This is a genomic window from Paraburkholderia podalyriae (genome assembly GCF_014397785.1).
Lineage (GTDB): Bacteria > Pseudomonadota > Gammaproteobacteria > Burkholderiales > Burkholderiaceae > Paraburkholderia > Paraburkholderia podalyriae.
The window spans coordinates 1-55,348 of record NZ_VZQQ01000026.1; the positions used below are offsets into that span (position 1 = coordinate 1).

Annotated in this window: 59 protein-coding genes and 1 pseudogene (1 of these 60 cut by a window edge); 13 read left to right on the plus strand and 47 right to left on the minus strand. The window is 65.1% G+C overall.

All coding sequences use genetic code 11. From position 1 onward, the window contains the following. The 6 genes and pseudogenes from F6X42_RS44210 to F6X42_RS25840 form a co-directional block, all read right to left on the minus strand. A pseudogene (locus tag F6X42_RS44210) lies at window positions 1–159 on the minus strand (IS110 family transposase); the annotation flags it as partial. A gap of 181 nt (window positions 160–340) precedes the next feature. Then, the gene (locus F6X42_RS25820) at window positions 341–970 is read right to left on the minus strand and encodes an SCO family protein (RefSeq protein ID WP_187636907.1); all 630 of its coding nucleotides are present in this window, start codon (window positions 968–970) and stop codon (window positions 341–343) included. A gap of 4 nt (window positions 971–974) precedes the next feature. Continuing rightward, on the minus strand, window positions 975–1,880 hold the full coding sequence (cyoE, locus tag F6X42_RS25825) for a heme o synthase (RefSeq protein WP_187636908.1): 906 nt from the start codon (window positions 1,878–1,880) through the stop codon (window positions 975–977). Window positions 1,881–1,885: 5 nt separating this feature from the next. Next, window positions 1,886–2,995, minus strand: coding sequence for a COX15/CtaA family protein (locus F6X42_RS25830; RefSeq protein WP_187636909.1), 1,110 nt, complete (start codon window positions 2,993–2,995; stop codon window positions 1,886–1,888). A 21-nt stretch (window positions 2,996–3,016) separates the two neighbouring features. After that, on the minus strand, window positions 3,017–3,691 hold the full coding sequence (locus F6X42_RS25835) for an SCO family protein (protein ID WP_187636910.1): 675 nt from the start codon (window positions 3,689–3,691) through the stop codon (window positions 3,017–3,019). A gap of 51 nt (window positions 3,692–3,742) precedes the next feature. Further along, window positions 3,743–4,459, minus strand: coding sequence for an SURF1 family protein (locus F6X42_RS25840; protein ID WP_187636911.1), 717 nt, complete (start codon window positions 4,457–4,459; stop codon window positions 3,743–3,745). A 111-nt stretch (window positions 4,460–4,570) separates the two neighbouring features. On the opposite strand from F6X42_RS25840, the gene F6X42_RS25845 reads away from it, so the two are divergent. Beyond that, complete coding sequence (locus tag F6X42_RS25845; protein WP_008921867.1) at window positions 4,571–4,780, plus strand: twin transmembrane helix small protein; 210 nt, start codon at window positions 4,571–4,573, stop codon at window positions 4,778–4,780. A gap of 155 nt (window positions 4,781–4,935) precedes the next feature. On the opposite strand, the gene F6X42_RS25850 is transcribed toward F6X42_RS25845, so the two are convergent. The 8 genes from F6X42_RS25850 to F6X42_RS25880 all read right to left on the minus strand — a co-directional run bounded on the left by F6X42_RS25850 (window position 4,936) and on the right by F6X42_RS25880 (window position 12,298). Beyond that, entirely contained in the window at window positions 4,936–5,793 is an 858-nt protein-coding gene (locus F6X42_RS25850; RefSeq protein ID WP_187636912.1) for a cytochrome c oxidase subunit 3, read from the minus strand. A gap of 125 nt (window positions 5,794–5,918) precedes the next feature. Beyond that, on the minus strand, window positions 5,919–6,128 hold the full coding sequence (locus F6X42_RS25855) for a DUF2970 domain-containing protein (RefSeq protein WP_187636913.1): 210 nt from the start codon (window positions 6,126–6,128) through the stop codon (window positions 5,919–5,921). A 50-nt stretch (window positions 6,129–6,178) separates the two neighbouring features. Further along, complete coding sequence (locus F6X42_RS25860; protein WP_187636914.1) at window positions 6,179–6,817, minus strand: cytochrome c oxidase assembly protein; 639 nt, start codon at window positions 6,815–6,817, stop codon at window positions 6,179–6,181. A 42-nt stretch (window positions 6,818–6,859) separates the two neighbouring features. Next, a complete protein-coding gene (locus F6X42_RS43470; RefSeq protein ID WP_222945723.1) occupies window positions 6,860–6,994 on the minus strand; it encodes a cytochrome oxidase small assembly protein in 135 nt (44 codons plus the stop codon). Window positions 6,995–7,103: 109 nt separating this feature from the next. After that, a complete protein-coding gene (ctaD, locus tag F6X42_RS25865) occupies window positions 7,104–8,717 on the minus strand; it encodes a cytochrome c oxidase subunit I (protein ID WP_187636915.1) in 1,614 nt (537 codons plus the stop codon). A 43-nt stretch (window positions 8,718–8,760) separates the two neighbouring features. Next, complete coding sequence (coxB, locus tag F6X42_RS25870; RefSeq protein WP_187636916.1) at window positions 8,761–10,395, minus strand: cytochrome c oxidase subunit II; 1,635 nt, start codon at window positions 10,393–10,395, stop codon at window positions 8,761–8,763. A 64-nt stretch (window positions 10,396–10,459) separates the two neighbouring features. Beyond that, window positions 10,460–10,936, minus strand: a complete 477-nt coding sequence (locus F6X42_RS25875; protein WP_187636917.1) for a DUF2244 domain-containing protein — start codon at window positions 10,934–10,936, stop codon at window positions 10,460–10,462. 396 nt (window positions 10,937–11,332) lie between these two features. Next, window positions 11,333–12,298 (minus strand): methyltransferase domain-containing protein, encoded by a 966-nt coding sequence (locus F6X42_RS25880; RefSeq protein ID WP_187636918.1) that lies wholly within the window; start codon window positions 12,296–12,298, stop codon window positions 11,333–11,335. 166 nt (window positions 12,299–12,464) lie between these two features. Between F6X42_RS25880 and F6X42_RS25885 the strand changes: the two genes are divergently transcribed. Both F6X42_RS25885 and trmL read left to right on the plus strand, forming a co-directional pair. Continuing rightward, window positions 12,465–13,166 (plus strand): ComF family protein, encoded by a 702-nt coding sequence (locus F6X42_RS25885; protein WP_222945724.1) that lies wholly within the window; start codon window positions 12,465–12,467, stop codon window positions 13,164–13,166. A gap of 18 nt (window positions 13,167–13,184) precedes the next feature. After that, window positions 13,185–13,655, plus strand: a complete 471-nt coding sequence (trmL, locus tag F6X42_RS25890; RefSeq protein ID WP_187636920.1) for a tRNA (uridine(34)/cytosine(34)/5-carboxymethylaminomethyluridine(34)-2'-O)-methyltransferase TrmL — start codon at window positions 13,185–13,187, stop codon at window positions 13,653–13,655. Here trmL and F6X42_RS25895 read toward each other — a convergent pair. The 5 genes from F6X42_RS25895 to F6X42_RS25915 all read right to left on the minus strand — a co-directional run bounded on the left by F6X42_RS25895 (window position 13,628) and on the right by F6X42_RS25915 (window position 16,616). Continuing rightward, window positions 13,628–14,188 carry an O-acetyl-ADP-ribose deacetylase gene (locus tag F6X42_RS25895; RefSeq protein ID WP_187636921.1) on the minus strand — a complete coding sequence of 187 codons (561 nt, stop codon included), beginning with the start codon at window positions 14,186–14,188 and terminating at the stop codon, window positions 13,628–13,630. The genes trmL and F6X42_RS25895 overlap by 28 nt on opposite strands. Window positions 14,189–14,285: 97 nt before the next feature. Beyond that, window positions 14,286–15,284 carry an NAD(P)H-dependent glycerol-3-phosphate dehydrogenase gene (locus F6X42_RS25900; RefSeq protein WP_187636922.1) on the minus strand — a complete coding sequence of 333 codons (999 nt, stop codon included), beginning with the start codon at window positions 15,282–15,284 and terminating at the stop codon, window positions 14,286–14,288. A gap of 22 nt (window positions 15,285–15,306) precedes the next feature. Then, window positions 15,307–15,783 carry a protein-export chaperone SecB gene (secB, locus tag F6X42_RS25905; RefSeq protein ID WP_187636923.1) on the minus strand — a complete coding sequence of 159 codons (477 nt, stop codon included), beginning with the start codon at window positions 15,781–15,783 and terminating at the stop codon, window positions 15,307–15,309. A gap of 150 nt (window positions 15,784–15,933) precedes the next feature. Then, window positions 15,934–16,194, minus strand: a complete 261-nt coding sequence (gene grxC / locus F6X42_RS25910; RefSeq protein ID WP_187636924.1) for a glutaredoxin 3 — start codon at window positions 16,192–16,194, stop codon at window positions 15,934–15,936. Further along, entirely contained in the window at window positions 16,191–16,616 is a 426-nt protein-coding gene (locus tag F6X42_RS25915; RefSeq protein WP_187636925.1) for a rhodanese-like domain-containing protein, read from the minus strand. Before F6X42_RS25915 ends, grxC begins: the two co-directional genes overlap by 4 nt. A gap of 137 nt (window positions 16,617–16,753) precedes the next feature. On the opposite strand from F6X42_RS25915, the gene gpmA reads away from it, so the two are divergent. The 3 genes from gpmA to F6X42_RS25930 all read left to right on the plus strand — a co-directional run bounded on the left by gpmA (window position 16,754) and on the right by F6X42_RS25930 (window position 20,424). Next, window positions 16,754–17,500 (plus strand): 2,3-diphosphoglycerate-dependent phosphoglycerate mutase, encoded by a 747-nt coding sequence (gpmA, locus tag F6X42_RS25920; RefSeq protein WP_187636926.1) that lies wholly within the window; start codon window positions 16,754–16,756, stop codon window positions 17,498–17,500. Window positions 17,501–17,852: 352 nt separating this feature from the next. Then, the gene (locus tag F6X42_RS25925; RefSeq protein WP_187636927.1) at window positions 17,853–19,430 is read left to right on the plus strand and encodes a S41 family peptidase; all 1,578 of its coding nucleotides are present in this window, start codon (window positions 17,853–17,855) and stop codon (window positions 19,428–19,430) included. A 235-nt stretch (window positions 19,431–19,665) separates the two neighbouring features. Beyond that, the gene (locus F6X42_RS25930; RefSeq protein ID WP_187636928.1) at window positions 19,666–20,424 is read left to right on the plus strand and encodes a HesA/MoeB/ThiF family protein; all 759 of its coding nucleotides are present in this window, start codon (window positions 19,666–19,668) and stop codon (window positions 20,422–20,424) included. A gap of 37 nt (window positions 20,425–20,461) precedes the next feature. Here the strand turns inward: F6X42_RS25930 and ptsP are convergent, their stop codons facing one another. From ptsP to F6X42_RS25965, 7 genes are all read right to left on the minus strand, one after another. Continuing rightward, the gene (ptsP, locus tag F6X42_RS25935; protein ID WP_187636929.1) at window positions 20,462–22,207 is read right to left on the minus strand and encodes a phosphoenolpyruvate--protein phosphotransferase; all 1,746 of its coding nucleotides are present in this window, start codon (window positions 22,205–22,207) and stop codon (window positions 20,462–20,464) included. Between the two features lie 362 nt (window positions 22,208–22,569). Continuing rightward, on the minus strand, window positions 22,570–22,839 hold the full coding sequence (locus F6X42_RS25940; protein ID WP_187636930.1) for an HPr family phosphocarrier protein: 270 nt from the start codon (window positions 22,837–22,839) through the stop codon (window positions 22,570–22,572). Between the two features lie 124 nt (window positions 22,840–22,963). After that, on the minus strand, window positions 22,964–23,491 hold the full coding sequence (locus F6X42_RS25945) for a PTS sugar transporter subunit IIA (RefSeq protein WP_187636931.1): 528 nt from the start codon (window positions 23,489–23,491) through the stop codon (window positions 22,964–22,966). Window positions 23,492–23,734: 243 nt separating this feature from the next. After that, on the minus strand, window positions 23,735–24,691 hold the full coding sequence (gene gshB, locus F6X42_RS25950) for a glutathione synthase (protein WP_187636932.1): 957 nt from the start codon (window positions 24,689–24,691) through the stop codon (window positions 23,735–23,737). A gap of 103 nt (window positions 24,692–24,794) precedes the next feature. Next, window positions 24,795–26,084, minus strand: coding sequence for a glutamate--cysteine ligase (gshA, locus tag F6X42_RS25955; protein ID WP_018434736.1), 1,290 nt, complete (start codon window positions 26,082–26,084; stop codon window positions 24,795–24,797). A gap of 253 nt (window positions 26,085–26,337) precedes the next feature. Then, window positions 26,338–27,846 (minus strand): ammonium transporter, encoded by a 1,509-nt coding sequence (locus F6X42_RS25960; protein ID WP_187636933.1) that lies wholly within the window; start codon window positions 27,844–27,846, stop codon window positions 26,338–26,340. Between the two features lie 46 nt (window positions 27,847–27,892). Then, entirely contained in the window at window positions 27,893–28,231 is a 339-nt protein-coding gene (locus F6X42_RS25965) for a P-II family nitrogen regulator (protein ID WP_006048089.1), read from the minus strand. A gap of 385 nt (window positions 28,232–28,616) precedes the next feature. Here F6X42_RS25965 and F6X42_RS25970 point away from each other — a divergent pair, with 385 nt between their 5' ends. Continuing rightward, the gene (locus F6X42_RS25970) at window positions 28,617–28,871 is read left to right on the plus strand and encodes an accessory factor UbiK family protein (protein WP_187636934.1); all 255 of its coding nucleotides are present in this window, start codon (window positions 28,617–28,619) and stop codon (window positions 28,869–28,871) included. A 116-nt stretch (window positions 28,872–28,987) separates the two neighbouring features. Further along, window positions 28,988–30,604: a YifB family Mg chelatase-like AAA ATPase gene (locus F6X42_RS25975; RefSeq protein WP_187636935.1), complete on the plus strand. Its 1,617-nt coding sequence runs from the start codon at window positions 28,988–28,990 to the stop codon at window positions 30,602–30,604. Between the two features lie 330 nt (window positions 30,605–30,934). Here the strand turns inward: F6X42_RS25975 and F6X42_RS25980 are convergent, their stop codons facing one another. Further along, complete coding sequence (locus tag F6X42_RS25980) at window positions 30,935–31,618, minus strand: hypothetical protein (protein WP_187636936.1); 684 nt, start codon at window positions 31,616–31,618, stop codon at window positions 30,935–30,937. Between the two features lie 186 nt (window positions 31,619–31,804). On the opposite strand from F6X42_RS25980, the gene F6X42_RS25985 reads away from it, so the two are divergent. Beyond that, window positions 31,805–32,341: a TlpA disulfide reductase family protein gene (locus F6X42_RS25985; protein ID WP_187636937.1), complete on the plus strand. Its 537-nt coding sequence runs from the start codon at window positions 31,805–31,807 to the stop codon at window positions 32,339–32,341. A gap of 60 nt (window positions 32,342–32,401) precedes the next feature. Here F6X42_RS25985 and F6X42_RS25990 read toward each other — a convergent pair whose 3' ends face one another. The 7 genes from F6X42_RS25990 to F6X42_RS26020 form a co-directional block, all read right to left on the minus strand. Further along, a complete protein-coding gene (locus F6X42_RS25990; RefSeq protein ID WP_187636938.1) occupies window positions 32,402–33,751 on the minus strand; it encodes a sigma-54-dependent transcriptional regulator in 1,350 nt (449 codons plus the stop codon). 31 nt (window positions 33,752–33,782) lie between these two features. Continuing rightward, on the minus strand, window positions 33,783–35,888 hold the full coding sequence (locus tag F6X42_RS25995) for a sensor histidine kinase (protein ID WP_187636939.1): 2,106 nt from the start codon (window positions 35,886–35,888) through the stop codon (window positions 33,783–33,785). A gap of 45 nt (window positions 35,889–35,933) precedes the next feature. Further along, window positions 35,934–37,214 carry a dicarboxylate/amino acid:cation symporter gene (locus tag F6X42_RS26000; RefSeq protein ID WP_187636940.1) on the minus strand — a complete coding sequence of 427 codons (1,281 nt, stop codon included), beginning with the start codon at window positions 37,212–37,214 and terminating at the stop codon, window positions 35,934–35,936. A 373-nt stretch (window positions 37,215–37,587) separates the two neighbouring features. Next, window positions 37,588–38,340, minus strand: a complete 753-nt coding sequence (gene ugpQ / locus F6X42_RS26005) for a glycerophosphodiester phosphodiesterase (protein ID WP_187636941.1) — start codon at window positions 38,338–38,340, stop codon at window positions 37,588–37,590. 97 nt (window positions 38,341–38,437) lie between these two features. Continuing rightward, on the minus strand, window positions 38,438–39,445 hold the full coding sequence (gene lipA / locus F6X42_RS26010) for a lipoyl synthase (protein ID WP_187636942.1): 1,008 nt from the start codon (window positions 39,443–39,445) through the stop codon (window positions 38,438–38,440). A gap of 13 nt (window positions 39,446–39,458) precedes the next feature. Further along, window positions 39,459–40,184 (minus strand): lipoyl(octanoyl) transferase LipB, encoded by a 726-nt coding sequence (gene lipB, locus F6X42_RS26015; RefSeq protein ID WP_187636943.1) that lies wholly within the window; start codon window positions 40,182–40,184, stop codon window positions 39,459–39,461. A gap of 131 nt (window positions 40,185–40,315) precedes the next feature. After that, window positions 40,316–40,642 (minus strand): DUF2917 domain-containing protein, encoded by a 327-nt coding sequence (locus F6X42_RS26020; protein ID WP_187636944.1) that lies wholly within the window; start codon window positions 40,640–40,642, stop codon window positions 40,316–40,318. A gap of 98 nt (window positions 40,643–40,740) precedes the next feature. Between F6X42_RS26020 and F6X42_RS26025 the strand changes: the two genes are divergently transcribed. Further along, on the plus strand, window positions 40,741–41,724 hold the full coding sequence (locus tag F6X42_RS26025; RefSeq protein WP_187636945.1) for a transcriptional regulator GcvA: 984 nt from the start codon (window positions 40,741–40,743) through the stop codon (window positions 41,722–41,724). Window positions 41,725–41,743: 19 nt separating this feature from the next. On the opposite strand, the gene F6X42_RS26030 is transcribed toward F6X42_RS26025, so the two are convergent. The 10 genes from F6X42_RS26030 to F6X42_RS26075 all read right to left on the minus strand — a co-directional run bounded on the left by F6X42_RS26030 (window position 41,744) and on the right by F6X42_RS26075 (window position 50,505). Continuing rightward, a complete protein-coding gene (locus F6X42_RS26030) occupies window positions 41,744–42,013 on the minus strand; it encodes a DUF493 family protein (RefSeq protein WP_187636946.1) in 270 nt (89 codons plus the stop codon). Beyond that, window positions 41,985–42,944 carry a D-amino acid aminotransferase gene (locus tag F6X42_RS26035; RefSeq protein ID WP_187636947.1) on the minus strand — a complete coding sequence of 320 codons (960 nt, stop codon included), beginning with the start codon at window positions 42,942–42,944 and terminating at the stop codon, window positions 41,985–41,987. Before F6X42_RS26035 ends, F6X42_RS26030 begins: the two co-directional genes overlap by 29 nt. Window positions 42,945–42,957: 13 nt before the next feature. Then, complete coding sequence (locus F6X42_RS26040) at window positions 42,958–44,187, minus strand: D-alanyl-D-alanine carboxypeptidase family protein (protein ID WP_187636948.1); 1,230 nt, start codon at window positions 44,185–44,187, stop codon at window positions 42,958–42,960. A gap of 323 nt (window positions 44,188–44,510) precedes the next feature. Then, the gene (locus F6X42_RS26045; protein WP_187636949.1) at window positions 44,511–45,155 is read right to left on the minus strand and encodes an alpha/beta hydrolase; all 645 of its coding nucleotides are present in this window, start codon (window positions 45,153–45,155) and stop codon (window positions 44,511–44,513) included. 32 nt (window positions 45,156–45,187) lie between these two features. Beyond that, window positions 45,188–45,511, minus strand: coding sequence for a (2Fe-2S) ferredoxin domain-containing protein (locus F6X42_RS26050; protein ID WP_187636950.1), 324 nt, complete (start codon window positions 45,509–45,511; stop codon window positions 45,188–45,190). Window positions 45,512–45,648: 137 nt separating this feature from the next. Then, window positions 45,649–46,806, minus strand: a complete 1,158-nt coding sequence (locus tag F6X42_RS26055; protein WP_187636951.1) for a VanZ family protein — start codon at window positions 46,804–46,806, stop codon at window positions 45,649–45,651. A gap of 31 nt (window positions 46,807–46,837) precedes the next feature. Beyond that, window positions 46,838–47,464, minus strand: a complete 627-nt coding sequence (locus F6X42_RS26060; protein WP_187636952.1) for an ABC-type transport auxiliary lipoprotein family protein — start codon at window positions 47,462–47,464, stop codon at window positions 46,838–46,840. A gap of 29 nt (window positions 47,465–47,493) precedes the next feature. Beyond that, window positions 47,494–48,465, minus strand: coding sequence for an MlaD family protein (locus tag F6X42_RS26065; protein ID WP_187636953.1), 972 nt, complete (start codon window positions 48,463–48,465; stop codon window positions 47,494–47,496). 31 nt (window positions 48,466–48,496) lie between these two features. Next, a complete protein-coding gene (locus F6X42_RS26070) occupies window positions 48,497–49,375 on the minus strand; it encodes an ABC transporter ATP-binding protein (protein WP_187636954.1) in 879 nt (292 codons plus the stop codon). Beyond that, on the minus strand, window positions 49,372–50,505 hold the full coding sequence (locus F6X42_RS26075; RefSeq protein WP_187636955.1) for an MlaE family ABC transporter permease: 1,134 nt from the start codon (window positions 50,503–50,505) through the stop codon (window positions 49,372–49,374). Before F6X42_RS26075 ends, F6X42_RS26070 begins: the two co-directional genes overlap by 4 nt. 146 nt (window positions 50,506–50,651) lie before the next feature. On the opposite strand from F6X42_RS26075, the gene F6X42_RS26080 reads away from it, so the two are divergent. The 3 genes from F6X42_RS26080 (at window position 50,652) to F6X42_RS26090 (ending at window position 52,750) form a co-directional block, all read left to right on the plus strand. After that, window positions 50,652–51,590 carry a biotin--[acetyl-CoA-carboxylase] ligase gene (locus F6X42_RS26080; protein ID WP_187636956.1) on the plus strand — a complete coding sequence of 313 codons (939 nt, stop codon included), beginning with the start codon at window positions 50,652–50,654 and terminating at the stop codon, window positions 51,588–51,590. Next, complete coding sequence (locus F6X42_RS26085; RefSeq protein WP_187636957.1) at window positions 51,587–52,417, plus strand: type III pantothenate kinase; 831 nt, start codon at window positions 51,587–51,589, stop codon at window positions 52,415–52,417. The genes F6X42_RS26080 and F6X42_RS26085 overlap by 4 nt, the downstream gene beginning before the upstream one ends. A 93-nt stretch (window positions 52,418–52,510) precedes the next feature. Then, window positions 52,511–52,750, plus strand: coding sequence for a hypothetical protein (locus F6X42_RS26090; RefSeq protein WP_187636958.1), 240 nt, complete (start codon window positions 52,511–52,513; stop codon window positions 52,748–52,750). 50 nt (window positions 52,751–52,800) lie between these two features. Here F6X42_RS26090 and rfaE2 read toward each other — a convergent pair whose 3' ends face one another. The 3 genes from rfaE2 to F6X42_RS26105 form a co-directional block, all read right to left on the minus strand. Then, on the minus strand, window positions 52,801–53,283 hold the full coding sequence (rfaE2, locus tag F6X42_RS26095; protein ID WP_187636959.1) for a D-glycero-beta-D-manno-heptose 1-phosphate adenylyltransferase: 483 nt from the start codon (window positions 53,281–53,283) through the stop codon (window positions 52,801–52,803). A 145-nt stretch (window positions 53,284–53,428) separates the two neighbouring features. Beyond that, the gene (locus F6X42_RS26100) at window positions 53,429–54,307 is read right to left on the minus strand and encodes a ferritin family protein (protein ID WP_187636960.1); all 879 of its coding nucleotides are present in this window, start codon (window positions 54,305–54,307) and stop codon (window positions 53,429–53,431) included. A gap of 540 nt (window positions 54,308–54,847) precedes the next feature. Continuing rightward, window positions 54,848–55,348: the 3' portion of a PhaM family polyhydroxyalkanoate granule multifunctional regulatory protein gene (locus F6X42_RS26105; RefSeq protein ID WP_187636961.1), read on the minus strand. Its footprint extends 267 nt past the window's final position; only the last 501 of its 768 coding nucleotides appear in the window; its start codon lies beyond the right edge, outside the window — the gene reads right to left on this strand; its stop codon occupies window positions 54,848–54,850.

Sequence of the window (55,348 nt, forward strand, 5' to 3'; positions counted from 1 at the left end):
CCCCTTTGACTGCAGGCGCCTGCACAGGCGGTCGATATCGGCCTTCGTCGTACCGATCTTGCCGAGCAGTTCCACGTCGCCCATGCCGATCGCGTAGGCGACCGTGATCGAATCCTTGTGAACATCCAGACCGACGTACACCGTGCTATCGTTTTCCATGCTGGCCTCCGTGCCGGAAATCGCCGGGTGTGGCGCTGTCCACACCGTGCGGCTCTGGCAGCAATGCTAACCCGCGTCTGATTCGTCACGGCTGGCCAGCCCCTGCCTCACGGAAAGTCATACTGCCTTGGGGAGCGGATGCGGGAGCGGCTTTGCTATAAAAAGCGGCCCGCGATGCGCATCAATCAAGCAATAGCTTGATGTCATGCACCCACGGCGTCGCGCCCTGGCCATCGCGCGCGAACAGACGCAGCTTGCCGTCCGCGTCGAACACGTAGCTCGCGGCCGTGTGGTCCATCGTGTAGCTGTCGGGCGTCTTGCCCGGCACCTTCGCGTAGTAGACGCGGAAGTCTTTCGCAACCTTCGCGAGCTGTTCTTCGTTGGCCGGACGCAGGCCGACGAAGCTCGGATTGAACGCCGGCACGTATTGCGCGAGCAACTGCGGCGTATCACGCGCGGGGTCGACGGTGACGAACAGCACCTGCACGCGCTTCGCGTCTTCCTGGCCGAGTTGCTGCAAAGCCTGCGACAGTTCTGCCATCGTCGTCGGGCAGACGTCCGGGCAATGCGTATAGCCGAAGAACAGCACGACGACCTTGCCCTTGTAGTCGGCAAGCGTGCGGATCTTGCCGGAGGTGTCGGGCAACGAGAAATCGCTGGCGAATTGCGTATTGCCGGTGATGTCGAGATTCGAGAAGGCCGGGGGCTGCTTGCCGCACCCCGCCATCAGCAGCGTGCCGCCGAGTGCGGCGCCGAGGGCGCAAGCCATCACAGCAGCGCGCGCGACGCGCGCAAAGCGGTTGTTGAGCATGGTGTTACGCGCCGATCACGACGCGGGCGTAGTGGTCGATCAGCAGCGCGGCGAACAGCAGCGACAGATAGACGATCGAATAACGGAAGGTTTTGCGCGCGAGATCGTCCGAATACTCGCGGTAGATCTTCCACGCATACGCGAGAAACACCGCGCCGAGCAGCACCGCCGCCGCGAGATACACGACGCCGCTCATACCGGAGATAAACGGCATAAGCGTGACCGCGAACAGGATCACCGTGTAGAGCAGGATATGCAGGCGGGTGTACTTTTCACCGTGCGTGTTTGGCAGCATCGGCAGGCCGGCGTTTTCGTAGTCCTTGCGGCGATACAGCGCAAGCGCCCAGAAATGCGGTGGCGTCCACACGAAGATGATCAGCACGAGGATCCACGCGTCACCGGGCACGTGGCCCGTGACCGCGGCCCAGCCGAGCGCCGGCGGCATCGCGCCCGACGCGCCGCCGATCACGATGTTCTGCGGCGTGGCCGGCTTAAGCAGCAGCGTGTAGATGACCGCATAGCCGACGAACGTGGCGAGCGTAAGCCACATGGTCAGCGAATTGGCGAACGTGTACAGCGTCCACATGCCGAGGCCGCCGAGCACGGCCGAGAACAGCAATATCTGCGGGGAGGTGATTTCGCCGCGCGCCGACGGACGCCACGACGTGCGGCGCATTTTTGCGTCGATCTGCTGTTCGACGAGGCAGTTGATCGCGAACGCGGCGCCGGCCAGCAGCCAAATGCCGACGGTGCCGCCGATCAGTACGGTCCATGGCACCATGCCCGGTGTCGACAGGAACATGCCGATGACCGCGCAGAACACCGCGAGTTGCGTAACGCGCGGCTTGGTCAGGGCGAGGTATTGGGAGACCCGGCTGCCGGGTGTTTGGGAGAGTGTTGTGCTGTCCATGTGAGTCACGCTGGCGCGGCATCGCGCGCAGGGATCGTGGCGCGGCCGGGACGGCTATAAGCGATTCGAAAGTCTAACATAACGAGCAGCAGCAGCAGGATCGCGGCCCCGCCGTTATGGGCGACCGCGATCGGCAGCGGCCATTGCAGCACGATATTCGACAACCCGGTAATGAACTGGATTAGCATCACCAGCAGCACACCGTTCGCGGGTCGCCGCAGCGACTCGAAGCGGCGCATCTTCAACGCGAACCACGCCAGATAGCCGATCACGGCGAACGCGAACGTGCGATGTGTCCAGTGAATCGCGACCAGCGCATCCTGCGTGATCACGTCGCCGTCGCCGGTCATGCCGAGCGCGCGCCACAGGTGGAAGCCGTGCGCGAAGTCCATCGGCGGGATCCATTGGCCGTTGCAGGTCGGGAAGTCGGTGCACGCGAGCACCGCGTAGTTCGTGCTGACCCAGCCACCGAGCGCGATCTGCAGCACCAGCAGCGCCAGGCCCGCGAGCGCCGCAGCGCGCCAGCGCGCAGTCTCCGGCTCGTAGGCCGGCAGCGGCGTCAAGCGCGCAGCGAGCCAGCCGAGCGTGCCGAGCAGCGCGAGGCCGAGCAGCAGATGCGTGGTCACGATGATCGGCTGCAGCTTCATCGTCACGGTCCACGCGCCGAACGCGCCCTGCACGACGATCAGCAGCAGCAGCGAAGTCGGCCACCACGGCGACACATGCAGCGGACGACGCTTGATGCGCGCCGTCCACGCGATCAGCGTCTGCGCGATGATCAGCACGCCGATCGCCATCGCGAAATAACGGTGGATCATTTCGATCCACGCCTTCGTCATGCTGACAGGACCGCTCGGCATCGCATGATAGGCCGCGGAGATCGCCGCGTGCGCGATGAACGGCGACGACGTGCCGTAGCAGCCGGGCCAGTCCGGGCAGCCGAGGCCCGAATCGGTGAGGCGCGTGAAGCCGCCGAACATCACGAGATCGAGCGTCAGGAAGGTGGTGAGCCAGACCAGTTTGCGGAATTTGTTGTCGTCGGCCTTGACCCACACGTAGGACAGCGGCAACAACGCGATACACAAGCCGATCAGGCCCAGTTGCAATACGAACATCACATTTACCCAGTTGCGGCGTCAGCCGATGGTCGACCATTTGAGCAGCTTGGTCACGTCGCCTTTGATCTTGCTCGGGTTCGCGTCTTTCGGAAAACGCATCATCAGATTGCCATTCGGATCGACCAGATAGATGTGGTCGGTGATCCGCATGCCGGTGTCGGCGGGCAGCCACCCGACGAGCTGCGCCGGATCGGCGATCAGCATGTTGGTGTTGGGGTAGGCGGTTTGTATCACGTCCGCGACCTTGCCTGCATCGGTGCGAAGCCACACTTCCACCACGCGCTCGCGTTCCGGGCCTTGGGCTGTGCGGATTTGTCGCATGAAGTAGAGCTTCGTCACGCAGGCCTTGTCGCACGCGCTGTCGTCGACCGAGATCATCAGCCAGCGGCCGTGCAGCGACGCGAGCTTCAGCGGCTTGCCGTCGGCGCCGGTGACCACGAGCGAGTCGGGGATCGGCCGTTGCGGCTCGATCAGCGCGCCGTAGTTCGTGCTGCCGCCGGTCGGTTTGACGACGTAGTACATGAAGTACGAGATCGCGATCGGCGCGGCGCAGATCACCGCGAGCAGCAACAGCACCCAGCGGCCGCGCCGCCATGAGCCCGGGCCGCTGGGTTGGCCGGGCATCGCCTTGGCTGCGGCAGATTTGCCGGTGGCTTTGCCAACCTCCGGCGAACGGGGAGTTTGAGTCGACACGACGGAACCTCTTTCAATGTTTGGACGACGGCGGGCCGCGCCTTCACTTCGTCATGCGCCAGGCGCATGTTCTTTCTTGCCCGCGCGGCGCGCCGCATACAGACCGAAGGCGAGCGCGGCGGCGGCCATGCCCCACCACTGCAGCATGTAGCCGTAGTTGCGCTCGACGCCGGTGGTCGGCGCGGGCCAGTCACGCACCAGACCATCGCGGTCGTCGCCGGTTTGCTGGATCACGAACGATTGCAGCGGCAGCCCGGTTTCCGCGGCGTACGCCGCCACATCGAGATTCTGCCGGATCAGACGATGCGCGGCCGATCCGCCCTCGCCGAGCTCGAACGCGCGCGACGCGTCGGCGCGCGCAATCCCTTCGATCTCGAGCTCGCCCGACGGCGTCGTGTACGGCGCGATGGTCTCGCGACTGCTGAGGTTGCGCGGCAGCCAACCACGATTGACGAGCACGTAGCCGCCGTCGGCAAGTTTAAAGGGCATCACGACGTAAAAGCCCGGCTGATCGTTATACGGACGATTGTCGAGGTACACGACCTGGTCCGCGACGAAACGGCCGCGCGCCTTCACGCGATGAAACTCGACCTCCTTCAGCGCGAGCGGCGCCGCGCTGACCGGCAGCGCGGGCGCGTTTTCGAACTGCGTGATACGTGCCTCGAGCGCTTCCTTCTGATGCGCGCGATCGCGCTGCCAGAAGCCGAGCCGCATCGTCACGACGACGACCAACAGGATCAGCAGCACGGGAATCAGGCGAAACTTCATTGCAGGCGCTCCGGCATCGCGTTCAGGGCCGCCGGGAACCTGCGGCAGATGCCCGCGCGCGGTGCGATAATAAATGTTTTGCCACTGCGCTTTCCGGTTTCAGTTGGTTCCATGCACATTATCGTTCCCATCGCCTTTGCTCTGATCATCGCCAGCATGGTGTCGGCGCTGTATTTCATGATGCACGACAAAGGCAAGACCAAGCGGATGGTCTGGTCGCTGGCCACGCGGGTGGGCCTGTCGATCTCGTTGTTCCTGTTCATCCTGTTCGCGCACTGGATGGGCTGGATTCAATCGACCGGGATTCCGTACGGGCGCTGACGCTCGCGGAAAGGTCGTCGCGCATCCGTCCGCGGCAAATTTTCTCGCCGCCAATCAAAACGCCGCCCTGATAGGTCGAGGGCGGCGCTGCGTTGATCCTTGCATTGCTCCGTGCACGCCTGCGCCGACGAGCGGCGCGCGCGGCTCTGAGCGCGTTACAGCCAGTACACGACGACGTACAGACCGAGCCACACGACGTCGACGAAGTGCCAGTACCAGGCCGCGCCTTCGAACGCGAAGTGATGTTCCGACGTGAAGTGGCCGCGGATCAGGCGCGCCAACACGACGGCGAGCATCGTGCCGCCGAGGAAGACGTGAAAGCCGTGGAAGCCGGTTAGCAGGAAGAACGTCGAACCGTAGATGCCCGAAGACAGCGTCAGGTTCAGCTCGTTATACGCGTGGAAATACTCGAAGCCCTGCAGGAACAGGAAGCTCACGCCCAGCACGAGGGTCGCCGCGAGCCACGCGATCGCCTTCCTGCGATGGTCGTCGCGCAGCGCATGGTGCGACACCGTCAGCGTCGCACCCGACGACAGCAGCAGCGCCGTGTTGATGGTCGGCACCGGCCACGGCTGCATCGACTTGTAGGTGCCCACGAGATCGGCAGGACCGTTGTTCGGCCACACCGCCGAGAAGTCCGGCCAGATCAGCTTGTAGTCGAGACTGCCGAGCTGATGCAGCGCGATTTCGCGGGCATAGAACAGCGCGCCGAAGAATGCGCCGAAGAACATCACTTCAGAGAAGATGAACCAGCTCATGCTCCAGCGGTACGAACGGTCGACGTTCTTGCCGTACATGCCGCCTTCCGACTCGGCAATCGCGTCACCGAACCAGTGCCACAGCGTAAAGAGCAGCCACAGCAGACCGATGAGCACGCCGAGCGGCGCCCAGGTGTGGTCGTTGATCCAGGCCGCAAGCGATCCGAGCATGACCAGCAACCCGGTAGCGGCGCTGATCGGATGCCGCGACGGATGCGGTACGAAATAGTACGGGCTCTCGTTTTGACCGCTCATTCTTGATTCTCCACTTCAGTCCAGTTGTTCCGGAATCTCCGGCTGTATCTTCGGCGGCGCGTCGATACCGCACCGCGTCTCTCTAATTCGTGGGCTCCGCTCCGCTGCCGTGCCCCGGCACTGCGTCAACCGACCACGAGGCGCACGATCAGAATCAGCACCCCGATCAGAACCGCCGCGCCGATCAGCGCCGCCACGATCACATGCAGCGGGTTGAGCTGCGTGGCGTCCGCTTCGAGATCGCGGCGCTTGCGCACGCCGAAAAACGACCATAACACCGCGCGCATCGACTGACCGAAACTGCTCTTGCGCGGTTTGCCGCCGTTATCGTTCATCTCGCTTCGTCTTCCTCGTTTAGTCCGCGGCTCGCACCATCAAATCTGCTTCAGGCCGGCCTCGCGGGCGTAGCTGCCGCGTTGGTCGCTGCATTTGCTGCGGGGTTCGCCTTCGGCACCGCATCATCCGCGCTCGCCGCCGCCGGCGTGTTCAACTCGAAAAACGTGTACGACAGCGTGATCGTCTTCACGTCCTTCGGCAACTTCGGGTCGACCACGAACACCACCGGCACCCGCTTCGTCTCGTTCGCGTTCAACGTCTGCTGCGTGAAGCAGAAACACTCGATCTTCCTGAAGTACCCGGTCGCCTGCTTCGGCGCGTAGCTCGGAATGGCCTGCGCACGGATCGTGCGCGACTGCTCGTTGCTGACGTCGTACATGACCGTCGTCACTTCACCCGGATGCACGTCGAGACTGCGCTGCTCCGGCTTGAAACCCAACAGGCCCCGCGCGTTCGCATCGAATTCGATCGAAATCGTGCGGCTCATGTCGACCTGCGTATTCTTCGCCTCGCGCGCCGACACGTCGCGCTGCACGAGGTTGTTCACGCCAGTGATCTGGCAGATCGCGCGATACATCGGCACCAGCGCGAAACCGAAACCGAACATCATCAACGCGACGACGAACAGCTTGATCAGCATCGAACGGTTGAAAGAGCGGTCGGTCCCGGCCGGCGGTTGCGTCGACATCTGAATCCTCACCAAACCTGCAAACAGACTGCCAACGCGGCGTCAGCTGAACCAGTACTGCTTCAGAATCGCGCTCGCGAAAAACACCGCGGCGATCGCGAACATCACGAGCCCTATCCGCCTGTTGCCTGCGCGAATCTGCTCCGGCGTACGTCTTTCCTGTGGATTGCGCGTCATGCTCGACTTTCTGAATACTGTTCTTGACTGGCGAGGCCGCCTCGCGAAGCGCCGGATTCCCGTGGCCGCATGCCGCGCCGCCAGAGCCCGGCACCTCGCCGGGACAGGCTTACTCGACGGTCGGCGGATGCTCGAACGTGTGGAACGGAGCCGGGCTCGGCACGGTCCACTCGAGGCCCGTTGCGCCTTCCCATGGCTTGTCGCCCGCCTCTGCGTGCTCGCCGCCCCCACGGTAGGCGGGCAGCGCCACCGCGAACAGGAAGTACACCTGCGAAAGGCCAAAGCCGAACGCGCCGATCGAGATCACCTGGTTCCAGTCGGTGAACTGCGCCGGGTAGTCGGCATAACGACGCGGCATGCCGGCGAGACCGACGAAGTGCATCGGCAGGAACGCGAGGTTGAAGAAGAACATCGACGCCCAGAAGTGGATCTTGCCGCGCGTTTCGTTGTACATCCAGCCGGTCCACTTCGGTGACCAGTAGTACCAGCCGGAGAACAGCGCGAACAGCGACCCCGCGACCAGAACGTAGTGGAAGTGCGCGACGACGAAATAAGTACCGTGATACTGGATGTCGAGCGGCGCCATGGCGAGCATCAGACCCGACAGGCCACCGAACGTGAACACGATCAGGAAGCCCACCGCGAACAGCATCGGCGTTTCGAACGACAGCGAACCGCGCCACATCGTCGCGACCCAGTTGAACACCTTCACGCCGGTCGGCACCGCGATCAGCATCGTCGCGTACATGAAGAACAGCTGGCCTGTCACCGGCATGCCGGTCACGAACATGTGGTGCGCCCAGACCATGAACGACAGGATCGCGATCGATGCCGTTGCGTACACCATCGAGCTATAGCCGAACAGCGGCTTGCGCGAGAACGCCGGTATCACCTGCGAGACGATCCCGAACGCCGGCAAGATCATGATGTACACCTCGGGGTGCCCGAAGAACCAGAAGATGTGCTGGTACATGACCGGATCGCCGCCGCCTGCCGCGTTGAAGAATGACGTGCCGAAGTGACGATCGAACAGCACCATCGTGATCGCGCCCGCGAGAACCGGCATCACGGCGATCAGCAGGTACGCGGTGATCAGCCAGGTCCATACGAACATCGGCATCTTCATCAGCGTGAGGCCGGGGGCGCGCATGTTCAGGATCGTCACGACGATGTTGATGCCGCCCATGATCGACGACGCACCCATCAGGTGGATCGCGAAAATCGCGAAGTCCATGCCCGGGCCCATCTGCGTGGACAGCGGTGCGTACAGCGTCCAGCCCGCAGCGGTCGCGCCGCCCGGTGCGAAGAACGAGCCGACCAGCAGGACAGCGGCGACCGGCAGCAGCCAGAAACTGAAGTTGTTCATCCGCGCGAAAGCCATGTCCGATGCGCCGATCTGCAGCGGCACCATCCAGTTCGCGAAGCCGACGAACGCCGGCATGATCGCGCCGAACACCATGATCAGCCCGTGCATGGTGGTCAACTGGTTGAAGAACTCGGGACGCATGATTTGCAGACCGGGCTCGAACAGTTCGGCACGGATCATCAGCGCCATCACGCCCCCGGACAGGAACATGGTGAACGAGAAGATCAGGTACAGCGTACCGATGTCCTTGTGGTTGGTCGCGAACAGCCAACGACGCCAGCCATGCGGCGTTTCGTGGGCATGGTCGCCGTGCACGTGCTCGTGGCCCGCGACTACATCGTGTCCGATGCTAGACATGACAATCTCCTAAAGCGAATTCTGCGGTGCTGACCATGACACGTCAGGCTGCGGGGCTGATCTGAACACGCCGGGCTTGCTTCGCGTCGGTGCCGCCCGTGATCGTTTCCGGCTTCTTCAAAACAATATGGTCTTCGGCAATGCCGGCTGCTTTGAGCGCGTCACGGACGGCTTCGGCACGACCCTTCGCGAGCTTCGCGTTGACGTCGGCGGAGCCGGTTGCGTCGGTGAAGCCCGACAGCGTGAATTTTGCATCCGGGTGCGCCTTCGCGTAGGCCGCGGCCGCGTCGACCGCCGCTTTCGCGTCGGCCGGCAGCGTGCTCTTGCCAGTCTCGAAGTAGATGCTCGCCGGTAGCGTGGCCCCTGCGTTATTCGAAGCAGCCGCGCCGGCGTCGTTGCCAGATGCAGCCGGTGCGGAAGCCGCTTCCGCACCCGATGCCGCAGCGGCGCCGCTTGCCGCGGCTCCCGCGTTGGCCAGATGGTCGCCGCCTTCCGGCAGCTTGCCGTTGCGCGCGTCAGTGATCTGCTTCGGCTGCAGGATGTCGCCCGTGTGGTTGCCCCACGAGTTACGTTCGTACGTGATCACCGAGGCGATTTCGACGTCGTTCAGCGTCGGCGCCCACGAAGGCATCGCATTCTTGCCCTTCAGCACGAGGCTCACGTGCTGGCCCATCGGACCGTTGGCGATCTTGCTGCCGTCGAGCGCCGGAAATGCGCCCACGCCTTTGCCGGTCGGCTGGTGGCAGACCGCGCAGTTCGCCGAGTAGACCTTGCCGCCGCGTTCCATCAGCTCGGCCATCGTGTAGGTCTTGTTCGGATCGTCCTGGCCGGCGGCCATTTTCTTCTTCTGCTCGTCGACCCACTTCGCGTAGTCGTCGGCCGACAGCACTTCGACGACGACCGGCATGAACGCGTGTTCCTTGCCGCACAGTTCGGTACAGAAGCCGCGGAACGTGCCGGTGCGGGTAGCTTTGAACCACGTGTCGCGCACGAAGCCGGGGATCGCGTCCTGCTTCACGCCGAAGGCCGGCACGTACCAGGAGTGGACCACGTCGTTGGCGGTGGTGATAATGCGGATTTTCTTGTCGACCGGGACCACGAGCGGGTTGTCGACTTCCTGCAGATACAGCGTGGAGATCGGCTCGCGGCCTTCGGTTTGCGCACGCGGCGTGGCGAGTGTGGACAGGAAGCTGATGCCCTCGCCCGGACCCTTCACGTAGTCGTACCCCCACTTCCACTGGTAGCCGGTGACCTTGACCGTGAGGTCGGCGTTCGAGGTGTCCTTCATCGCGACGACGGTCCTGGTGGCGGGCAGCGCCATCAGCACGACGATGATGAACGGCACAATCGTCCAGATGATTTCGACGGTGGTGCTTTCGTGGAAATTGGCTGCCTTGTGGCCTTTTGATTTGCGGTGCGCGAAGACCGAATAGAACATCACGCCGAACACACCGATGAAAATCACAGTGCAAAGGCCCAGCATGAACATGTGGAGGCTGAACATCTCCTCAGCGATTCTGCTTGCAGGCGGCTGGAGGTTGATCGCGTTGACGGCGGGGCCGCCCGGAGCATCGCCCACTGCCAGGGCGGCACCGGCGAAAAGCAGTCCGCTCGTCGCCAGCACGCTCATGAGCGCTCGCTTGATTGTTTTCATAGCTTCCTTACCCAAATTTTCCATTCAAACCCCTCGACCCCGCTGGCAGCGTGTCGCGCCCCCTTGAACGCCGCGTGTCCGGCACCACCTAGCAACGTGCCAGCCACATACGCAGTTCGCCTGCGAACTGCGCGCGCCGATTCTGCGCGAGATGTTGCCCGATCATGACCGTCTGCCCGCGCGAGACCAGCTTGATTTGATCGGGCGGCGTTGCGCCCGGCTCTATCCGCACCCAGCGCGGATTGAATTCGAACTGCGTAATCTGCTCGGCGCTGACCTGCTCGATCACGAGCCGGTTCGGAAACAACCGGATGCGCTCGTAATCGACAGCATGACGCGCATATATTGCAAACGCGATACCTACCGCCAGCAAGTCGATTCCGGTGAACGGCAACACCAGCCAGGCTCCGACCAGAACCAGCATGAAAGCAATTGCCAACGAGAACAACGCAAGCGACACGTACAGACAAACGAACTGCCGCGGCGATATCGAGCAGTTGCGCTTCATGGTCCAGTCCCTGAGGACCGGTTCAGAATCCGCCAGCAGATGATCTGATGCGCCCATCGCTGCCTCCTGCGAATCGTCGCGTCCGGCCTGCCTTCTTTTACTTCCGGATGCATCTTGCGGCCGCCGCTCGTGTCGCTGCTGTCAGCACCACTCACGACCGCGCCAACTCCTACCGCATCACTTCATTTTGCAGCCCTGCGTCTCGGGCTTGTCACCCCTAAATGTGGGAACCTCGGGTGACAAACTGACGCATTATAGGCGCGATCCATAGCATCGACAAGCAAGCCCAGATCGGCTCACAAGCCAGGCGCGACAAGCCTTCGCGCCATTTTGCCCGGCATTTTGCAGCTCTCTGGAAGGGCAAATCCCAGGCATAACGGATGTCCTCCTTACCGCTTTTGCAACACGTCGACCGGACCCCCGGCAAGCAGTTGATGACAGCGCCGCAATCTGCTACCCACGCTTCGCCGGACCTCGCCCGATGTCCTCGAGCCGCACGATGCCATGTCCTTCGGCCGTGGTGCGCGGCACGGCTTTCCATGCGTGCCCGTAGATCACCTCGAAGGTCAGCGCGATCGTGCCGTCGGTGCGCCGGCGCGCTTCGAGCGCGGCGAGCAGAGCTTTGCGCAAGCGGCGCGCGTGCGCGACGTCATGAGTGTCGCGCTCGAACGGATACGCGCCCCAGCGGCGCACGTCCGCGAGCAGCGACTCGGGCGACTTGTAGGTGATCGTCAGTGTCTCCTGGTCCATCACCGGAATTTCGAAGCCGGCCTCGACGAGCATATCGCCGAGATCATGCATGTCGACGAAGTCGATCACATGCCTGCGCGACGCAACGCCGTGCGCGGCCTCGATCTCGGCGTACGCACCGCGCAATTCCTTCAGTGTATCGGGGCCGAGCGTGCTGAACATCAGCAGGCCGCTGACCTTCAGCACGCGCTGCCATTCGGGAAAGACGAGATCGGGCCGCGAGTGCCAGTGCAGCGCGAGGTTGGACCAGATGAATTCGAATGCGCCGGCCGTGAATGGCAGCGCGGAGAAATCGGCTTGCGCGAAACGCGGGCCGCGCGCGCCGAGTGCTTTGCCCAGCGAGGCTGGAAGAAAGCGCCGCCAACTGGTGTCGCCGGCATCGTGGCGCAGCGCGCGCATCAGCATGCCGTGTGACAGATCAGCGCCGAAAACCGGCGCCTCGGGAAAGCGTTCGCGCAATGCGGGGATGTCCTCGCCCGCGCCGCAGCCGGCGTCGAGCACGCTCGCGGGCGAAACCTTGATGTAATCGAGACGCTCGCGCATGCGCTGCGCAATCTCGCGCGGCAGGAACGCAACTTCGTCGAAGGTGGCGGCGCGACGGTCGAAAATACGCCTGAGGCGCCGTGAATCGTAGGCCGGACGGCCAGATTGAGCGGATGTTGGGGACATGTGTGTCGTGCTGGCGTGAGCTCGAAGTATACTCGTTCGCTCCCATCCATTCAGCGTGAACGGCTTTCACCGGCACCAACTCGTGCGAGTCCAGTCATTTTCTTCGTCGTGTCGAAATCAGGTGGCGCGTTTTGCGCGCGGTCTGCATTCGGCATGGCCGCGCGCCATGCACGCCGTGCTGCCGAACCTGTGCGCGTTATGCGGCAATTTGTCGCATAACACGTTGTGCGACGGTTGCGACGCGGCCTACTGGAACGAGAGCCGCCTGCGCTGCACCGTTTGCGCGGTGCCGTTGCCGGCGTCACGCTGGGTCGCTCAGGCGCGGTATCGCTGCGCGGATTGCGTGACCGAGCCGCCGCCGTTCGACGCGAGCTTCGCGCTCGCCGACTATCACGCGCCGCTCGATACGCTCGCGGTCGGCCTGAAGTTCCGCGCCCGGCTGATGCTCGGGCGCGACTTCGCACAACGCCTCGCGCGGCTCGCTCAGGACAACTGGCACGATGCGGCCGAACGGCCCGACGTGATCGCGCCAGTGCCGCTCGCGAGTCGCCGTCTCGTCGAACGCGGCTACAACCAGGCGTGGCAGATCGCGCGGCCGCTCGCCCGTGCGCTCCGCGTGCCCAGCGACGCGACGCTGCTCGAACGACCGCTCGACACCGCGCCGCAATCGCGCCTCGATCTCGATGCGCGCCGGCAGAACGTCGGCCGCGCGTTTCGGGTCGCGCGCACGGTACGCGGCCTGCATGTCGGCATCGTCGACGATGTCATGACGAGCGGCGCGACGCTCGAAGCGCTCGCGCATACGCTGAAGGCCGCCGGCGCGCGGCGGGTCACCAACTTCGTCGCGCTGCGCACTCCGAAAAACTAGCTTTTACGCGGTCTCCTTATGTTCAACGTCGTTCTCGTAGAACCCGAAATTCCGCCGAACACCGGCAACGTGATTCGCCTGTGCGCAAACACCGGCGCGCGGCTGCACCTGATCGAGCCGCTCGGCTTTCCACTCGACGATACGAAGATGCGGCGCGCCGGCCTCGACTATCACGAGTATGCGGAAATGAACGTGCATGCCGATTGGCACGCGTTCGTCGCAAAAGAAACACCGGACCCGTCGCGGATGTTCGCATTCACGACCCGCGGCGCGGGGCGCTTTCACGACCACGCGTTTCAACGGGGCGACTGGTTCGTGTTCGGCGCCGAAACGCGCGGCCTGCCCTACACGGTGCTCGAGCGCTTTCCAAACCAACAGCGCGTGCGTCTGCCGATGCGTCCCGGCAATCGCAGTCTGAATCTGTCGAACACGGTGGCGATCGTGGTGTTCGAAGCATGGCGTCAGGCCGGCTTCGAGGGCGGCGCCTGACGGCGTTCGAACTCGGCCTCGTAGCGCGCGAGCATCGCGTCGTCGAAGCACGCGAACGTCACGTGCCTCATGCGCGGTGTGCGCGGCAACGTGTCGAGCACGGTCGCGACCGCGATGCTCACCGCATCGTCAGCGGGAAAACGGTAGATACCGCAACTGATCGCCGGAAACGCGATGCTCGTGCAATGCGTGTCGCGCGCGACTTCGAGCGAGCGCTGATAGCACGAAGCGAGCAGGTCGGCCTCGCCATGCGTGCCGCCGCGCCACACTGGACCGACCGCGTGAATCACATGCCTGGCGGGCAGTCGATAGCCAGCGGTCATTTTGGCGTCGCCGGTCGCGCAGCCGCCGAGCGTTTCGCATTCGCGCAGCAGCTCGTTGCCGGCCGCGCGATGAATCGCGCCATCGACCCCGCCGCCGCCGAGCAGCGAAGTATTCGCGGCATTGACGATCGCATCGACGGCCAGCGTCGTGATATCGACCACGCGCGCTTCAAGCATGCACGTGCCGTGACTGAGATTGAAAGTGGGCATGGATACCTCGCTGATCCGAGCGTCGTTTACGAAGTGGACCGCCAGGTGAGGCAGCCGTTCACCGCGAGTTTGCGCTAAACGGCTGAGGGAAAAGGCTTTATTCGGCCTTCGAATCGCGCCGCAGCAGCGCGCTGACCGCATCGCGCGGCGCCACGCCGTCGAACAGCACCGCGCAGACCGCTTGCGTGATCGGCATTTCGATCGCATGAGCACGTGCGATCGCGAGTACCGCCTTCGCGCAGCGCACTCCTTCGGCCACGTGACCGAGGCCGCCGAGGATGTCGTCCAGCGTGCGGCCCGTGGCGAGTTGCAGGCCCACGGTGCGGTTGCGCGACAGATCGCCGGTAGCGGTCAGAATCAGATCGCCGAGGCCGGTGAGCCCGGTAAAGGTTTCCGCGCGGCCACCGAGCGTCACGCCAAGACGCGACATTTCGGCGAGGCCGCGCGTGATCAGCGCCGCGCGTGCATTGAGGCCGAGGCCGAGGCCATCGGCGATGCCCGTCGCGATGGCGAGCACGTTTTTCACCGCGCCGCCCACTTCGACGCCGACGACGTCGTCGCCGGTATAGATGCGCATCGCGCCGTGATGGAACGCCGCGACCGTGCGTTCGCGGCACGCCGCCGACGAACTCGCGATCGTCAACGCAACCGGCAGCCCCTGTCCGACTTCGCGCGCGAAGCTCGGTCCGGACAACACGCCGTTGCTCGCATGCTCGGGCAATTCCGCCACGACCGCCTGATGCGGCAGCAGTTGCGAATCGGCTTCGAACCCCTTGCATAGCCACACGAAATGCGCGGGCACCTTGCCCGCGTCGCGCATCGCGCGCAACAGACCGCGCAGGCCAGCGACCGGCGTCGCGATCACGCATAGCGCAGCGTCGGCGAGCGCGTGATCGAGCGCCGCGCCGAGATCCGCTTCATAGCGAAGCGCGGGCGGCAACGCGACGCCCGCCAGATAGCGGGCGTTTTGATGCGAAGTGGAAAGCTCGGCGATGAGCGCGGACTCGCGCGCCCACAACACCGTGTCGTGCCTTAAGGCCAGATGGCCGGCGAGGGCGGTGCCCCAAGCGCCAGCGCCGAGAACGGCGACTTTCATAGCCGGCACTGCGCGCGGCGCCTTAATGCGTGACGCCTTTTTGCGCCGCGCCGTCCTGCTGTGCCGCGCTCATTTGCGCGAGACGCTGCTCGTACAGCGCCTGGAAGTTGATCTCGGCGAGGTGGATCGGCGGGAAGCCGGCGCGGGTGATCGCATCGGCGATGTTCGAGCGAAGGTACGGGAACAGGATGGTCGGGCATGCAATCCCGACGAGCGGATCGATCTGCTCGGCAGGAATGTTGCGAATGTCAAAAATGCCGGCCTGTTTCGCTTCGATCAGGAACGCGACCTTGTCCGACACCTTGGCCGTCACCGTGCCCGTCACGAGAATTTCGAACACGGATTCCGCGAGGCGCTCGGCCTTCACGTCGACTTCGACTTCGACCGACGGCATTTCCTGCTCGAGGAAGATCGCCGGCGAATTCGGCTGCTCGAGCGACATGTCCTTCAGATAGATGCGCTGGATGTTGAAGAACGGCTGGTTATTCTCGTCGGACATGATGGTGATTCCCTGATAGGTATGCGTGGCGGCGGCCGATGTGCGCATGGGCCGCCAGATTATTGCGCCGGCCCGCCGGCTCCACGAGGAGCGCGCACGCGCCGGCTTATCGAGTGGTCCGCCCGCTCGCGCGGCGCGAAACGCGCGAACTCAGGCTGCTTCGAGCAGCGGCGTCAGACCGCCCGCGCGATCGAGCGCGGAAAGGTCATCATAGCCGCCGACATGCGTCTCGCCGATGAACACCTGCGGCACCGTGCGACGACCGGTCCTGGTCATCATCTCCGCACGACGGGCCGGGTCTTTGTCGATCAGTACTTTCTCAACCTGCTCGACGCCGCGCGACTTTAAAAGACGTTCGGCCATCTGGCAATACGGGCACACCTGGGTGCTGTACATGATCACTTTGTTCACTTGGCTGCTCCTTGTTTCACAACCGGCATACCGGCTTTCTGCCAGGCGTCGACGCCGCCCTCGAGAACATGGACTTCCGCGTATCCCGCTTCCTGCACGATACGCGCGGCCTTGTTCGACTGCTGGCCGGTCTGGCACACCAGCAGCACCGGGTTGCTCTTGTTCTTCGGGAGTTGCGCGGCCTTCGCCTGCAACTCCGCGAATTCGAAATGCCGCGCCGAGGGCAGGTGCCCCTTGGCGTAATCGGCGGACGGCCGCAGATCGATGACCGCCGCGTTGCGCCGGTTGATTAGTTGGGTGGCTTCAGCGGCCGACAGGCCGCCGCGTCCACGCCGGGTGATGGTCGGCCACAGTAGCAATCCACCGGAGATAAGGACGATTGCGATCAGGACAAGGTTTGTGTATTCGGTGAAAAACTTCACGGAGGATCCGCCGGAAAGAGAGAAATCGAAAAGGTCAACCTGACCATTATAAAATAACCGTCTGATGCGATGGCGATGCGCCGCTAGAGGCGCCGCACAGCGCGAGACCGCTTCCTCACTACCGACCGGCAATTCTCATGTACAAACTCGTTCTCATCCGCCACGGCGAATCGACGTGGAACAAGGAAAACCGCTTCACCGGCTGGGTCGACGTCGACCTCACCGAGCAGGGCAATCTCGAGGCCCAGCAGGCGGGCGTGCTGCTGAAGGAAGCGGGCTACACGTTCGACATCGCCTACACGTCGGTGCTCAAGCGCGCGATCCGCACGCTGTGGCACGTGCAGGACCAGATGGATCTGATGTACCTGCCCGTCGTGCATTCGTGGCGCCTGAACGAACGCCACTACGGCGCGCTGTCGGGTCTGAACAAGGCCGAAACCGCCGCGAAGTTCGGCGACGAGCAGGTGCTGGTCTGGCGCCGCAGCTACGACACGCCGCCGCCCGCGCTCGAGCCGACCGACGAGCGCGCGCCCTATGCCGATCCGCGCTACGCGAAGGTGCCGCGCGAGCAGCTGCCGCTGACCGAGTGCCTGAAAGACACCGTCGCGCGCGTGCTGCCGCTGTGGAACGAGTCGATCGCGCCGGCCATCACGTCGGGCCGCAGCATCCTGATCGCCGCGCACGGCAACTCGATTCGCGCGCTGGTCAAATACCTCGACAACATCTCGGACAGCGACATCGTCGGCCTCAACATTCCGAACGGCGTGCCGCTCGTCTATGAACTCGACGACAACCTGAAGCCGATCAAGCACTACTATCTCGGCGACCAGGACGCGATCGCCAAGGCGCAAGCCGCGGTCGCGAGCCAGGGCAAGGCGGGCTGATCGAGCGTTGCCGGCCGCGGCCCCGCGCCACCAAGACGCGCGGGGTCGCACGCAGACAACCGGGCCGGCAAGAAATACTGTATTGCGCCCGGTGGCCGGAGTCGGGCCGCTGCAGGAGTCAGCGTGGCGGCGACCGCATCCGTAGGTCTTGCGCGGCAGGTCTCGGTTTCGAGCCGCCGAGAGTCATGTCGCACGGCTCGCCATCCGCTGTCCGGATCGCAAGAACCAGGGCCTTCCCGTACTGTCGAAGCACGATTGCCTGCACCGCGCCCTGAGCAGGCGGGTGTGCAGTTATACTTGTCCGTCCAATCTTTATCGACGCTGCCACGCGCATCCGACCGCAACAGACTCTATGCGAAAGAACCTGAAAAATATCGGCCTGATTGCCGCGGGCCTTGCTACCGGTGTTTTTGCCACCCTGCAATACTCCGCCTCGGCCCAGCAACCCGCTAGCGCCGCGGTCGCCCCGCTGCCGCTAGACCAGCTCAGGCTTTTCGCCGAAGTGTTTGGGCAGATCAAGCACGAATACGTCGAACCGGTCGAAGACAAGAAGCTCCTCACCGCAGCGATCAAGGGCATGGTGTCGAGCCTCGACCCGCACTCGTCGTACCTCGACAGGACCGACTACGAAGAGCTGCAGGAGCAGACCAAGGGCCGCTTCGCGGGCCTCGGCATCGAAATTTCGTCGGAAGACGGCCTGATCAAGGTGATTTCGCCAATCGAAGACACGCCCGCGTTCCGCGCCGGCATCCGTCCGGGCGACCTGATCACGCGCATCAACGACAAGCCCGTGCGCGGCATGACGCTCGACCAGGCGGTCAAGCAGATGCGCGGCGACCCGGGCACCAAGGTCACGCTGACCATCTTCCGCAAGACCGACGACCGCACGTTCCCGCTCACCGTCACACGCGCGATCATCAAGGTGCAGTCCGTGAAGGGCAAGATCGTTGCGCCGGGCTTCGCGTATGTGCGCATCACGAGCTTCCAGGAACGCACCACGCCCGACCTCGCGGCCAAGCTGCAGGATCTCGCGCGCCAGGAGCCGAACCTGAAGGGCCTGATCCTCGACCTGCGCAACAACGGCGGCGGTTTGCTGCAGAGCGCGGTCGGCGTCGCGGGCGCGTTCCTGCCGCCGAGTTCGGTGGTGGTGTCGACCAACGGTCAGATTCCGGATTCGAAGCAGATCTATCGCGACACCTACGATAACTACCGCCTGCAATCGTTCGACAGCGATCCGCTCAAGGACGTCCCGGCCATCTTCAAGACCGTGCCGATGGTCGTACTGACCAATGCGTACTCGGCGTCGGCGTCGGAAATCGTCGCGGGCGCGCTGCAGGATCAGCACCGCGCACTGATCCTCGGCAAGACCACGTTCGGCAAAGGCTCGGTGCAAACCGTGCGTCCCATGACGGCCGACACCGCGTTGCGCCTGACCACCGCGTATTACTACACGCCGAGCGGCCGTTCGATCCAGAACAAGGGCATCCGCCCGGACCTTCCGGTCGATCAATACGCGGACGGCGATCCGGACGACGCGCTCGTAACCCGCGAGGTCGACTACTCGAATCACCTGGCGAACACGCAGGACCCGAACGAGAAGAAGGAAGCGGAGCAACGCGAGCAGGAGCGCATGGATCAGTTGCGTCAGCTCGAAGAGCAGAACGACAAGAAGACGCCGGAACAGCGTCAGAAGGAGCGCGACCGCAAGCCGGTCGAGTTCGGTTCGACCGACGACTTCATGTTGCAACAGGCGGTCGACAAGCTCGAAGGCAAGCCGGTTCAGGAATCCAAGTCGCTGATGGAGCGCCGGCTCGCGCAGAACAAGCCGGGCACGTCGGCCTCCGCGCCGGTGGCGGTGAAGCCGACGCAACCGGTGCCGGGCGCATCGGGACCGGCGCCGGCTTCGGCACCGGCACCCGCTGGCAAGTAAGTTCGAGAATAAGCTGGAAAATAAGCAACGAACCGCGCGTGTCTTCGCAGCACGATAGCCTGCGAAGACACGCCGCAAGAGTCTCGGCAAAGGCCGCCGCATAGCCGGCGGCGTCTCACGGCAAGCCGCAACAGCCACCCTCCCCGCGCGATTAAAATAACAGCCACGAATGCGCGCCGCGGACCCCCGGTCTGCCTCTCCCTGCGCGACATAGCGACACACTCACGCGCCCGCCATGAATGACGATCAACTCCTTCGCTACTCCCGCCATATCCTCGTCGACGAAATCGGCATCGAGGCGCAGCAGCGTTTTATCGACGCCCATGCAATCATCGTCGGCGCGGGCGGGCTCGGTTCGCCGGTCGCGCTGTATCTCGCGGCGGCGGGCGTCGGCCGTCTGACACTCGTCGATGCAGATACCGTCGACCTGACCAATCTGCAGCGGCAGATCCTGCACGTGAGCGCGTCGGTTGGACGCAGCAAGGTCGAGTCCGGGCGCGACCTGCTCGCGCAGATCAATCCCGAGGTCGTCGTCAATCCGGTGGCCGAACGCGTCGACGATGCGTGGCTGGATCGCGAGGTGCCGCACGCCAATGTCGTGCTCGATTGCACCGACAACTTCGCGACGCGTCACGCGATCAACCGCGCGTGCGTCAAGCATCGCGTGCCGCTCGTGTCGGGCGCGGCGCTGCGCTTCGACGGCCAGATCAGCACTTTCGATTTCCGCAACGAAGCGTCGCCATGCTACGCGTGCGTGTTTCCCGAAGACCAGCCGTTCGAGGAAGTCGCATGCTCGACGATGGGCGTGTTCGCGCCGACGGTCGGCATCATCGGTTCGATGCAGGCCGCCGAAGCGCTGAAGTTGATCGGCGAAATCGGCACGCCGCTCGTGGGACGCCTGACGATGCTCGATTCGCTGCGGATGGAATGGAACACGATGCGCATCGGACGTCAGCTGGATTGTCCGGTGTGCGGCCACGCGCACGGGTCCTGAGGCGGTTCCATGCTACTCGCGACGAAGCGCCTCGGGTTCAAACCAGCGCGACCCGCTTGAGCGCCGCCTGCACCTCTTCCGGCTCGAACGAAGCCAGCACATCGGCCACCGGCTTCTCCAGCGTCTTCAGATGCGAGCGCAGTACCTCCTGCTTAACCTCGAGCAGTTGGCTCGGATGCATCGAAAACTCGGTCAGGCCCATGCCGAGCAACAGACGCGTCAACGCCGGATCGCCCGCCATCTCACCGCATACCGACACGGGCACGCCCGCGCGCTTCGCCTCGCGCAGCGTGAACGCGATCAGATGCAGCACGGCCGGGTGCAGCGGATCGTACAGATGCGCGACCGCGTTGTCCGAGCGATCGATCGCGAGCGTGTACTGAATCAGATCGTTGGTGCCGATCGACAGAAAATCGAGCCGCTTCAGAAACAGCGGCAACGCGATCGCGGCGGCCGGAATCTCGATCATCGCGCCGACCTGCACGTTCGGATCGTAAGCGATACCCGCGTCGTCGAGTTGACGCTTGGCTTCACGGATCAGATCGAGCGTCTGGTCGATTTCCTGCGCGTGCGCGAGCATCGGGATCAGGATCTTCACCTTGCCGAATGCCGACGCGCGCAGGATAGCGCGCAGCTGCGTGAGGAACATCTGCGGCTCGGACAGGCTCCAGCGAATCGCTCGCAAACCGAGCGCCGGATTCGCGGCGGTCTCGTAGCCGTCGCTGCTGGCCATCGAATCGAGCGGCTTGTCGGCGCCGACGTCGATCGTGCGGATCGTGACCGGCAAGCCGTTCATTAGCTCGACCGCGCGACGATATGCGCTGAACTGCGCCTCCTCTTCGGGCATCCGGTGCTTGTGATTCATGAACAGGAACTCGGTGCGGAACAGACCCACGCCGGTCGCGCCCGATTCGATCGCCGCGCGCGCGTCGTCCGGCAATTCGATGTTCGCGCACAGTTCGATGCGCGTGCCGCACAGCGTTTGCGTCGGCGAGAACTTGAGCCGTTGCAGCTTGCGCTGCTCCAGCTCCTTCTCGCTTTGCCGGTACGAGTATTCCTCGAGCACGATCGGCGCGGGATCGACGATCACAATGCCGTGGTCGCCATCGACGATGATCAGATCGTCCTGGCGGATCAGCGCGCTCGCATGCTGCACGCCGACCGCGGCCGGAATGCCGAGGCTGCGCGCGACGATCGCGGTGTGCGACGTGCGCCCGCCCAGATCGGTGACGAAGCCCTGGAACGTCTGTGTCTTGAACTGCATCATGTCGGCCGGCGCGATGTCGTGCGCGACCACGATCATCTCGTCGCATGCGCCATGCACGTTGTTGACGATGCCCGGCGCGCCCGCGAGTGCCTTCAACACGCGCTCGACGACCTGCTCGATGTCGGCCTTGCGCTCGCGCAGGTATTCGTCTTCGATAGTGTCGAAATGGCGCGACAGTCTTTCGAGCTGTTCGGTCAGCGCCCATTCGACGTTGTAGCGGCGCGTGCGGATCAAGTCGATGGTTTCCTGCACGAGCATGGCGTCGTTCAGGATCATCGTATGAACGTCGATGAATGCGCCCACTTCGCTAGGGGCATCGGCGGCGAGATCGGCGCGCAATACATTGAGTTCTTCATGCACGCGTTGCTGAGCCGCGCGAAAACGCTCGATCTCCCCTTCGATCTGGGCAAGTTCGATCAGATAGTGGTCTACGTCGAGTGCTGCCGGGGCGATCAGATAGGCCCGCCCGATGGCGATACCCCGTGACACGGGAATTCCATGCAGCGTGAATGACACGCGCACCTCCTCTAGTTGTGTGATGCCGCGGCAAAGCGCTGCAATGCTCTCAGACTGTACCAGGCATTATAAATTCCGCGCCTTCGTAATGTATGTTCGGGGTGTGTGCAGCGCAGCACGAATCATCGTATTCAGGTGTCGTCGTACCGAGCGAAGCTTCGCTTTATACGCGTCGCGCAAAATATATGGTTTAAACATTGAAAACGCATGTCGCCTTACACACTTTTCCCGATGGCTTTCGCTCCGCTTCTAGATCCCTTCAATGTCGATTAACAGGCGCCTCATCTGATATTCAAATGTCGGCTGCGAAAAAAAGCCGCGGACTGAGCCGCGGCATTTCGTCGATCGCAAAACGCGCGGCTTTATTGACCTTCGCCGAATTTTTCGGCGATCAGTTTCAACAGCGCGTCCATCGCTTCCTTTTCGTCGGCGCCTTCCGTTTCGATCAGCACGGTACTGCCGATGCCAGCGGCCAGCATCATCACGCCCATGATGCTCTTCGCGTTGATACGACGGCCATTGCGGCTCATCCAGATTTCCGCCTGGTAGTTGCCCGCGAGTTGCGTCAACTTGGCCGACGCGCGCGCGTGCAGCCCCAGCTTGTTCACAATAGTCGTTTCCTGTTGCAGCATGTGATGGTCCGAAGCGCGGGTGAATGAAATGGTGAAAGGTGAAACCACAAAGCGGCTGCAATGCGATTGAAGCCAGTGCGAAGCCGTTTGAATCTGTCAAAGCTTGCCTGCGAACCAGCCCGATTTACAGGCCGGGCGCGTCCGTCTTTTGCGTCAGATCGGCATCGGGCGGTAACGCGGGAACACAATCGGCGGGCGCCGCGTCGGGTGGCAGCGCCGGCAGGCAAGCGGCCGAGCAGACTGGCGACGCGACCGCTTCCGGCGTCGCCGGTCCGATCGCGTGCACACCCTTGGTCGCACCGGCGAGCGCCTTGTCGACGAGCGTGTCGAGCGGCGTGGCGCGATAGCAGACCGCGCGCACCAGCATCGGCAGATTGACGCCGCACAGCACGCGCACGTCCGGCACGTTGGCGAGCCGGCCCGCGATGTTGGCCGGCGTCGCGCCGAACATGTCGGTCAGCACAAGCGCGCCGTTCTCTTCCTTCAGCCGCGCGACTTCCGAATTCGCAAACGCAACGACCTGCGTGGGATCGCAATCCGGCGACACGTCGATCACGCCGATACGCGCCGGCAAACCGCCATAGATGTGGGAAATGCAATCGCGCAACGCGGTGGCGAATGGAGCGTGCGCAATGATCAGAATGCCTGCCATGTCAGCCTTACTGCAAAAGAACGGCCCCAAACCGCGGACCGGGACTCGAGCCCGGTTCGCCATCGCCCACGACCGGCCGTGGATCGCGAGGGCGGGAATGCATCGTCGGGCGAGCGGGCATTGTAGCAGCCTCATTTTCGCGCCAATCCCGACGGCGCGCCTGATGCGGGTTTACTACACAGATTGGGGGTAGGACCGGCCAATCAAGGCCGCCGCGTCGACCTGCCTCACGAGGGCCACGCGTCAGCCGACCGCGCGCTCCAGCGCGTCGACGAACATGGCGGCGACGTCGAAGCCGGTCTGGTCCATGATCTCGCGGAAACACGTCGGGCTCGTGACGTTCACTTCGGTGAGCCAGTCGCCGATCGCATCGAGCCCAACCAGCAGCAAGCCACGCGCCGCCAGCACCGGCGCCAAGGTATCGGCGATCTTGCGATCGTGCCCGCTGAGCGGCCGCGCCACTCCCAGCCCGCCGGCTGCCAGATTGCCACGCACCTCATTACCCTGAGGAATACGCGCGAGCGAGTACGGCACCGCTTCGCCACCGATCAGCAGAATGCGCTTGTCACCCTCCTTGATCTCGGGGATGAATTTCTGCGCCATCACCGAGCGCGCGCCGTCGTGGCTCAGCATTTCGATGATCGAGCCCAGGTTCATGCCGTCCGCCTTCACGCGGAACACGCCCATGCCGCCCATGCCGTCGAGCGGCTTCAGAATCACGTCGCCGTGCTGTTCGTGAAACGCGCGCAGACGCGCCGGGTCGCGCGTGACCAGCGTCGGCGCGACGAACTGCGCGAACTCGCCGATCGCGAGCTTCTCCGAATGATCGCGAATCGCCTGCGGCTTGTTGAAGATCCGCGCGCCGCCGCGCTCGGCCAGTTCGAGCAGCCACGTCGACGTCACATATTCCATGTCGAACGGCGGGTCCTTGCGCATCACGACCGCGCCGAAGCTCGCCAGCGCGCGCGGCGCCGCGGCATCGGCGGCGAACCACACGTCACGATGCAGATCGGTGGTATCGCCGGTGATCGCGATGCGTTGCACGTTCGCCTCGACATCGCCGCCCGTCCACGCCAGATGCTTCGGCTCGCAGGTGTACACCGTGTGACCGCGCCGCGCCGCATCGGCCATCATCGCGTAGGTCGTGTCTTTGTAGATCTTGAAATGGTTGAGCGGATCGGCGATGAAAAGAATGTCCATGAAGGTTCCGGTGCGCCCTGACAGGCGTGACATTGTTCGTCAATATAGTCTGTGAAGACGGCGATGGCGGCACGTGTGCCGCCATCTTGCCGCGCGGGCTGGCTTAGACCTGGATCGCTTCGGGATCGGTCTTTTCGAGTTCGACCGATGCGGCCAGCAACCCCAGCCGCGCCACGACGCCATACATATAGAAGCGGTTCGGCGGCGCCGCGCCGGGCTTGGCGTGCGCATCGGGCAGCGCCGTATGTTCGAAGCCGAGCGGCACGAAGTGCATGCCCGGCGCGTTCAGGTTCTGGTCGCGCTCGCGGCTGCCGTGCACGCGATAGAAGCCGCCCACCACATAGCGGTCGATCATGTAGACGACCGGCTCGGCAACTTCCTCGCCGATGCGCTCGAACGTGTACACGCCTTCCTGCACGATCACGTCGTGCACTTCGAGGCCGTCTTTGGTCGCCGCCATGCGCGTGCGTTCGCGCTTCGTGAGCGCGGCGACTTCCGACGCATCGTGCACGGTCATCACGCCCATGCCGTAGGTGCCCGCATCGGACTTGATCACGACATACGGTTTTTCGGAGATGCCGTACTCGCGATACTTGCGCGCGATCTTCTTCAACACGCCGTCGATCGCATCGGCAAGGGCTTCCTCGCCGGTGCGCTGCTGGAAGTCGACGCCCTCGACGTGCGCGAAGTACGGGTTGATCATCCAAGGATCGATTTCGACCATCTTCGCGAACTTCTTCGCGACGTCGTCATAACACGAGAAATGCGTCGACTTGCGACGCACCGCCCAGCCCGCATGCAGCGGCGGCAGCAGGTATTGCTCGTGCAGATTTTCGAGCACGGGCGGAATGCCACCGGACAGATCGTTGTTCAGCAGGATCGAGCACGGGTCGAAGTTCTTCAGACCAAGGCGCCGCTGCGAGCGCTCGAGCGGTTCGAGCACCAGCTTCTGGCCGTCCGACAGCGCAATCGTGACCGGGCCGTTGATGGTTTCGTCGAGCGTGCCGAAGCGTACGTTCAGACCCGCCTGGCGCATGATCGACGCAAGCCGGGCGACGTTTTCGAGGTAGAACGCGTTGCGGGTGTGACGCTCGGGAATGACGAGCAGATTCTTCGCGTCCGGGCAGATCTTTTCGATCGAGGCCATCGCGGCCTGCACCGCGAGCGGCAGCACTTCCTGCGGCAGGTTATTGAATGCGCCGGGAAACAGATTGGTGTCGACCGGCGCGAGCTTGAAGCCCGCGTTACGCAGATCGACGGAACAGTAGAACGGCGGCGTGTGCTCCTGCCATTCGAGCCGGAACCAGCGTTCGATAGCGGGCGTGGCGTCGAGGATCTTCCGCTCGAGGTCGAGCAGCGGGCCGTTTAACGCCGTAACTAGGTGCGGAACCATTGATCACTCGCAGACTGGAGAAAAAAGATTGTAGAGCAAATGCTTTGTCCATTTGGGGACGGTTTCTCCATTCGCAAGCAGACTCGAATGCATTCTCCCTATCTCGATGATAGGCGCGGAAAATTGCTGTCCGCAACCCGATCAGCAAGAAAAAAGCCCGCCATGAAGACGGGCCAAATCGCTGCGCTTGCCAACCATTTCGTGATCCGGCAGGCCCGGGAGCACGGGCCCGCGAAGCCTTGCTGGTTTTTCGTTATTCGACGTGCTCGCCGTGCAGGCTCACGTCGAGGCCTTCGCGCTCCTGCTCTTCGGTCACGCGGATGCCCATCACCATGTCGATGATCTTCAGCAGCACGAAGCTCACCACGCCGCTGTAGGCCAGCGTCGTCAGCACGCCCTTCGCCTGCAGGATCACGCTGCCGTCCGCGCCGCCGATGTCCTTGACCGCGAACACGCCGGTCAGCAGCGCACCGATGATCCCGCCGATGCAGTGCACGCCGAACGCGTCGAGCGAATCGTCGTAACCGAACTTGTGCTTGAGCCACGTGGCCGCCCAGAAGCAGACCACACCCGCGACGATACCGATCACGAGCGCGCCGAGCGTGCCGACGAAGCCCGACGCGGGCGTCACCGCCACCAGACCCGCGACCGCGCCCGACACGATACCGAGCACCGACGGCTTGCCCTTGGCTGCCCATTCGGCGAACATCCACGCGAGCGCCGCCGCGGCGGTCGCCACCTGCGTCGCGAACATCGCGAAGCCGGCACGGCCGTCCGCTGCCACGGCCGATCCCGCGTTGAAGCCGAACCAGCCGACCCACAGCATCGCGCCACCGATCAGCGTGAGCGTCAGGTTGTGCGGCGCCATGGCTTCCTTGCCATAGCCGACGCGCTTGCCGAGCACCAGACAGCAGACCAGACCCGCGATACCGGCGTTGATGTGCACCACCGTGCCGCCCGCGAAGTCGAGGATGCCCGCGCTAGCCAGCCAGCCGCTCGGTTCCCACACCATGTGCGCGATCGGCGAGTAGACGATGATCGACCACAGCGTCATGAACACCAGCATCGCCGAGAACTTCATGCGGTCCGCGAACGCACCGGTGATCAGCGCCGGCGTGATGATCGCGAAGGTCATCTGGTAGACGAAGTAGACCGTCTCGGGGATCGTCGGCGCGAGATGGCTGACGGTCAGCGTCGTGGCCTTGTCGCCCTTGATGTAGTTCATACCCGTCATGAACACGCGCGAGAAGCCGCCGATGAACGAGCCGCCCGGCGTGAACGCGATGCTGTAGCCGATCACGGTCCAGACGATCGTCACCACACAGGTGATGGCAAAGCTTTGCATCAGCGTCGCGAGCACGTTCTTCTTGCGCACCATGCCGCCGTAGAACAGCGCGAGGCCCGGGATCGTCATGAACAGCACGAGCGCGGTGGAGGTCAGCATCCACGCGGTGTCGCCGGAGTTGATCTTCGACGAATCGACCGAGAACGGCGCAGTCGGGGTGGCCGGCGCGGCGGCGGCGGCGGCCGATGCATCGGCCGCGGCCGGTGCGCTTGCGGCCGGCGCGGCGGACGCATCGGCGGCGGGAGCCGAGGCCGCCGGGGCAGCGGCTGCGGCGGAGGCGTCCGGTGCCGGCGCGCTCGCCGTCGTATCGGCAGCGGAGGCGGCTGCGGGAGCGGACGCATCGTCCGCGAGGGCGGTGCCGACACCGCCCGCGAGCAGCGAGCCGGCCATCAGCAGGGACATCATTAGTTTTCGCATCTTGGTTTTCCTCTTGTCGCTATCCGTATCGCTATGTTCTGATCTTTTACAGTGCGTCCGCGCCGGTCTCGCCGGTGCGGATCCGAATCACCTGCTCGATCGGCGTGACGAAGATCTTGCCGTCGCCGATCTTGCCGGTTCGCGCGGCGCGCTCGAGCGCCTCGATCGCCTGGTCGACGATGTCGTCCGACACCGCCGCTTCGATCTTCACCTTCGGCAGAAAGTCGACGACGTATTCGGCGCCCCGATAGAGCTCGGTGTGGCCCTTCTGCCGTCCGAAACCTTTGACTTCCGTCACCGTGATGCCCGACACGCCGATCGCCGACAAGGCTTCGCGCGCTTCATCCAGCTTGAACGGCTTGATGATTGCGGTAATGAGTTTCATGAAATCCTCGCTAGTTGTTGCTGATCCGTTGCTAACTCGTCGCGTACCGTGATCGCGGTCTCCCGCACCACCGGTAAAAGTGCCCTGGAAGTGCGCGCGGGGCAGTAACAGCAACTTCCATGCCATATTGTGTCAAACTGGGCCTCGCGCGCGTGGCGCAGTGCGCCAGGACGCCCTTGTCCAAACGGCCAGCGACGCGGCGGGCGGTGGCGCGGCGGGGGGATCGTTGCTAGAGTGTTCGAACGTTCTGGCGCGACGGCGCGCACCAAACACGCTCACGCGGCTGCGGGCAGCGCATGCGCCGCGCACCAGGATCGCCCATTCGCCGCAACGGGGCACGGGCGCAACGAAACATGCACTTTTTTTGTGCAGAAAGGGGAACACGATGAAACAACCGAACGACGTTTTCAACGACTTCCAGGCTCGCATCAGCGATCTGTTCAAGAACTCGCCGGCCAAGGATGTCGAGCGCAACGTCAAGGCAATGCTGTCGCAGGGCTTTTCGAAGCTCGATCTCGTCACGCGCGAGGAATTCGATACGCAGACCCAGGTGCTCGTGCGTACGCGCGCGCGCCTCGAGGAACTCGAGCGCCGCGTCGCCGAGCTCGAGCAAAAGCTGCCGCTCGCGCAGACGTCGTAAGCGCTGCTCGCAGCCAAGCTGCGCAGTGCCGCACATCACCGGCAAGCGAGCCGTGACGTCATCAGCGTTTTAGGGACTTTCGCGCGTCGTCAGCGCATCGTCCGACGGGAGAGAATATGTCGCTTGCCGTGGTGCGCAGCCGCGCGCCGGCCGCTGGCCGCGCGCCCGAAGTGACCGTCGAGGTTCACCTCGCCAATGGACTGCCGTCCTTTTCGATCGTCGGCCTGCCCGACCTGGAAGTGCGCGAGAGCCGCGAGCGCGTGCGCGCGGCGCTACAAAACTGCGGTTTCGATTTCCCGGTCCGCCGCATCACAGTCAACCTGGCACCCGCCGATCTGCCGAAAGAATCGGGTCGCTTCGATCTGCCGATTGCGCTCGGCATCCTCGCCGCGAGCGGGCAGATTCCGGCCGAATCGCTGCTCCATCGCGAGTTTGCCGGCGAGCTGTCGCTGACCGGCGCGCTGCGGCCGATGCGCGGCGCGTTCGCGATGGCGTGTGGCACCGCGCGCGGCGCTGTGGCGAGCGCCGGCGCCGCCGACACCGGCGCTTCATCTGAAACGCGTTCCGCGTTGCCGGCCCTCTTCGATCGACCAGCCGGACAACCGTTCCACACCCCACAGCTTTACCTGCCCGCCGCGAGCGCGGCGGAAGCGGCTCTCGTGCCCGGCGTCGACGTATTCGGCGCAGCCGATTTACCGTCGCTATGCGCGCACCTCGCGGGCTCGCTGGACGCGCGTCTGAGCCCGGTCACCGCACCCGCGCCCGGCGAGCACGCCGCCGCCACAGTGCCGGACATGGCCGACGTGATCGGCCAGCGGGCGGCCCGGCGCGCACTCGAAGTCGCCGCGGCCGGCGGTCATCACGCGCTGCTGATCGGGCCGCCCGGCGCCGGCAAGTCGATGCTCGCTGCACGCCTGCCCGGCCTGCTGCCACCGATGACCGACGACGAAGCGCTCGCCTCCGCCGCGTTGCAGTCTGCGAGCCGGATCGGCTTCAGGCCGTCGCAGTGGCGGCAGCGGCCGTTTCGCGCGCCGCACCATTCGTCGAGCGCGGCGGCGCTGGTCGGCGGACGCAATCCGCCGCAGCCCGGCGAGATTACGCTCGCGCATCTGGGCGTGCTCTTTCTGGACGAGCTTCCCGAATTCGATCGTGTGGTGCTCGAAACGCTGCGCGAGCCGCTCGAAGCCGGCCGCATCACGATTTCGCGCGCCGCCTGGCAAGCGGACTTCCCCGCCGCCTGCCAACTGATCGCCGCAATGAACCCGTGCCCGTGCGGCTGGCGCGGCGATCCGGGCGGGCGCTGCCGCTGCACGCCGGAAGTTGCCGCGCGCTATCTGCGTAAATTGTCGGGCCCGCTGCTCGACCGCATCGACATCCAGCTCGAAATTCCGGCGCTGACCGCCGCCGAACTCGCGGCCCGCGCCGCCACCGCTGGCGAAGCGAGCGCGGCGATCGCACAGCGCGTGAGCGCCGCACGCGAGCGGCAACTCGCCCGGCAAGGCAAGACCAACCGCGAGCTGGACGGACGCGAAGTCGACGATGTGTGCCGCCCGGACGCATCGGGCGAAGCGCTGCTGCGCGAAGCGGGCGAGCGCTTCGGCTGGTCGGCGCGGGCGTACTACCGGGTGCTGAAGGTCACGCGCACCGTCGCGGACCTGGCTGGCGCGGCAATGCCGAGCGCCGCGCAAGTCGCCGAGGCGATTCAATACCGCCGCGCTTTTGGCTCGTTATGAGGAGAAAAATCTGCTGTCAAGTCTTGACTTATTCACACGCCCGCGATCCTGATAGATTTTGATACAACTCAATGGCGCGCGGACGGGCATCCCGCGAAGCCATTGATTTTATTGACTTTTAAAATACCCCACGCTCGCCGAATTTGACGAAAGGCCCCGCCCGATGGGCTTTTGCCGCCAGTAAGGCCGACTTCTCAACAGAGTTATCCACAGGCCGCGCGGGCAACTCGAAAACCTCAACGTAAACCGGCAATTAGCGCGCAAACCTGCGAATGAACTTTCACTGCGTTCCACCCTCTAGGTGCGCCCGATCGGCCAAAAATACCGCGATTAGTGCAGTTGGAAAGACGAAAAGAATTGATCCACCTGGTCTTCCGGCAGCGGTTGATCGGCGATGATCGCCGCCTGGTACACGTGCCGGCCGCGCGCGACGAGCCGCGCATACACGGTGCGCGTCTCGTGTTTGGCGCCCGCCGCGCCGCTCACCGTCATCTCCAGGCCTGGTGTCTTGCCGCCCGCCGCCAGCGGGATCTGCACTGCATGAGCCTCTGGCGTTGCGCCGACGTTGCGCGCCAATCCCGCGCGCAGGAAATCAAGCGCGGCGCGCTGCGTCGCGTCACTGTCGTCGGGCAGCATCACGGTGCCGACCGCGAATACGGCATTGCCGGCTTCGGCAGTCTGCATCGCCATCTGCATCGGCGTGCCGTCGATTTGCACCGCGCGCCGATCGTTGCCCGGCTTGGCCGGGAAGTCGACCGTGTAGCCGTTGTCGTTGTTCATCACCGTGCGCCAGTCGAAAGTCGGCGAGCAGGCGCTGAGCGCGACGCCGAGAGCCAGCGCGGCCGCCGCTGCGCCGATCGCGGTTCGGCCACGGCCAGGCGGCGTGAAGGCACGAGGAAAAGGACTCACCGACAAGAAGACGCCCGCGCGGCGGGCGGACAATCGGCTGATCAACGGAAGACGGCACGAAACGCGGGCAATTAAACAGCAGACGCGAAGAACGGTTCGGAGCATGTGACGAAAGATCGGGCTTGCGGAGCGCAAAGTGTCATTATCCGCTGATCGGGCCGCCGGGCCGGCGCGCGATTTCGGCGCAATCGCCGCCTTGGCGCTACAATACAAACGCTATTCAGCATCGGCCCGAGCGCCATCGCATCGACCCATTGTTCCGCGCCGCGCGCGACTCACGAGGTTCCGTTCATGAGTTCCAATTCACCGACCGCCGCCCGGCGCACGAACCCACTTCGCTACCTGATTGCGGCGGCCGTGGCCATCGCGCTCGCCGTCGCCGGTTACTTCGCGTTTGCCGGCCAGCAGCGCGTCCCCGATGCAAGCTTCACGCTGCTGTCGGGGCAGAAGCTCACGACCGCGGACCTGAAAGGCAAGGTTTATCTCGTCAACTTCTGGGCGACGAACTGCGACACCTGCATGAAGGAAATGCCGCAGATGGTCGAGACTTATAACCGCTTCAAGGGCCAGGGCCTCGAATTCGTCGCAGTGGCGATGAACTACGACGCGCCGATGTACGTGACCAACTACGCGCAAACGCGTCAGCTGCCGTTCAAGGTCGCCATGGACGACGGCTCGGCCGCCAGGCAGTTCGGCAACGTGCAACTCACGCCGACCACCTTCGTCGTCGATAAAGACGGCAGGATCCTGAAGCGCTATGTCGGCGAGCCGCAGTTCGCGGAACTCGACCAGTTGCTCGCGAAGGCGCTGAAGGCTAGCGCGGCTTAAGCCGGGTCAAGCAGATCCGCACGCGCCGGCGCACTCTCCCGCCGCCGGCGTCACCCCTCCTCACCGCTCCCCCTCCCCCTTGGCCGCGAGGCCATATCGCTTGATCTTTTCGTAGAGCGTCGCCTTGCCGAGCTGCAGACGGTCCGCCGCGACCGCGACCACGCCGCCCGCCTGCTCCAACGCCTCGGCGATCATCGCGCGTTCGAACTGCTCGACACGCTCCTTCAGCGGGTGCGTGGCCTCGCCGTCATCGGCGAAGGACAGCACCGGTTCGTCGGCGATGCCGAGCACGAAGCGGTCGGCGGCATTGCGAAGTTCCCGCACGTTGCCCGGCCAGTCGCGCTGCATCAGACTCGCACGCTGCCGATCGGTCAGCATCGGCGCCGGCCGCTGATAACGGACGGCCGCATCGAGCAGGAAATGCTCGAACAGCGGCACGATGTCCTCGCGACGCTCGCTCAAAGGCGGCAGCGCGATCGTCACCACGTTGAGACGATAGAGCAGGTCGCGCCGGAACGAGCCATCCGCGACATGCTCCGCCATGTCGCCTTTCGCGGCCGCGATCACGCGGCAATTGACGCGAATCGGCTGATTCGAACCGAGCCGTTCCAGCACGCCGTCCTGCAGCACGCGCAGCAGCTTGACCTGCAGCGCGAGCGGCATGCTCTCGATCTCGTCGAGAAACAGCGTGCCGCCCGACGCATGTTCGAGCTTGCCGATCCGCCGTTTGGCCGCGCCGGTGAACGCGCCCGGTTCGTAGCCGAACATCTCCGATTCGAACATCGGCTCGGGCAGCGCACCGCAGTTCACCGCGATGAACGGCTTGTCGCGCCGCGGCGACAGCTCGTGCAAGCTGCGCGCGATCAGCTCCTTGCCCGCGCCGGTATCGCCGTTGATCAACACGGACGCATCGGTCGGCGCCACGTTGGCGATCAGCCGCCGCACCTGCTCGATCGCCGGACTGCGGCCGATGATGCGCGGCGCAACCGCGTTCTGCCCGGCCAGTTCACGGCGCAGCGCGAGGTTTTCGAGCACGAGCGTCCGGCGCTCCAGCGCGCGCCGCACGGCTTCGATCAGCCGCTCCGACGCAAACGGCTTTTCGATGAAGTCGTAGGCGCCGTCGCGCATCGCCTGCACGGCCATCGAGATATCGCCGTGGCCGGTGACCAGAATCACCGGCATGTCGGGCGCGCGCTCGTGGCACTGCGCGAGCAGATCGAGACCGCTCGCGCCGGGCAGCCGGATATCGCTGACGATCACGCCGGAAAAGTCGGCACTGATCAGCTTCGCCGCCGCCTCGACCGACGCAAGGCCGATCACGTCGAAGCCAGCCAGTTGCAGGCTCTGCACGCTCGCGCGCCGCACCAGTTCGTCGTCTTCGATATACAGCACTTGCAGGCCGTCGTTCATTGCGTGTTCCGGGTGATGCTTCGGGGTGAAATCAGGAGCCCGCGGTCAGCGGATCGTGCGAGGGGCTCGACTGCACGCGAGCGCGACGCAGCGTCAACACGAATAATGCACCGCCTTGCGGCGCGTTGCGCGCGGCCAGCGAGCCGCCGCAATCACGCGCGATCGACGATGAAATCGCGAGGCCGAGGCCGAGCCCCTGACCCATTTCCTTCGTCGTGAAGAACGGCTCGAAGAGATGCGGCAGCACGTCGTCGGGGATGCCGGGGCCGTTGTCGCCGACCGCGATCGACAGGTTCGCGTCGCCGGCCGCGACCTCGACCGTGATGCGCGGCGGGTTGATGCCGGCGGTCGCATCGAGCGCGTTGCCGAGCAGGTTGATCAGCACCTGTTCGAGTCGCAGATCGTCGCAATTCGCGACCAGCTCCAGATGATCGTCGGCGAGATTCAGCGGTGCGCGCGCGCGGCCTGCCGCATCGGCGGCCGCGGTGTCGGTGCCGGCCCTGGCATCGATCAGCACGAACTCGAGCTCGACGCCCTGCAGCCGCTTCTGCAGCAACCCGACGACGTTGCGCAGCGCCCGCACGATCGACGCGCGCGCGCTGCGCGGCCGCGCGCGGCCGACGAACAGCTTCAGCTGGTTCGTGATCTTGCCCATGCGCTCGGTGAGCGCCGCGATCGCTTCGAGATTCTCGCGCGCCGATGCCTGATCGCCGCGTTCGAGCAGCACGCGCGTGTTGTCCGAGAAACTGCGCAGCGCGGCGAGCGGCTGGTTCAGCTCGTGCGTGATGCCGGCCGCCATTTGACCGAGCGCGGCGAGCTTGCTCGCCTGGATCAGCTCGTCGTGCGCGGCGCGCAGCTCCTGTTCGGCGCGGGTGCGCTCGGCGACTTCCCTGTGCAACTGCTCGTTCGCCTCGGACAGATCGGCGGTGCGCTCGGCGACGCGCTCGTTCAGCTCGGCATACGCTTTTTGCAGCAGCGCGCGGCTGCGCATCATTTCGCGCAGCCGCGCGCGCCGCATGCGCCAGTAGAACGCGAGCAGCACCAGCGACACATAGCCGAAGCCGGTGACGATGGTCGCCTTGCGCGCGTCGGCATCGACTGGATCGACCGGTGACATCGTGATCAGATGCCAGTCCGGCTCGCCCATGGCGTGCCGCGACGCGAGGTAGCGCGGCGCGGAGCGCCCGCCGCCGACGCGCAGGATCTGCGCATTGCCTTTTAGGATGCGCTCGACCGCCACCGGCAGCGGCTCGATCGGCTGCTGCGCGTACTGGCGCGCCTGGTAGATCGAATTGGCGATCTGGCCGGGCAGCGGCCGGATCGTGTGGTACTTCCATGCCGGCACCGACGACAGGAAGATCACGCCATGATCGTCGGTGACGACGAGCGGCTCGGACGCGTCGGCGCCCTGAAACCATTCGAGATCGAGCTTGACGACCGCCACACCGACGATCTTGCCGTCGCGCCGCACCGGCTGCGAGATGTAATAGCCGGGCGCCTGCGAAATCGTGCCGATGCCGAAGAAGCGGCCGACACCGCCCTTCACCGCATCGACGAAATACGGCCGGAACTGATAGCCCGCGCCGACGAAGCTGCCCGGCCCGCGCCAGTTGCTCGCGGCGACGCAGTAGCCGTCGAGCGAAATGACGTAGGTGACCGTCGCGCGCGCGTGGCGGTTCAGATCCTCGAGATAGAGATTCGCGCGCGCGGCGTTGGCGGGCGTCGGATCGATCAGCACGTCCTGCACGATCGGATGCTCGGCGAGCAGATAAGGCAGCGATTCGTAGCGCTCGAGTGTGCTCTTCAGCACGCTCGCGGTGCGCTCGGCGCGCACCGCGGCATTGCGCCGCAGCGTGTCGACGCCGCTTTTCCACGCGAGGCTGTAGGTGAGCCAGCATGCCGCCGCGAGCCCGGCTGCGAGCGCGAAGAGAATCAGCAGGCGGCGGGTCACGTTGGCAAGGTCCGGTCGATGGGGATCGGACATTGTGGCATAGGGCGGCAAGGGCTCGCCGCGAGATGCGTCGCGGGCTGGGCCGCGGGTTGCGCTGGCAGTCTCGCCAAAGGTAAGCGCCGAAGGCCCCGGTGCGGCCGGAGCAACAGCAGACGCCTCGGGAGGACGCGCGGACGCCGGATTCATCAGCAAGCGTCCGCGCTAATCACGACAAGGTCGGCGAGGCGCGGCTCAAACGCCGGCCGGCTCTTTGACCGCCACCTCGCCGCGCAGCACCTTGTTCAGCTTGCTGCGATCGAGTTCCTTCTCCCAGGCCGACACGACGACCGTCGCGACACCGTTGCCGACGATGTTCGTCAGCGCGCGGCATTCGCTCATGAAACGGTCGATGCCAAGAATCAGCACCATGCCCGACAGCGGAATCGTCGGCACGACGGCAAGCGTCGCCGCGAGTGTGATGAAGCCCGCGCCGGTCACGCCGCTCGCGCCCTTCGAGGTCAGCATCGTCACTGCGAGCAGCGTCAGCTGCTGGCCCCAGGTGAGGTCGATGTTGGTCGCCTGGGCGATGAACAGCACCGCCATCGTCATGTAAATGTTGGTGCCGTCGAGGTTGAACGAGTAGCCGGTCGGCACCACGAGGCCCACCACCGAGCGCGAGCAGCCGAGATTTTCCAGCTTCAGCATCAGCTGCGGCAGCGCGGCTTCGGACGAGCTCGTGCCGAGCACGATCAGCATTTCCTCCTTGATGTACGCAACGAAACGCAGGATGTTGAAGCCCACCATCCGCGCGATCGCGCCGAGCACCACCACCACGAACACGATCGAGGTCAGATAGAACGTGCCGACCAGCTTGAGCATCGGCAACAGCGAGCCGATGCCGTACTTGCCGATCGTGAAGGCCATCGCGCCGAACGCGCCGATCGGCGCGAGCTTCGTGATGATGCGCACCATGCCGAACAGGATGTGCGAGATCCCTTCGATGATGTTCATTACGGGCTTGCCCTTCTCACCGGCCGTCGCGAGCACCGCGCCGAACAGCAGCGCGATCAACAGGATCTGCAGGATCTCGCCCTGCGCGAACGCCGACGTGATCGTGTCCGGAATGATGTGCATGAAGAAGTCGACCGTCGACTGGCCGTGTGCCTTCGCTGCATACGACGCGACCGCGCGGCTGTCGAGCAAAGCCGGGTCGACGTTGAAGCCGGCGCCGGGTCGCAGCAGGTGCGTGGCGGCGAGGCCGAGCACCAGCGCGAACGTCGACACGATTTCGAAATACAACAGCGCCTTGCCGCCCACGCGTCCGACCTTCTTCATGTCCTCCATGCCGGCGATGCCTGTCACGACCGTGCAGAAGATGATCGGCCCGATCACCATCTTGATCAGCTTGATAAAGCCGTCGCCGAGCGGCTTCATGTCGACGGCGAGGTTCGGGTAGAAATGCCCCAGTACGATACCGATGATGATCGCCACGATCACCTGGACGTACAGCACTTTATGGATAGGTTTCTTCACGATAGTTCCTGCGAGGGGAAATGAGCTGATGAGCCGCCGCGAGGCGCGACACGCGAACGAAACGTCGTCGCGCGGGCGCCCGTTAGCGGACCGCTGCAAGACGACGAATTCAGAAATACCGGGAAGGGAAATCGGACATCGTTGTCTCCTTGCTTTTTTGTCGGGCCGTGGCGGCCACGCGCTTTGTTTCGCAAGGTCGATGCCAGTTCGATATCGACCATGGAGGCTTGATTCTTATGGGTTTTCCGGCAAGGCTCGGCGCGCGTCGTCCGGGTTTCCGGAAATCCGGACGACCGCTGTCGGGGAATCCGGAATCCGATGCGCGCGCGATTGGAAACCCGCAAGGGTTTGCGCGCAGCTTGCGAGCGCGAGGTCAGGTCAACAGGTCGATGCGATCCGTGCAGATCATGTCGACACCCCATTGTGCGAGCAACCGCGCGCGCGTCGGGTCGTTCACCGTATAGGCGAGCACGCGCAGCCCGCTCGCGCGGATCTGCGCGACCAGCGGCTCACTCAGATAACGGTGACTCGCGTGCAGGGACACGCAGTCGAGTTCGCTCACGATGCGCAGCCAGTCCGCCGGCACCTGCTCGAACAGCATGCCGCGCGGCAGCGACGGCGCGGCATCGCGCGCGGCGGCGAGCGCGTCGAACGAAAACGACGACAACAGCGGCGGCGTCCGCCCTTGCCACAGCGCGAGCGCGCCTTGGGCGACCAGCGTGCCGGTGATCACTTCGCGGCCCGGACACGGCTTGATCTCGATGTTCGCGGCGATGCCGTCGCGCGCGCAACGCTCGGCTGCGTCGGCCAGCGTTGGCAGCCGTGTGCCGACGAACTCCGCACCGCGCCACGCGCCGGCATCTAGTGCGACGAGTTCCGGCCATGTGTGCGCGGCCGCCGGCCCGTGGCCGTTGGTCGTGCGATCGAGCGTGTCGTCGTGCAGCAGAAACAGCACATTGTCGGCGGACAGCTTCGCGTCGAACTCGACCATGCGATAGCCGTAGCGCACGCACGCGTCGAAACCGGCCGACGTGTTTTCCGGCGCGAGCGTACCGCCGCAGCGATGGGCGACCAGCCGCGGATAAGGCCATGGTGCGGAGCTCCCGCGATCGATCCCAGTTGCCACGTGTCGCTTCCTTGCTGATAGAACAGCGGTTCAAGTAAAAAGCCCGCACATCGGCGGGCTTTTTCGATTTTGCGAGCGTGAAGCGAGGCGCCGCGCGTCAGACTACGCCGGCTCCATGCGCCTGCACGTCGGCGTGATAGCTCGAACGAACCATTGCACCCACCGCGGCGTGCGTGAAACCCATCTTGTACGCCTCTTCCTCGTACATCTTGAAGGTGTCCGGATGCACGTACGTGCGCACCGGCAGGTGGTGCTCCGACGGCTGAAGGTACTGGCCGATCGTCAGCATGTCGACGTCGTGCTCGCGCAGATCGCGCATCACCTGCAGGATTTCCTCTTCGGTTTCGCCGAGACCGACCATCAGGCCTGATTTGGTCGCGACGTGCGGATGCAGCGCCTTGAAGTCTTTCAGCAGCTTCAGCGAATGCGCGTAGTCCGACCCCGGGCGCGCTTCCTTGTACAGACGCGGCACCGTTTCGAGGTTGTGATTCATCACGTCGGGCGGCGCGGCGTTCAGGATACCGAGCGCGCGATCGAGGCGGCCGCGGAAATCCGGCGTCAGGATTTCGATGCGAGTTTCTGGCGACAGCTCGCGCGTCTGACGAATACACTCGACGAAGTGCGCCGCACCGCCGTCGCGCAGATCGTCACGGTCGACGCTAGTAATCACGACGTATTTCAGCTTCAGCGCCGCAATGGTGCGTGCGAGGTTGGCTGGTTCGTCGGCGTCGAGCGGATCGGGACGACCGTGGCCGACGTCACAGAACGGGCAGCGGCGCGTGCACTTGTCGCCCATGATCATGAAGGTCGCGGTGCCCTTGCCGAAACATTCGCCGATGTTCGGGCAGCTCGCTTCTTCACACACCGTATGCAGGTTGTGCTCGCGCAGGATCTGCTTGATCTCGTAGAAGCGCGAATTGCCGGTGGCCGCCTTCACGCGGATCCATTCCGGCTTCTTCAGCTTTTCGATCGGGACGACCTTGATCGGGATGCGCGCGGTCTTGGCTTGCGCTTTCTGCTTCGCGGTGGCGTCGTAGGCGGCGGGGGCCGGCACGCCTTCGGGCGCGAGGGTGGCTGCTGCGGGGTTCGCGGTTACGTCAGTCATTCGTTCGATCCAGTCAGGCGGTGAGCGCACCGGCCTGCGGTTGGGCGACGGCCGCGGGATTGCCGTCGAGGTTTGCGGTGAGGCTTGCTGCGAGTGTGCGGGCCACGTCGTCCCAGCCGGCGGCGACGCCGAGTGTCGCCATGTCGACTGTTTCGAGCCCCGCGTAGCCGCATGGATTGATCGCCAGAAACGGTCGCAGGTCCATGTTCACGTTCAGACTGACGCCGTGATAGCTGCAGCCATTGCGGATTTTCAGGCCAAGCGCCGCGATCTTGGCGCCGGCATGCGGCCCGGCGTCGCGCCCGGGCGCCACGTAGATGCCGGGGGCGCCCGCCTTGCGTTCTCCGGCGAGATTATACGCCGCCAGGGTGTCGATCACGGCCTGCTCGATCCGCGTGACGAGTTCGCGCACCATCAGCTTGCGCCGGCGCAGGTCGAGCAGCAGATAAGCGACCACCTGTCCGGGGCCGTGATAAGTGATTTGCCCGCCGCGGTCGACCTTGACGAGGGGAATGTCGCTGTCGGCCGCGAGCAGGTGGGCCGGATCGCCGGCCTGGCCGAGCGTGAAGACGGGCGGATGTTCGACGAGCCAGATCTCGTCGGGGGTGTCGGCGGTGCGGGCGTCGGTGAACGCGCGCATCGCGTCGAAACTGGCTTCGTAGGGTTCGCGGCCGAGCCAGCGCAGCTTGGGCGGCTCGATGGCAGGCGAAGGGGTCGGAGAAACCGGGGCGGCGCACATGATTTCGGGAGTTTACCGAAATCTGCGAAACCGCGCCCGAGCGCACCGGGAACCAGGACAGCGCAGCCCGAACGCAGCCGGCATGCCGCAGGCCCCGTCGCGTCATGCGCGGCTTTGGCGCCGCGCCACCTTCAAACCGTGCGCCAGCCGCCGCGCACGCGCATCATCCAGCGTTCCCCGATGCGCGCGAGCCAGTTCAGCGCGCGCTCGTCGCGGCGCGTCGGCACCGAGAACGCAACCTTCGCGAACGTGGCGCCCTCGGCGCTGAGCCAGAGCCGCTCGCCGCGCCGCAGATGCAGCGTCTGACCCGGCTGCAGCCAGTAGTCCATCGTGTCGTCGCTGCGTGTGAGCCACACCGCGCCGCCATGCACTCGCAGCTTGGTGCTGCGCGCCACCTTCAGCGGCAGCGTGTCGCCAGTGCGGATTTCATACGCAATGCTAGAGGAAATTTCTCGCATAATGCCCTCGCCAAAAATCGTTTCATGACTAGAATCCTAGGTGCACCAAGGACTTGGGCAAAACGATCAATTTTCACGGCTATGTGAGAAATATTACGATGGATCTTCGTCAACTCCCCGCGCTGAACGCGATCAAGGCGTTCGAAGCCGCCGCTCGCCACGAGAGCTTTTCGCGCGCCGCCGACGAGCTGTTCGTCACGCACGGCGCGGTCAGCCACCAGATCCGCGCGCTCGAGGCCGAGCTTGGCGTGTCGCTGTTCGCGCGCGACGGCAAGCGCGTGCGCCTCACCGAAACCGGCCGCCGCTACGCCGCCCAGGTGCGCGCCGCGCTGACGGAGCTCGCCGACGCGACCCGCGCGATCCGCGCCAGCGACCGTGAGCGGCGCCTCGTGGTGTCGATGTTGTCGTCGTTCGCGGCGCGCTGGGTGACGCCACGCATCGGCAGCTTTATCGAGACGCATCCACAGTGGGATCTCGAGCTGCTGTCCACCAATGCGCTGACGGACTTCGCGCGCGACGACGTCGACGTCGCGATCCGCTTCGGCTTGGGCAAATATCCGGGGCTGCACGCGGAGCTGCTGCTCGACGAGATTTTCTTCCCGGCCTGCTCGCCCAACTTCAACGGCGGCAAGCTGCCGCAAACCCCGGCCGATCTCGCCAAAGTCCCGCTGCTGCGCTCCGCCGACGAACTATGGCGCCCGTGGTTCGACGCCGCCGGCCTCGCCGACTGGCCCGAGCCGAAGCGCGGTGTACTGTACCAGGATTCGTCGAATCTGCTGCAGGCGGCCGTCGACGGTCAGGGGGTCGCGCTGACGCGCCGCTCGCTCGCGATGCACGAAATCGCGTCAGGCCGGCTCGTGCGGCTGTTCGATGTGGATGGGCCAAGCCCGTGGCAATACTATTTCATCTGCCTGCCGCAAACGCTGGAGACCGCGCGGGTCAAGGCGTTTCGCGACTGGGTGTTCGACGAGGTGACACGTTTCAGGCAGCTGTTCGATCTCGCCTGTGAGGCGGGTCCCGCGGCGACTGCGCGCCTCGCGGCGGAGCAAACGCCGGCGGACGCGTTGCGCGTCGCGCCGTGAGGTGACAGATCGCGCGCTGTTACAGCACGACCTTGACCATCGGATGGCCGGTCAGCGCACGATAGATGTCGTCGAGGTGCGCGCGGCTCGTCGCGCGCACGTGGACGGTCAGCCCCGTGTACGTGCCGCTGCTCGACGGCCGCGTCTCGACGCGCGACGCATCGACATCGCCGTCGAACTGACGCACCACTTCGACGATCGTCGCGGCAAACTCGGGGTGCGATTTGCCCATGATCTTGATCGGGAAATCGCAGGGGAAGTCAAACAGTGAGTCGTTCTCGAGATTCATTCTCTACTCCTTCTTGCTCCGCGCTAGCTGCCGCTGCCTTGGCTCGCTGATACGCCGCGTGCAGCGCCGCAAACACCGCGCCCGGCCGGCCCGCGCCAACCGGTGCGCCGTCGAGCCGCGTGACTGGCAGCACTTCCTTGGTCGCCGAGCTGACGATGATTTCATCGGCCGCGCGCACTTGCGCTTCGGTGATGTCGCGCGCCTCGAACCGAATGCCGCATTCGGCCGTCAGCTCCTCGATGAGCCCATAGCGGATCCCTTCGAGAATCTTGTTGCTGCGCGGCGGCGCGGCCAGCACGCCATTCTTCACGATCCACACGTTCGACGACGCCCCTTCGGTCAGCAAACCATCGCGGAACTGCAGGGTCTCGAAGGCGTCGTTTTCGGCCGCGTATTGGGCCATCAGCACGTTGCCGAGCAGCGACACCGACTTGATGTCGCAATTGAGCCAGCGACGATCTTCGGCGCTCACGCACGCGACACCGCTCGACCGCTGCGCGGCGTCGGGTAGATTCAGCGCGGTCACCATCACGAACACGGTCGGCTTCACGCCGGACGGAAACGCGTGAGCGCGCTTCGCGACGCCGCGCGTGACCTGGATATACGCGATCGCGTCCTGATCGGCACGCAAGCCGCCGTTCGTTTCGTTGGCCTCGACCACGCGTGCGATCAGCTCGCGCCAGCCGGCGTCGTCGAGCGGATTGGCGATGCCGATCTTGCCGACCGAGCGCGCGAGACGCGCCAGATGCTGCTTCAGACGAAACGCGGTGCGGCGTCCACTCGCGTGCGCGTACAACGGCGCAACTTCGTAAATGCCGTCGCCGAAAATGAAGCCGCGGTCGAGCACCGGCACGCGCGCTTCGGACAGCGGCACCAGTTCGCCGTTCAGATAAACGATCGGGTCCGACGAAACATCGGAGACAGCGGTCATTGCGACGTGGCCTTTACTTTTTCTTGTTGAACATCAGCATCAGCGAATCCCACACGCGGCCGACCACCCCGGCTTGCGGCACCGGCTGCAGCGCGACCACCGGGAACTGCGCGAGCACCTTGCCGTCGGCGACGAGCCTGGCAGTGCCGACCTGCTGGCCGTTCGCGAGCGGCGCGACGAGCGGATCGTTGAGTTCGATCTGCGGCTTCGCCTTGTCGCCCGCGCCCTTCGGCAGCGTGATGTACTGGTCGCTCTTCACGCCGACCTGAACGCTGTCCTGCGAACCCTTGTAGACGCGCGGCGTGGCCACGACCTGGTTCGCCTTGTACAGACGCGTCGTGTCGTAGGCGGTATAGCCGTAGTTGAGCATCTTCAGGCTGTCCTGCACGCGGTCGTGCTCCTTGGTCTCGCCCATCATCACCGAGACGAGACGGCGCGACGCGTCGGTCGTGCCCGGCAGCGGTCGCTTCGCGCTCGCGATCAGGCAGTAGCCGGCGGCTTGCGTGTGGCCGGTCTTCAGACCGTCGACGGTCGGGTCGATCCACAGCAGACGGTTGCGGTTCGGCTGCTTGATCTTGTTGTACGTGAATTCCTTGACCGAGAAGATGTTGTAGTACTCGGGATAGTCGCGGATCAGACGCGCCGACAGGATCGCGAGATCGCCCGCGGTCGTGTAGTGCTGCGGGTCGGGCATGCCATTCACGTCGGCGAAATGCGTGTGCTTCATGCCGAGCTTCTGCGTTTCGTTGTTCATCATGTTGACGAACTGCGCTTCGCTGCCGCCCACCAGTTCGGCCAGCGCGATCGCCGCGTCGTTGCCCGACTGCACGATCATGCCGTACACGAGGTCGTGCACGGTCACCGGCTTGAGCGCCTCGACGAACATGCGCGATTCGTCGTTGCGCACGCGGCGCACCGCTTCGCTCGGCTCGATGGATTGGTCCATCGTAATTTTCTTCGTGTCGAGCGCTTCGAACACCAGATACGCGGTCATCAGCTTGGTCAGCGACGCAGGCTCGACGCGTTCGTCGGCATTGGCGGACGCGAGCACCTGGTTGCTGGTCGCGTCGACGAGCACCCACGAGCGCGCGTTGACGCCCGGCGGCGGCACCTGCGCGAACGCGCTGCTCGCGACCAGCGTGGCCGGCAGCACGAGGCCGACGGCGACGGCACGATGAAGCGAAGTGGGAACGAAAGAAGCGACTGACGGGAATGACGTACGGCCAGAGGAGGAGAAATGCATAGGGTCGATTCGTGCCGAAAAATACGTTGCGCGACAGCGCGCGGAGTTGGGGGGAGCCGGTCGGCGGGGCATCTGGCCGTAAAACGGCGGGCGCCCGTTGGACTGATGGCGACGCAAACGGTTCGCGAGCGCAGCGCTGCGCATCCGGCCGCGCCCCCTCGCGAAATGACTCCGCGGCGCGCGATTCTGCCGGCTCGACGGCGCTGTGCCCAAAAAAAGAGCGCCCATTATACGCGCGCTACCTGGTCAGTTTCGCGCGCGCGGCACCGATTTGCACACGTTTGCGCGCACCTGTCCCCCGCAAAACGCGTGCGGCGCGCGTGTTAGCGCCACGCGTCGACGATGATGCGCTTCAGGATATGCAGCTTGCGGTGCAGAAAATGCTCCGCGCCCGGAATCACGACGACCGGCAGTTCCTGCGGCCGCGCCCAGTCGAATACGAATTGAATCGGAACGGTCTCGTCGACTTCGCCGTGAATCACGAGCGTGCCCTCGGGCACGGGCGCGACGTCCCAGCGGCTCGCCGCGGTACCGACGAACACGATGCGCTCGATTTCCCGCCCTTCGTCGCGCAGCTTCGCCGCGACGTGCGACAGCACCACGGTGCCGAACGAAAAGCCCGCGAGCACGAGCGGCAGATCTCCGTAGTCCGCGTCGGCGCGCATGTGCTCGAGCACCGCACGAAGATCATCGCGCTCGCCGACGCCCGCGTCGTGCTCGCCCTGGGTCTGGCCGACGCCGCGGAAGTTCGACCGGTACGTGACGTAGTTCAGTTGCACGAGCGTGCGCGCGAGCGTCTGCGCGACCTTGTTGTCCATCGTGCCGCCAAAGAGCGGATGCGGATGCGCGACGAGCGCGATGCCGCGCGGTGCGGCGCCGGTTTCGCGCACGTCGTCAGGGAGGTCCAGCGCGACCTCGATCTTGCCGACCGGGCCGTCGATCAGATACTTCTTCGTGTTGACGTTCATCGGGATGCCTGTGGATCGTTTCGTGGTTCGCTTTATTGATCGATCTTCAGACGCTCGACGACCTTGCCATTCGCAAGATGCGATTCGACGATCTCGTCGATGTCGCTCTCGTCGACGTAGGTGTACCAGACACCTTCGGGATACACGACGAGCGTCGGGCCCAGTTCGCAGCGATCGAGGCAGCCGGCCTTGTTGATGCGCACCTGGCCGGGACCGGCGAGGCCGAGTTGCTTCACGCGTTTTTTCGCGTACTCCTGCATCGCCTGCGCGTTGCAGTTCGCGCAGCTCGGGCGCTCGGCACCGGGCTCGCGTTGATTCAGACAGAAGAAAACGTGGTGCTTGTAGAAGGAATCCATGATGTCCGGGAGGCGAGACTGAAAGGAAGTGCAATGGCGCTGTCAGCACGCGATATGCCGCGGCGCCCATCGTGCGGACGATTATAGCGACCGGGCCGTGGAGGCGTCGGGGGCCCGGCGGCCGGCGCGCAAGCGCGTCACACCGGCTTGGCGCGCCGCTTCAGCCACGCCCGCTCGACTGCAAACGCGAGCCACACGAGCGCCGCATAGGGCCACATCCACGCGAGCCAGCGCGCGAGTCCGTTGAAATGCAGATAGCGACCCTGCCGCCAGTCCGCGAGCACGGCGTCGAAATACGGGTTCACGGGCAGCAGATTGACGAACACGAGTGCGACGACGAGCGCGATTCCCGCGAGCGTCACGCGCACGGGTCGCCGCAGCGGCAGCGCGACGACCGCCGCGACGCTGCCGCACGCGAGTCCTGTCAACGCGCCGGGCGTCGCCCAGTCGAACGCGAGGCCCGATTGCGATTGCAGGAACGTCGCGCCGGCCTTCACGCACAAGGTCGCGACGATGAACACGAACAGCAGTCGCACGCGCGGCGCATGACGGCGCACCGGCACGGACGCAAGCGCGAGCGCCGCGAACAGGTTCAGCGTCGTGATCAGCGCTTCCCACGTGTCGTCGGGCAGCCACGCGGCGGCTGCCGCCGGCCATGCGCCGACGTGCCACGCGAACGGCGTCCACGCGAGCAGCGCGTCCTGGATGGTCGGATCGAAGCTCAGCCACAGCGCGCGCGGCCAGTTGCCGAGGCCGAACAGGCGCGGCGCCGGAAACATCGTCGCGAACGGCCACGCGGCGACGAGGCACGCGAGCGTCGCATGGTCGCGCTCGAACCACAGGAGCCGCAGACGCCTGAGCAGCCCCCGATCGAGCAGCGCGCCGGTCAACGGCGACATCATCGCCGCGCCGACGAGCGCGCCGAGCGTGTTGGCAGCGAGGTCGAGATTCGAGGCGACGCGGGTCGGCAGATAGGTCTGCACGGCTTCCATCGTGCCCGACAGCAGGCCGCCCAACACGAACGCGAGCGCGACGGCCAGCGCGCCGCGCCAGCGCGGATATAGCGCGAGCACCACCAGCGCGCCGAACGGCATATAGCCGAGCACGTTGGTGACGACGTCGAACGCCGTCAGGTATTGCGGCATGGGATCGAACAGATAGGCAAACGGCGTGATGCCGAGCGAGCGCCAGCCCGAGAACGGATACCACGACCCGTAGATGATCAGCGCCGTGTACAGCAGCAGCGCCTGACGAGCCAGCGCCGACGGACGGCGCAGCCAGGGGCGTTCGCTCATGCGGCGCTCCGATGCGTGCGCTGCCCGCCCGTCATTGCGCGGCGACCAGCGCCTGCGAGCCGAGCCACGTGGTGATCTGCGCGACGAGGTCGTCGCTGGCCGCGGCGAGCGCCCGCGCGCCGCCGGCTGCATCCGCCGAATGCGCTGGCGCGCGCGCGACGAACGTCTGCTGACCGATCACCTTGCCGCCTCGCATCAGCGTCGCGCGCGCGGCGATCGCGCCGTGGCTGTCGGTCTGACTGTCGAACACCTGCTCGAACTCGGTCAGATCGACCCGCAGCACCGGCGCGGCCACGCCGTCGGCGCCCGTCAGCACGGTGCCGCGCTCGCTCAGCGCATTGCGCAGGCGCTGCGTCAGCAGTTGCGACGGCATCATCGTCCAGTGGCTGTTGGCGTAGGCGGCCGTCTGCTGCGCGTCGGCGTAGCTCAGCCGATAGATCAGCCGGTCGGATTCGAGCACGGACGGCGCGCCGACCTCGAGCACCTTGACGGCGGGCAGCCGGCTCGCGGCGGCGCTCTGCGGCGGTGGCCCAAAGTCGTAGCGGAGGTCCGAGACCACCGCGGAAGTGCCCGCGCAGCCCGCCGCCAGCACGCCGAACGCGAGCAGCGCCGCGAGCGCGGCTCGCAAGGACAACAGTCGGTGAATCGAGCGTGACATAGCATCTTCCTGTGTTCCAGCCTGCGGAGTTAGTGGGCTGCGGGCGCGGCGGCAGCGGCGGGCCACGCGAAGCCGGCCTCCCCCGGACCCGGCGCCGCGCGCGGCGCGCCGAACAGCACGCTGCGCGGATTGGTGTTGAAGGTGTCGGCGGCGCGGTCGATCGATTGTGCGGCCGAGCGCGCTTCCTCGGTCAGCGAATTCACGCGCGGCAGCGTGTCGTAGCCGACCCGGGCGGACAGATCCTGCAGTGACGAGTTCATCTGCGTGAGCGCTTCGCCCGCCTGCTGCGCGGCCGTGCCGACCTTGTTCAGGTTGCGCTCGAACGGCCCGTCGGGACGTTCGAGGCCCGTAATCATCTGGTTGGTCGAGGCGAGCGTGCGGTTCAACTGGTCGATCGTGCCGGGCAGCTTGCTGGCGACGGGCCCCATCTGTTGAGTCAGCGCCGCGACGCCTGAAGCGGCCTGCGCGATGTTCGCCGCCGTATCGTGCAGTTGCGCGACCATTTCCGGCGACAGCATGTTGTTTACGCTGTCGGTGACTTTTTCGAGCTTGCGCAACAGCACGTCGCCGCGTTGCTGCAACTGGTCGAACAGGCCCGGGCGCATCGGCAATTGCGCGACCTTCTGCGCCGACGACGGCAGCGGTGTCAGATCGCGCCCGGTATCGTCGAGCTGGATGAACGCGATGCCGGTCACGCCCTGCAAGCCGAGACTGCCGAACGTCGAATGCGTGATCGGCGCGTGCTCGTCGACCATGATGCGGATCAGGATCTGCCCCGGATGTGTCGGATCGAACTTGATCGACTGCACGCGGCCGACGTCGAGTCCGCGAAAGCGCACCGCGGCGTCCGCAAAAAGGCCGGTCACGTTGGTGCGCGCGATCAGGTCGTACGGCACCCGCACCGTGCGGTCAACGTTGAACAGAAACGCGGCCAGCCCGATCGCCGCCATCAGCACGACGGTGAACAGCCCGGCCCAGAATGCATGCGATTTGTTTTCCATTGTCAGTTTTCCTGGTTCACGACGGCCGGCCTCACAGCGGCAACTCGGACGACGCCGGCTCGAGCGCCGCCCGCGGCAGCTTCGCGCGGCGCTCCGGCGGCAGCGCCTGCAACGCGCGGCGCCCGCGCAGGCCGAGGAAATATTCGCGGATGAACGGATGGTCAATGCCCGCGGCCTGTTCGACCGGCGCGTTCACCAGCACCTTCCGATCGGCGATCACGGCCACGCGCGTCGACAGCGCGACCATCGTGTCGAGATCGTGCGTGACCATCACGACCGTGAGACCGAGCGCGCGATGCAGCCCGGAGATCAGCTCGACGAATTCTTCGGACGCCTGCGGGTCGAGGCCGGCGGTCGGTTCGTCGAGAAACAGCAGCTCGGGTTCGAGCGCGATCGCGCGCGCGATGCCGACCCGCTTGATCATTCCGCCCGACAGCGCCGACGGCATCTTCGACGCGTGCTTGCACGGCAACCCGACCATTTCGAGCTTCAGCATCACGATGTCGCGCAGCAGGTCTTCTGGCACCTTGCCGAGCTCGCGCACCGGTTGCGCGACGTTGTCGAACACGGACAGCGACGAGAACAGCGCGCCGCGCTGGAACAGCATGCCGGAGCGGCTGCGCATCAGCAGCGCGGTGTCGGCGGAGATCGTGGCGAGATTCTCGCCGAACAGCTTGATGGTGCCCCTCGACGGCCGTTCGAGGCCGAGAATCTGCCGCACCAGCGTGGTCTTGCCCGAACCCGAGCCGCCGACGATCGACACGATCTCGCCGCGCCGCACGTCGAGGTTCAGATGCTGATGCACGATGTTGCGGCCGTAGCGCTTGGTGATGTCGATCACCTCGATCACCGGCTCGGCGATCGACGGTACGGGCTGGCCGCGCACGGCCTCGGTCAGTGGCGCGATCATCCTAGCCCCACGTTCTGAAAGAGGATCGCGAACACCGCGTCCGCGAGAATCACGATGGTGATCGACGTGACCACCGAGGTCGTCGTGCCTTCGCCGAGACTCTGCGAATTGGCTTTGATACGGAAGCCGAAATGACAGCCTGCGATCGCGATCAGCATACCGAACACCGCGCCCTTGCCAAGGCCGATCCACAGGTTCGCGATCGGCACGACGTTCGGCAGTTGCCGCGCGAAGAAGCTCATGTCGATGCCAAGCACGAGCTTCGCAGCGAGCGCACCGCCCGTCAACGAGATCACGTTGGTCCACATCACGAGCAGCGGCATCGCGACGGCCAGTGCGATCACGCGCGGCAGGATCAGGCGCAGGCCGTGCGGGATGCCCATCACGCGCATCGCGTCGAGTTCCTCGGTCACGCGCATCACGCCGATCTGCGCGGTGATCGCCGAGCCCGAGCGGCCCGCCACCAGAATTGCCGACAACACCGGGCCGAGCTCGCGAATCACCGCGAGGCCCAGAATATTGACGATGAACTGGTTCGCGCCAAAGATACGCAATTGCTGTGCCGACAGATAGCTCAACACGATGCCGATCAGGAACGCGACCAGCGCGGTGATCGGCAGCGCGCGGGCGCCGGCGTTGTAGATGTTCGCGGAGATTTCGGTCCACGGCGTGATCTTCGGCTTGCGCACGATCGCGAGCAGATCGAGCACGACGCGCCCGAGCATCGTGACGCCGCCCTGCATATGCTCGACGAACGAGAAGAGACCGAGACCGAGACGCGTAAAGGGATCGAGGCGGGTGACCGGCTCGGCGCTCTCGCGCCCCGCGTCGAGCAGCGCGATGCGCTCGAAGATGTCGCGCTGCGTGTCGGTAAGCGCGGTGCCGGGCGGCATCGTGCGGCCCCACACACGCCACAGCGCCTGGCCGCCGACGTGGTCCATCCTGTCGACCCGCGACAGGTCCCACTCGCCGATGCCCTGCGCGCCGGTCAGCGAACGCAGCAACGGGATCACATGCCCGGTGTCGCGATCGCGCGCGAGCGCGAGCGCCGTCCACTGGCCCGAGAGACGGACGATCTTGCCTTGGCTGCCAGCCGCGACTTCAAGGCCGGGCGGAGTGTCGTAGTTCAAGGATCGCGTGAATCTGGTTATCGGATTAGCGGCCATTGTAGCGAAGGCTCGGCCGTCGGTCCGCACTGATGCACATCGATCGGCGTCGCCGCTCACCGGTCCGCATTCGGGTCTCGGGCGGGTTCGCTGTGGCTACAATACGAGTCATGAATGCCTCCAGGACTCCCGCCTCCCCGCCCGCTGCGACAAGCGCGGCACCAGTCTCGTCGTCGGCTTGGACCGACTGGCGCATCGATCGCGAACGCGCCGTCAAACTGTTCGGCGCGCATGCGCATGACTGGCCGATCGAAATCGTCGAAGAAACCGGCTCGACCAACGCCGACCTGATGGCGCGCGTGAAAGCACTGCCGCGCCGCGCGAACGCGCTGCCGCAGCCGATCGTGCGCGTCGCGTATCTGCAGACCGCGGGGCGCGGCCGCCGTGGCCGGCCGTGGTACGCGGAGCCGGGTAACGCGCTGCTGTTCTCGGTCGCGTGCGTATTGCCGCGCCCGCTCGAAGGGCTCGCGGGCTTGAGCCTCGCGGTGGGCGTCGCGCTCGTCGACGGGTTGCGCTCGCTGCCGGTCGCAGGTCCCGGACAGATCGCGCTGAAGTGGCCGAACGACGTGCTGCTCGAAGGCGACAAGCTCGCCGGCATCCTGATCGAAACCGCGTGGAGCACCGACGATGCGAGCGCGGTCGTGATCGGCATCGGCACCAACGTGAAGGGCGCCGATGAACTCGCGGCGAAGGTCGGCGCGCTGAACACCGACGTGCCGCCGCAGGCGCGCGGCACGGTGCCCACCGCGTTGCAGCGCGCGCTGCCGAATGCGAATCTGACCGACACGCTCGCCGCCGAATTGAACGCGCTCGAGCCGATGCTGCAGCGCTTCGGCACCGAAGGCTTCGCGCCGTTCCAGCCGCGTTGGAACGCGGTGCATGCTTACGCGGGTCGCGAAGTCGTGCTGCTCGAGCAGGGCGAGGAACTCGCGCGCGGCGTGGCGGCGGGCGTCGACGAACGGGGCCAGTTGCTGCTCGATACGGCTGAGGGCCGCCAGAGCATCGCGACCGGCGACGTGTCGCTGCGCCTCGCCGACGGTGTCGCATGACGCAGCGCGCGCCCTATCTGCTGATCGACGCGGGCAATAGCCGGATCAAGTGGGCGCTGGTGCAGTCCGATGGGACGCAGTTGGCGAGCGGCGCGCTCTCGCATGACGACGTTGCCGGGCCACGCGCGCGGCCGGGAGCGCAACCCGCCTGGACTGACTGGCCGACGCCATGCGGCGCGTGGCTCTCCAACGTGGCGGGCACGGAGGTCGCGACGCACATTGCGACGCTGGTCGACGCGCACTGGCCGCGACTGCCGCTCGCGACGATCCGCGCGAGCGCTCGCCAATGCGGCGTGACCAATTGCTACACGACACCGGACTCGCTCGGCAGCGATCGCTGGGCCGGCATGATCGGCGCGCACGCGACCTTTCCCGGCGAGCATCTGCTGCTCGCGACCTTCGGCACCGCGACAACGCTCGAGGCCTTGCGCGCGGACGGCGCATTCATCGGCGGATTGATTGCGCCGGGCTGGACGCTGATGATGCGCTCGCTCGGTGAGCACACCGCGCAACTGCCGACGCTCGACGCCACGCACGCGCGCAGTCTGCTCGACGCGGCCGACGCGACCCGTCGCGGCCCGTTCTTCGCGACGGATACGCCGTGCTCACTATCGGCGGGCTGCACGCTGGCGCAGGCGGGACTGATCGAGCGGATGTGGCGGGATCTGCAGGAGGAGTGGCAGGTGCCGGTGCGTCTCGTGGTCGGCGGCGGCGCCGCCGACGAAGTGGCAAGCGCGCTGAAAGTGCCGCATACTCGCCACGATTCGCTGGTGCTGTCGGGGCTTGCGCTGATCGCGGCCGAGGATACGGCGCGGCAGCGCGTCTGATTGCCTCGCGCGCATATCGCCGTGTATTTTTCGCGCCAGCGCTTCTCCGTCACACCCCAGGCTCAACTTGTATCTGGATTGGAAACACCCATAATGCTTCGCTGGCCGATCGCCATTCTGATTGTTGTCAACGTGCTGGCTTTCGTCGCGCTGCGTGGCACCTTTGGCCCGACACCCACCGCGGGCGGACGCGAACCAAACCGTCTGAACCGCCAGATTCATCCGAGCTGGCTGAAGGTGCAGCCGGTCAGCGCGGCCGATGCCGCCGATCAGGCGGTGGTCGGCGGACCCGCGCCGGAGGCGCCGATTTCGACATCGGAGTTGCCGCAGTAACGAGGCGAGGTTCCGCGGTCCGCCGCGCTTGCCCGCGTCAATCAGCAGCATCAACCCAGCGTGCGTACCTTCTTCAGCAGCGCGGTCGTCGAGCGATCGTGCTGGAACGCTATCGCGAGCGCCTTGCCGCCCCAGCCACGCACGAGCGCCGATTCAGGCAGCGCGTCCATGTCGTAGTCGCCGCCCTTCACGAGAACGTCCGGGCGCAGCGCGGCAATCAGCTCGACCGGCGTCTTCTCGCCGAAGCCCACCACGTAGTCGACGCTTTCCAGCGCCGCGAGCAAGGCCATGCGGTCGGCCTCGTTGTTGATCGGCCGGTCGTCGCCCTTGCCGAGCATCCGAACCGACGCGTCGCTATTGACCCCGACGATAAGGCACGCGCCCAACGCCTTCGCGTCGGCCAGATAGGTCACGTGACCGCGATGCAGGATATCGAACACGCCGTTCGTAAACACGACGGGCGCGCGCAGCGAAGGACGCAGTTTCGCGAGGGCATCGCGCGTCAGAATCTTGCGTTCGAAGATGGCGGTCATCGTACAGTCACAGAGTTGCGGAGTTACGGGAACAGGAATTCCAAGTGCCGTCACGATACACGCTGGACCGCGCGAAGCAAAACGGTCCGGCAAGCTCGCGCCTGCCGGACCGCCTTTTCAAATGGCATTTAAACCGCCCCAGCCGTTACGCCGGCTGCTGATGCGCGGAGTTTTGATCAGCGGCTTGCAGGCGCGCAACCACTTCCTTGCGATAACGGTTCAATTCCTGCGCGGTGTTGAACGTGCGTTCGAACAGCAGCGACAGGTTGTGCAGAATGCGCTCGACGACCTTCTTTTCCCAGCCGTCGTCAAAACGGATCTGCTCGTCGAGCCAGCGCTCGAGCCATTCCGGATCCGGCAGACGCGACTGAATCGTGTCGCGCGGGAACAGCGCCTGATTCACGTGCAGGTTGGTGGGGTGCAGCGGCTTTTCGGTGCGACGCGCCGACGCCATCAGCACACCGATCTTCGCGAACGCGGCACGCGCGATGTCGCCGGTTTGCGCCATCGCCTTCTTCATGTAGCGCAGATACGCGCCGCCGTGGCGCGCTTCGTCGCGCGAGATGGTTTCGTAGATGTGCTTGATGACCGGCTCGGTGTGCCATTCGGCAGCGCGGCGATACCAGTGATTGAGGCGGATTTCGCCGCAGAAGTGCAGCATCAGCGTTTCGAGCGGCGGCGCGGGATCGAACTCGAAGCGCACCGCGTGCAGTTCCTCTTCGGTCGGGACCAGTTCCGGCTTGAAGCGGCGCAGGTACTCCATCAGCACCAGCGAGTGTTTCTGCTCCTCGAAGAACCACACGCTCATGAATGCGGAGAAATCGCTGTCGTGATGATTGTCACGCAGAAACATTTCCGTGGCGGGCAACGCCGACCATTCGGTGATCGCGTTCATCTTGATCGTCGCGGCCTGCTCGTCGGTCAACAGCGATGCATCGAATTTGTCCCAGGGAATGTCCTTCTCCATGTCCCATCGAACGGATTCGAGCGATCTATAAAGTTCCGGATAAAGCATGGTGTTCATAGTCCCACCCCTGTTCTGCACTTACTGTGTGTGTCTGTTGCTGCTACGTGTAGTCGTTTTTACCTACGACGAACGGATCTGCCGTTTATCGGCCAAGCGTTCAATTTTACGCGTTAACCGGCCGCCCAGAAGCATCGGGCAGCAAAGAAGTCCGGGCTGTTGTATTGTCGTCTGAAGCGTGATCCAGCCGCCGCAGCCAACCGTGGGTGAGGAATACCCTTTGCCTGAGGTCGAGCCAGTCTGGGTCGACAAACCACCCCGTCCAGCCCTGCACCGGTAGTGCCGGCGGCGAATGACGCCAGGGTGGCGGGATTGGTTGCTTTCAGCGCGCGCCCCAAAGCCAGATCAAGCTTACACAATGATAGCATGCGCTTCCCACCAAACCCGTGACAGAAGCCGCGCGAGTGCGCTGTGGCATTGACTTCTCTCAAGAAATTCGGCGATTCGCGCGCGCGGAAATCGACGGCGTTGGAATAGGGAAAAACGCAGCCGATCAGTCGCCTTCATCATCGGCCACTGATTCCCGGCGCGCCGTCCGGCTCACGTCGACTTTTTCGGCGTTGCCGCGCTCGTTCCGGCCGCGCGTTTGGCTGACGTGGCTGCGCGCTTCGCGGCCGGCCGTTTGGCGGCGGGCTTCGCGTTTTGCGCGGCGGCGCCCGATGCATCGGCGCCCGGCGCATCGGCGGCCTTCGACGGCTCCGGCTTTCCCTGCGTGCCCCCGCCCGCCGCGGCGACCGCGACGGACGGCTGCGTCACCGCGAACTGCGCGATCTGGTTGAACTGCGATTGAAGCAGGTTCCACCACGCGGATGCATCGAAAGCGGGCGCCGCGGGCGCTTCCTCTTCGTCACTGTCGGCCTGCGTGGCGCTTTCGGGCGCGAGCTCGGCCGGCTTCGTCCAACTCCGCGCCGGCGCGTCAGTCGCGGCGGAACTCGACGCAGCCGCCGCCGGCTGCGACATCGACGACTGCGCGAACGCGCCGAACGCGCGCAGTGTCGCGAGCGTCGCGCGTTGCACTTCGAGCGCCTGGGTCGCCGACTG

Coding starts and splice junctions, on each gene's coding strand:
- F6X42_RS25975 (WP_187636935.1), top strand. CDS start 28,988: ATGTCGCTTGCCGTGGTGCGCAGCCGCGCGCCGGCCGCTGGCCGCGCG.
- coxB (WP_187636916.1), bottom strand. CDS start 10,395: ATGGAAAATTTGGGTAAGGAAGCTATGAAAACAATCAAGCGAGCGCTC.
- F6X42_RS25945 (WP_187636931.1), bottom strand. CDS start 23,491: ATGGCAGGCATTCTGATCATTGCGCACGCTCCATTCGCCACCGCGTTG.
- gshA (WP_018434736.1), bottom strand. CDS start 26,084: ATGGTTCCGCACCTAGTTACGGCGTTAAACGGCCCGCTGCTCGACCTC.
- F6X42_RS25875 (WP_187636917.1), bottom strand. CDS start 10,936: ATGGGCGCATCAGATCATCTGCTGGCGGATTCTGAACCGGTCCTCAGG.
- F6X42_RS26090 (WP_187636958.1), top strand. CDS start 52,511: ATGCTTCGCTGGCCGATCGCCATTCTGATTGTTGTCAACGTGCTGGCT.
- F6X42_RS25930 (WP_187636928.1), top strand. CDS start 19,666: ATGAATGACGATCAACTCCTTCGCTACTCCCGCCATATCCTCGTCGAC.
- F6X42_RS26070 (WP_187636954.1), bottom strand. CDS start 49,375: ATGATCGCGCCACTGACCGAGGCCGTGCGCGGCCAGCCCGTACCGTCG.
- F6X42_RS25830 (WP_187636909.1), bottom strand. CDS start 2,995: ATGTTCGTATTGCAACTGGGCCTGATCGGCTTGTGTATCGCGTTGTTG.
- F6X42_RS25880 (WP_187636918.1), bottom strand. CDS start 12,298: ATGTCCCCAACATCCGCTCAATCTGGCCGTCCGGCCTACGATTCACGG.
- F6X42_RS25925 (WP_187636927.1), top strand. CDS start 17,853: ATGCGAAAGAACCTGAAAAATATCGGCCTGATTGCCGCGGGCCTTGCT.
- F6X42_RS25980 (WP_187636936.1), bottom strand. CDS start 31,618: ATGCTCCGAACCGTTCTTCGCGTCTGCTGTTTAATTGCCCGCGTTTCG.
- F6X42_RS25995 (WP_187636939.1), bottom strand. CDS start 35,888: ATGAATCCGGCGTCCGCGCGTCCTCCCGAGGCGTCTGCTGTTGCTCCG.
- F6X42_RS25985 (WP_187636937.1), top strand. CDS start 31,805: ATGAGTTCCAATTCACCGACCGCCGCCCGGCGCACGAACCCACTTCGC.
- F6X42_RS25860 (WP_187636914.1), bottom strand. CDS start 6,817: ATGTCGACGCAACCGCCGGCCGGGACCGACCGCTCTTTCAACCGTTCG.
- F6X42_RS26055 (WP_187636951.1), bottom strand. CDS start 46,806: ATGAGCGAACGCCCCTGGCTGCGCCGTCCGTCGGCGCTGGCTCGTCAG.
- F6X42_RS25840 (WP_187636911.1), bottom strand. CDS start 4,459: ATGAAGTTTCGCCTGATTCCCGTGCTGCTGATCCTGTTGGTCGTCGTC.
- lipB (WP_187636943.1), bottom strand. CDS start 40,184: ATGTGCGCCGCCCCGGTTTCTCCGACCCCTTCGCCTGCCATCGAGCCG.
- gshB (WP_187636932.1), bottom strand. CDS start 24,691: ATGGACATTCTTTTCATCGCCGATCCGCTCAACCATTTCAAGATCTAC.
- F6X42_RS25895 (WP_187636921.1), bottom strand. CDS start 14,188: ATGCCCACTTTCAATCTCAGTCACGGCACGTGCATGCTTGAAGCGCGC.
- F6X42_RS26100 (WP_187636960.1), bottom strand. CDS start 54,307: ATGAACACCATGCTTTATCCGGAACTTTATAGATCGCTCGAATCCGTT.
- trmL (WP_187636920.1), top strand. CDS start 13,185: ATGTTCAACGTCGTTCTCGTAGAACCCGAAATTCCGCCGAACACCGGC.
- F6X42_RS25845 (WP_008921867.1), top strand. CDS start 4,571: ATGCACATTATCGTTCCCATCGCCTTTGCTCTGATCATCGCCAGCATG.
- F6X42_RS26045 (WP_187636949.1), bottom strand. CDS start 45,155: ATGAACGTCAACACGAAGAAGTATCTGATCGACGGCCCGGTCGGCAAG.
- F6X42_RS25885 (WP_222945724.1), top strand. CDS start 12,465: ATGCACGCCGTGCTGCCGAACCTGTGCGCGTTATGCGGCAATTTGTCG.
- F6X42_RS25960 (WP_187636933.1), bottom strand. CDS start 27,846: ATGCGAAAACTAATGATGTCCCTGCTGATGGCCGGCTCGCTGCTCGCG.
- F6X42_RS26080 (WP_187636956.1), top strand. CDS start 50,652: ATGAATGCCTCCAGGACTCCCGCCTCCCCGCCCGCTGCGACAAGCGCG.
- F6X42_RS25965 (WP_006048089.1), bottom strand. CDS start 28,231: ATGAAACTCATTACCGCAATCATCAAGCCGTTCAAGCTGGATGAAGCG.
- F6X42_RS25855 (WP_187636913.1), bottom strand. CDS start 6,128: ATGAACGATAACGGCGGCAAACCGCGCAAGAGCAGTTTCGGTCAGTCG.
- F6X42_RS26065 (WP_187636953.1), bottom strand. CDS start 48,465: ATGGAAAACAAATCGCATGCATTCTGGGCCGGGCTGTTCACCGTCGTG.
- secB (WP_187636923.1), bottom strand. CDS start 15,783: ATGTCCGACGAGAATAACCAGCCGTTCTTCAACATCCAGCGCATCTAT.
- F6X42_RS25990 (WP_187636938.1), bottom strand. CDS start 33,751: ATGAACGACGGCCTGCAAGTGCTGTATATCGAAGACGACGAACTGGTG.
- lipA (WP_187636942.1), bottom strand. CDS start 39,445: ATGACTGACGTAACCGCGAACCCCGCAGCAGCCACCCTCGCGCCCGAA.
- cyoE (WP_187636908.1), bottom strand. CDS start 1,880: ATGGACAGCACAACACTCTCCCAAACACCCGGCAGCCGGGTCTCCCAA.
- F6X42_RS26040 (WP_187636948.1), bottom strand. CDS start 44,187: ATGCATTTCTCCTCCTCTGGCCGTACGTCATTCCCGTCAGTCGCTTCT.
- F6X42_RS25900 (WP_187636922.1), bottom strand. CDS start 15,284: ATGAAAGTCGCCGTTCTCGGCGCTGGCGCTTGGGGCACCGCCCTCGCC.
- F6X42_RS26025 (WP_187636945.1), top strand. CDS start 40,741: ATGGATCTTCGTCAACTCCCCGCGCTGAACGCGATCAAGGCGTTCGAA.
- F6X42_RS25940 (WP_187636930.1), bottom strand. CDS start 22,839: ATGCTGCAACAGGAAACGACTATTGTGAACAAGCTGGGGCTGCACGCG.
- F6X42_RS25820 (WP_187636907.1), bottom strand. CDS start 970: ATGCTCAACAACCGCTTTGCGCGCGTCGCGCGCGCTGCTGTGATGGCT.
- F6X42_RS26035 (WP_187636947.1), bottom strand. CDS start 42,944: ATGACCGCTGTCTCCGATGTTTCGTCGGACCCGATCGTTTATCTGAAC.
- F6X42_RS25850 (WP_187636912.1), bottom strand. CDS start 5,793: ATGAGCGGTCAAAACGAGAGCCCGTACTATTTCGTACCGCATCCGTCG.
- F6X42_RS26030 (WP_187636946.1), bottom strand. CDS start 42,013: ATGAATCTCGAGAACGACTCACTGTTTGACTTCCCCTGCGATTTCCCG.
- gpmA (WP_187636926.1), top strand. CDS start 16,754: ATGTACAAACTCGTTCTCATCCGCCACGGCGAATCGACGTGGAACAAG.
- F6X42_RS25970 (WP_187636934.1), top strand. CDS start 28,617: ATGAAACAACCGAACGACGTTTTCAACGACTTCCAGGCTCGCATCAGC.
- F6X42_RS43470 (WP_222945723.1), bottom strand. CDS start 6,994: ATGACGCGCAATCCACAGGAAAGACGTACGCCGGAGCAGATTCGCGCA.
- F6X42_RS26060 (WP_187636952.1), bottom strand. CDS start 47,464: ATGTCACGCTCGATTCACCGACTGTTGTCCTTGCGAGCCGCGCTCGCG.
- F6X42_RS26020 (WP_187636944.1), bottom strand. CDS start 40,642: ATGCGAGAAATTTCCTCTAGCATTGCGTATGAAATCCGCACTGGCGAC.
- F6X42_RS26050 (WP_187636950.1), bottom strand. CDS start 45,511: ATGGATTCCTTCTACAAGCACCACGTTTTCTTCTGTCTGAATCAACGC.
- ctaD (WP_187636915.1), bottom strand. CDS start 8,717: ATGTCTAGCATCGGACACGATGTAGTCGCGGGCCACGAGCACGTGCAC.
- rfaE2 (WP_187636959.1), bottom strand. CDS start 53,283: ATGACCGCCATCTTCGAACGCAAGATTCTGACGCGCGATGCCCTCGCG.
- F6X42_RS26085 (WP_187636957.1), top strand. CDS start 51,587: ATGACGCAGCGCGCGCCCTATCTGCTGATCGACGCGGGCAATAGCCGG.